The organism is Microvirga massiliensis (genome assembly GCF_001006805.1).
GTDB lineage: Bacteria > Pseudomonadota > Alphaproteobacteria > Rhizobiales > Beijerinckiaceae > Microvirga > Microvirga massiliensis.
Genome location: NZ_LN811355.1, coordinates 124,115 through 180,478, shown reverse-complemented (window position 1 = coordinate 180,478; position 56,364 = coordinate 124,115). Strand labels below are relative to the sequence as shown.

Annotated in this window: 53 protein-coding genes (1 of these 53 running past the window's edge); 37 read left to right on the top strand and 16 right to left on the bottom strand. The window is 63.4% G+C overall.

Annotated elements, in window-relative coordinates:
- Window positions 1-886: the start of an extracellular solute-binding protein gene (locus tag BN1233_RS19235; RefSeq protein WP_082145560.1), read on the bottom strand. 980 nt of this gene lie to the left of the window's left edge; only the first 886 of its 1,866 coding nucleotides appear in the window; its start codon is at window positions 884-886; its stop codon lies beyond the left edge, outside the window.
- Between the two features lie 214 nt (window positions 887-1,100).
- Here BN1233_RS19235 and BN1233_RS19230 point away from each other — a divergent pair, with 214 nt between their 5' ends.
- Window positions 1,101-1,874 (top strand): invasion associated locus B family protein, encoded by a 774-nt coding sequence (locus tag BN1233_RS19230; protein ID WP_046865219.1) that lies wholly within the window; start codon window positions 1,101-1,103, stop codon window positions 1,872-1,874.
- Between the two features lie 52 nt (window positions 1,875-1,926).
- On the opposite strand, the gene hspQ is transcribed toward BN1233_RS19230, so the two are convergent.
- Window positions 1,927-2,256: a heat shock protein HspQ gene (gene hspQ / locus BN1233_RS19225; RefSeq protein WP_046865218.1), complete on the bottom strand. Its 330-nt coding sequence runs from the start codon at window positions 2,254-2,256 to the stop codon at window positions 1,927-1,929.
- 52 nt (window positions 2,257-2,308) lie between these two features.
- Entirely contained in the window at window positions 2,309-3,346 is a 1,038-nt protein-coding gene (locus BN1233_RS19220) for an HpcH/HpaI aldolase/citrate lyase family protein (RefSeq protein WP_046865217.1), read from the bottom strand.
- 133 nt (window positions 3,347-3,479) lie between these two features.
- On the opposite strand from BN1233_RS19220, the gene BN1233_RS19215 reads away from it, so the two are divergent.
- Together BN1233_RS19215 and BN1233_RS19210 are read left to right on the top strand one after the other, a co-directional pair.
- Window positions 3,480-4,454, top strand: coding sequence for an AEC family transporter (locus BN1233_RS19215; RefSeq protein WP_244470625.1), 975 nt, complete (start codon window positions 3,480-3,482; stop codon window positions 4,452-4,454).
- 7 nt (window positions 4,455-4,461) lie between these two features.
- Window positions 4,462-5,580 (top strand): CaiB/BaiF CoA transferase family protein, encoded by a 1,119-nt coding sequence (locus tag BN1233_RS19210; RefSeq protein WP_046865216.1) that lies wholly within the window; start codon window positions 4,462-4,464, stop codon window positions 5,578-5,580.
- On the opposite strand, the gene BN1233_RS19205 is transcribed toward BN1233_RS19210, so the two are convergent.
- Window positions 5,581-6,786, bottom strand: coding sequence for a UbiH/UbiF family hydroxylase (locus BN1233_RS19205; protein ID WP_046865215.1), 1,206 nt, complete (start codon window positions 6,784-6,786; stop codon window positions 5,581-5,583).
- Between the two features lie 222 nt (window positions 6,787-7,008).
- Between BN1233_RS19205 and BN1233_RS19200 the strand changes: the two genes are divergently transcribed.
- The 5 genes from BN1233_RS19200 (at window position 7,009) to BN1233_RS19180 (ending at window position 12,673) form a co-directional block, all read left to right on the top strand.
- Window positions 7,009-7,983 (top strand): quinone oxidoreductase family protein, encoded by a 975-nt coding sequence (locus BN1233_RS19200; protein ID WP_046865214.1) that lies wholly within the window; start codon window positions 7,009-7,011, stop codon window positions 7,981-7,983.
- A 28-nt stretch (window positions 7,984-8,011) separates the two neighbouring features.
- Entirely contained in the window at window positions 8,012-9,544 is a 1,533-nt protein-coding gene (locus BN1233_RS19195) for an ABC transporter ATP-binding protein (protein ID WP_046865463.1), read from the top strand.
- Window positions 9,534-10,610, top strand: a complete 1,077-nt coding sequence (locus BN1233_RS19190; RefSeq protein WP_046865213.1) for an ABC transporter permease — start codon at window positions 9,534-9,536, stop codon at window positions 10,608-10,610. The genes BN1233_RS19195 and BN1233_RS19190 overlap by 11 nt, the downstream gene beginning before the upstream one ends.
- Window positions 10,607-11,524: an ABC transporter permease gene (locus tag BN1233_RS19185; protein ID WP_046865212.1), complete on the top strand. Its 918-nt coding sequence runs from the start codon at window positions 10,607-10,609 to the stop codon at window positions 11,522-11,524. Before BN1233_RS19190 ends, BN1233_RS19185 begins: the two co-directional genes overlap by 4 nt.
- 72 nt (window positions 11,525-11,596) lie before the next feature.
- The gene (locus BN1233_RS19180) at window positions 11,597-12,673 is read left to right on the top strand and encodes a BMP family ABC transporter substrate-binding protein (protein ID WP_046865211.1); all 1,077 of its coding nucleotides are present in this window, start codon (window positions 11,597-11,599) and stop codon (window positions 12,671-12,673) included.
- Between the two features lie 48 nt (window positions 12,674-12,721).
- Here the strand turns inward: BN1233_RS19180 and rimO are convergent, their stop codons facing one another.
- The gene (gene rimO / locus BN1233_RS19175; RefSeq protein WP_046865210.1) at window positions 12,722-14,038 is read right to left on the bottom strand and encodes a 30S ribosomal protein S12 methylthiotransferase RimO; all 1,317 of its coding nucleotides are present in this window, start codon (window positions 14,036-14,038) and stop codon (window positions 12,722-12,724) included.
- Between the two features lie 232 nt (window positions 14,039-14,270).
- Here rimO and BN1233_RS19170 point away from each other — a divergent pair, with 232 nt between their 5' ends.
- From BN1233_RS19170 to lpxB, 16 genes are all read left to right on the top strand, one after another.
- The gene (locus BN1233_RS19170) at window positions 14,271-14,678 is read left to right on the top strand and encodes a DUF1236 domain-containing protein (protein ID WP_046865209.1); all 408 of its coding nucleotides are present in this window, start codon (window positions 14,271-14,273) and stop codon (window positions 14,676-14,678) included.
- A gap of 174 nt (window positions 14,679-14,852) precedes the next feature.
- Window positions 14,853-15,548, top strand: coding sequence for a DsbA family protein (locus tag BN1233_RS19165; RefSeq protein WP_046865208.1), 696 nt, complete (start codon window positions 14,853-14,855; stop codon window positions 15,546-15,548).
- 204 nt (window positions 15,549-15,752) lie between these two features.
- On the top strand, window positions 15,753-16,766 hold the full coding sequence (locus tag BN1233_RS19160; protein ID WP_046865207.1) for a 30S ribosomal protein S2: 1,014 nt from the start codon (window positions 15,753-15,755) through the stop codon (window positions 16,764-16,766).
- Between the two features lie 109 nt (window positions 16,767-16,875).
- Window positions 16,876-17,805 carry a translation elongation factor Ts gene (gene tsf / locus BN1233_RS19155; RefSeq protein ID WP_046865206.1) on the top strand — a complete coding sequence of 310 codons (930 nt, stop codon included), beginning with the start codon at window positions 16,876-16,878 and terminating at the stop codon, window positions 17,803-17,805.
- Between the two features lie 72 nt (window positions 17,806-17,877).
- Window positions 17,878-18,594 (top strand): UMP kinase, encoded by a 717-nt coding sequence (gene pyrH, locus BN1233_RS19150; RefSeq protein WP_046865205.1) that lies wholly within the window; start codon window positions 17,878-17,880, stop codon window positions 18,592-18,594.
- 55 nt (window positions 18,595-18,649) lie between these two features.
- Window positions 18,650-19,213 carry a ribosome recycling factor gene (frr, locus tag BN1233_RS19145; RefSeq protein ID WP_046865204.1) on the top strand — a complete coding sequence of 188 codons (564 nt, stop codon included), beginning with the start codon at window positions 18,650-18,652 and terminating at the stop codon, window positions 19,211-19,213.
- Between the two features lie 30 nt (window positions 19,214-19,243).
- On the top strand, window positions 19,244-20,011 hold the full coding sequence (locus tag BN1233_RS19140) for an isoprenyl transferase (protein ID WP_046865462.1): 768 nt from the start codon (window positions 19,244-19,246) through the stop codon (window positions 20,009-20,011).
- Between the two features lies 1 nt (window position 20,012).
- Window positions 20,013-20,855: a phosphatidate cytidylyltransferase gene (locus BN1233_RS19135; RefSeq protein WP_046865203.1), complete on the top strand. Its 843-nt coding sequence runs from the start codon at window positions 20,013-20,015 to the stop codon at window positions 20,853-20,855.
- A 27-nt stretch (window positions 20,856-20,882) separates the two neighbouring features.
- Window positions 20,883-22,073 (top strand): 1-deoxy-D-xylulose-5-phosphate reductoisomerase, encoded by a 1,191-nt coding sequence (dxr, locus tag BN1233_RS19130; protein WP_046865461.1) that lies wholly within the window; start codon window positions 20,883-20,885, stop codon window positions 22,071-22,073.
- 22 nt (window positions 22,074-22,095) lie between these two features.
- A complete protein-coding gene (gene rseP / locus BN1233_RS19125; RefSeq protein WP_046865460.1) occupies window positions 22,096-23,259 on the top strand; it encodes an RIP metalloprotease RseP in 1,164 nt (387 codons plus the stop codon).
- Between the two features lie 160 nt (window positions 23,260-23,419).
- Window positions 23,420-25,939 (top strand): outer membrane protein assembly factor BamA, encoded by a 2,520-nt coding sequence (bamA, locus tag BN1233_RS19120; protein ID WP_046865202.1) that lies wholly within the window; start codon window positions 23,420-23,422, stop codon window positions 25,937-25,939.
- Window positions 25,940-25,974: 35 nt separating this feature from the next.
- Window positions 25,975-27,039 (top strand): UDP-3-O-(3-hydroxymyristoyl)glucosamine N-acyltransferase, encoded by a 1,065-nt coding sequence (lpxD, locus tag BN1233_RS19115; RefSeq protein ID WP_046865201.1) that lies wholly within the window; start codon window positions 25,975-25,977, stop codon window positions 27,037-27,039.
- Between the two features lie 33 nt (window positions 27,040-27,072).
- Window positions 27,073-27,537 (top strand): 3-hydroxyacyl-ACP dehydratase FabZ, encoded by a 465-nt coding sequence (gene fabZ / locus BN1233_RS19110; protein WP_046865200.1) that lies wholly within the window; start codon window positions 27,073-27,075, stop codon window positions 27,535-27,537.
- Window positions 27,534-28,343 carry an acyl-ACP--UDP-N-acetylglucosamine O-acyltransferase gene (gene lpxA, locus BN1233_RS19105; protein ID WP_046865199.1) on the top strand — a complete coding sequence of 270 codons (810 nt, stop codon included), beginning with the start codon at window positions 27,534-27,536 and terminating at the stop codon, window positions 28,341-28,343. The genes fabZ and lpxA overlap by 4 nt, the downstream gene beginning before the upstream one ends.
- Window positions 28,343-29,200, top strand: a complete 858-nt coding sequence (locus tag BN1233_RS19100; RefSeq protein ID WP_046865198.1) for an LpxI family protein — start codon at window positions 28,343-28,345, stop codon at window positions 29,198-29,200. The genes lpxA and BN1233_RS19100 overlap by 1 nt, the downstream gene beginning before the upstream one ends.
- The gene (gene lpxB, locus BN1233_RS19095) at window positions 29,193-30,368 is read left to right on the top strand and encodes a lipid-A-disaccharide synthase (RefSeq protein ID WP_046865197.1); all 1,176 of its coding nucleotides are present in this window, start codon (window positions 29,193-29,195) and stop codon (window positions 30,366-30,368) included. Before BN1233_RS19100 ends, lpxB begins: the two co-directional genes overlap by 8 nt.
- A gap of 47 nt (window positions 30,369-30,415) precedes the next feature.
- On the opposite strand, the gene gltA is transcribed toward lpxB, so the two are convergent.
- Both gltA and gltX read right to left on the bottom strand, forming a co-directional pair.
- Complete coding sequence (gene gltA / locus BN1233_RS19090; protein ID WP_046865196.1) at window positions 30,416-31,708, bottom strand: citrate synthase; 1,293 nt, start codon at window positions 31,706-31,708, stop codon at window positions 30,416-30,418.
- A gap of 174 nt (window positions 31,709-31,882) precedes the next feature.
- The gene (gene gltX, locus BN1233_RS19085; RefSeq protein ID WP_046865195.1) at window positions 31,883-33,301 is read right to left on the bottom strand and encodes a glutamate--tRNA ligase; all 1,419 of its coding nucleotides are present in this window, start codon (window positions 33,299-33,301) and stop codon (window positions 31,883-31,885) included.
- 108 nt (window positions 33,302-33,409) lie between these two features.
- On the opposite strand from gltX, the gene BN1233_RS19080 reads away from it, so the two are divergent.
- Window positions 33,410-35,656 carry a ComEC/Rec2 family competence protein gene (locus BN1233_RS19080; RefSeq protein ID WP_046865194.1) on the top strand — a complete coding sequence of 749 codons (2,247 nt, stop codon included), beginning with the start codon at window positions 33,410-33,412 and terminating at the stop codon, window positions 35,654-35,656.
- Here BN1233_RS19080 and lexA read toward each other — a convergent pair.
- The 8 genes from lexA to BN1233_RS19040 form a co-directional block, all read right to left on the bottom strand.
- A complete protein-coding gene (gene lexA / locus BN1233_RS19075; protein WP_046865193.1) occupies window positions 35,634-36,329 on the bottom strand; it encodes a transcriptional repressor LexA in 696 nt (231 codons plus the stop codon). The genes BN1233_RS19080 and lexA overlap by 23 nt on opposite strands.
- A 98-nt stretch (window positions 36,330-36,427) precedes the next feature.
- Window positions 36,428-37,639: a molybdopterin molybdotransferase MoeA gene (locus tag BN1233_RS19070; RefSeq protein ID WP_046865192.1), complete on the bottom strand. Its 1,212-nt coding sequence runs from the start codon at window positions 37,637-37,639 to the stop codon at window positions 36,428-36,430.
- On the bottom strand, window positions 37,636-38,112 hold the full coding sequence (gene moaC / locus BN1233_RS19065; protein WP_046865191.1) for a cyclic pyranopterin monophosphate synthase MoaC: 477 nt from the start codon (window positions 38,110-38,112) through the stop codon (window positions 37,636-37,638). The genes BN1233_RS19070 and moaC overlap by 4 nt, the downstream gene beginning before the upstream one ends.
- The gene (gene trpC, locus BN1233_RS19060) at window positions 38,112-38,909 is read right to left on the bottom strand and encodes an indole-3-glycerol phosphate synthase TrpC (protein WP_046865190.1); all 798 of its coding nucleotides are present in this window, start codon (window positions 38,907-38,909) and stop codon (window positions 38,112-38,114) included. The genes moaC and trpC overlap by 1 nt, the downstream gene beginning before the upstream one ends.
- 6 nt (window positions 38,910-38,915) lie before the next feature.
- Entirely contained in the window at window positions 38,916-39,929 is a 1,014-nt protein-coding gene (gene trpD / locus BN1233_RS19055) for an anthranilate phosphoribosyltransferase (RefSeq protein WP_046865189.1), read from the bottom strand.
- 6 nt (window positions 39,930-39,935) lie between these two features.
- Complete coding sequence (locus tag BN1233_RS19050) at window positions 39,936-40,544, bottom strand: anthranilate synthase component II (RefSeq protein WP_046865188.1); 609 nt, start codon at window positions 40,542-40,544, stop codon at window positions 39,936-39,938.
- A gap of 43 nt (window positions 40,545-40,587) precedes the next feature.
- Window positions 40,588-42,087, bottom strand: a complete 1,500-nt coding sequence (trpE, locus tag BN1233_RS19045) for an anthranilate synthase component I (RefSeq protein WP_046865459.1) — start codon at window positions 42,085-42,087, stop codon at window positions 40,588-40,590.
- A 9-nt stretch (window positions 42,088-42,096) separates the two neighbouring features.
- Complete coding sequence (locus BN1233_RS19040; RefSeq protein WP_046865187.1) at window positions 42,097-43,995, bottom strand: SurA N-terminal domain-containing protein; 1,899 nt, start codon at window positions 43,993-43,995, stop codon at window positions 42,097-42,099.
- A gap of 255 nt (window positions 43,996-44,250) precedes the next feature.
- Here BN1233_RS19040 and tpiA point away from each other — a divergent pair, with 255 nt between their 5' ends.
- The 7 genes from tpiA (at window position 44,251) to BN1233_RS19005 (ending at window position 50,944) form a co-directional block, all read left to right on the top strand.
- The gene (gene tpiA / locus BN1233_RS19035) at window positions 44,251-45,015 is read left to right on the top strand and encodes a triose-phosphate isomerase (RefSeq protein ID WP_046865458.1); all 765 of its coding nucleotides are present in this window, start codon (window positions 44,251-44,253) and stop codon (window positions 45,013-45,015) included.
- 207 nt (window positions 45,016-45,222) lie between these two features.
- Window positions 45,223-45,654, top strand: a complete 432-nt coding sequence (secG, locus tag BN1233_RS19030) for a preprotein translocase subunit SecG (protein ID WP_046865186.1) — start codon at window positions 45,223-45,225, stop codon at window positions 45,652-45,654.
- Window positions 45,655-45,759: 105 nt separating this feature from the next.
- Window positions 45,760-47,388: a CTP synthase gene (locus BN1233_RS19025; protein ID WP_046865185.1), complete on the top strand. Its 1,629-nt coding sequence runs from the start codon at window positions 45,760-45,762 to the stop codon at window positions 47,386-47,388.
- Between the two features lie 13 nt (window positions 47,389-47,401).
- Complete coding sequence (locus tag BN1233_RS19020; protein WP_046865184.1) at window positions 47,402-48,265, top strand: VOC family protein; 864 nt, start codon at window positions 47,402-47,404, stop codon at window positions 48,263-48,265.
- A gap of 36 nt (window positions 48,266-48,301) precedes the next feature.
- Window positions 48,302-48,700 carry a DUF350 domain-containing protein gene (locus tag BN1233_RS19015; RefSeq protein ID WP_046865457.1) on the top strand — a complete coding sequence of 133 codons (399 nt, stop codon included), beginning with the start codon at window positions 48,302-48,304 and terminating at the stop codon, window positions 48,698-48,700.
- A gap of 166 nt (window positions 48,701-48,866) precedes the next feature.
- Window positions 48,867-49,739: a 3-deoxy-8-phosphooctulonate synthase gene (gene kdsA / locus BN1233_RS19010; protein ID WP_046865183.1), complete on the top strand. Its 873-nt coding sequence runs from the start codon at window positions 48,867-48,869 to the stop codon at window positions 49,737-49,739.
- Entirely contained in the window at window positions 49,736-50,944 is a 1,209-nt protein-coding gene (locus BN1233_RS19005; RefSeq protein ID WP_244470626.1) for an MFS transporter, read from the top strand. Before kdsA ends, BN1233_RS19005 begins: the two co-directional genes overlap by 4 nt.
- A gap of 8 nt (window positions 50,945-50,952) precedes the next feature.
- Here the strand turns inward: BN1233_RS19005 and queF are convergent, their stop codons facing one another.
- Window positions 50,953-51,402: a preQ(1) synthase gene (queF, locus tag BN1233_RS19000; protein ID WP_046865182.1), complete on the bottom strand. Its 450-nt coding sequence runs from the start codon at window positions 51,400-51,402 to the stop codon at window positions 50,953-50,955.
- 245 nt (window positions 51,403-51,647) lie between these two features.
- Between queF and eno the strand changes: the two genes are divergently transcribed.
- The 5 genes from eno to BN1233_RS18975 all read left to right on the top strand — a co-directional run bounded on the left by eno (window position 51,648) and on the right by BN1233_RS18975 (window position 56,340).
- Window positions 51,648-52,931, top strand: a complete 1,284-nt coding sequence (gene eno / locus BN1233_RS18995) for a phosphopyruvate hydratase (RefSeq protein WP_046865181.1) — start codon at window positions 51,648-51,650, stop codon at window positions 52,929-52,931.
- Window positions 52,932-53,002: 71 nt separating this feature from the next.
- On the top strand, window positions 53,003-53,317 hold the full coding sequence (locus BN1233_RS18990; RefSeq protein ID WP_046865180.1) for an FtsB family cell division protein: 315 nt from the start codon (window positions 53,003-53,005) through the stop codon (window positions 53,315-53,317).
- Window positions 53,318-53,483: 166 nt separating this feature from the next.
- Window positions 53,484-54,545, top strand: a complete 1,062-nt coding sequence (gene pdhA / locus BN1233_RS18985; RefSeq protein WP_046865179.1) for a pyruvate dehydrogenase (acetyl-transferring) E1 component subunit alpha — start codon at window positions 53,484-53,486, stop codon at window positions 54,543-54,545.
- Window positions 54,546-54,593: 48 nt separating this feature from the next.
- On the top strand, window positions 54,594-56,039 hold the full coding sequence (locus BN1233_RS18980) for a pyruvate dehydrogenase complex E1 component subunit beta (protein ID WP_046865178.1): 1,446 nt from the start codon (window positions 54,594-54,596) through the stop codon (window positions 56,037-56,039).
- 4 nt (window positions 56,040-56,043) lie between these two features.
- Window positions 56,044-56,340 (top strand): DUF5076 domain-containing protein, encoded by a 297-nt coding sequence (locus tag BN1233_RS18975; protein WP_046865177.1) that lies wholly within the window; start codon window positions 56,044-56,046, stop codon window positions 56,338-56,340.
- Window positions 56,341-56,364 lie beyond the last annotated feature (24 nt).

Below are 56,364 nucleotides of genomic sequence, written 5' to 3'. Positions count from 1 at the left end.
CAGGAAAATCATACCCCGTCACCCAGCGGCCGGGGTCATTCTCGAGGCGGAAGTCGTAGAGCCCGACCTTGAAGGCCTCGAAGAGCGTGTTCTCGTCCCGATAAAAATCGTACCGAATTTCGTCGAAGTTGAAGATCCCGCGATGGACCGGCAGGTCAGAGCCCCAGTAGTCCGGCCGCCGCGTCAGGGCGATACGCTCGCCGGGGCGCACCTCGGAAACGACATATGGTCCGGAGCCGATCGGAGCCGTGAACGTGGTCCTCGTGAACATTTCCGGATCCGTCGCATGCGCGGGCAGGATCGGCATCATCGCGATGATGAGCGGGAGTTCCCGGTCTCCGGAGCCCGACAGGTCGAAGCGAATCCGGTGTGGATTTTCGACCTCGACGCCACGGACCGAGGCGAAGCTCGATCTGTAGAATGGCTTTCCGTGCTCGCGCAGCAATTCGAACGTGAACCGGACATCCTCCGCGGTCAGCGGGGCATCGTCCGAGAAGCGAGCGCGCGGGTCGAGATTGAAGGTGATGAAGCTGCGGTCCTCCGGCATCTCCGCCGATCGGGCGACAAGTCCGTAGACCGTGAAGGGCTCATCGAGTGAGCGAACCATCAGGCTTTGAAGAACGTATCGGGGCACGACATCGGGCGCGACGCCGATCACAATCAGCGGATTCAGGCTGTCGAAGGTGCCCTGCTGGGCAAGGGTGATCCGACCCCTCCTCGGTGCATGGGGATCGGCGTAGGGAAGGTGGTCGAAGCCCGCCGGAAGCGCGGGCTCGCCATGCATCGCTATGCCGTGGCGTGCGATTTCGGCGGCAGGAGACCGCACGGTGATGCCGAGGAAAAGTGCCAGGGCCCAGACGGCGAGGCGACCGAGAAAGAAACTCATAACGAAACCGAATCGAAGCTGCACTTTACCATGGACCCTCCGGGCAGCCCTCTGGAAAGCATTTTCATGACAGGCTAAAGAGCCGGCCACCGGGTCATGCCTTCGCCAAATTCAGCGGAGAAGGACCCTCCCACCGAAGGTCACACCGAACCCGTTCAGCCGCGCCGCCGGAGGCCATTGAGACAACGACCTTCTGACTGAAGAGGATAAACACATGCGATTTGCGAGCCCGCTGGGCATCGGTGGTGTCGCTACTGCTCTGTCGCTCATCCTGAGCGCGGCGCCCGTTCTGGCCCAGAACGCGCCTGCTCAACGTGCTCAACAGCAACGCCCTGCCGCCCCCCAGGCCCCGGCCGCTCCCCCGGCAGGACAACAGCCTGCTAACGAGGGGCCGACAGTCGTGCAGGTGAAGCCGGAACCCTCGCAGCCCGACTGGACGAAGGTCTGCGGCAAGGATCAGGCGGCAAATGCCGAGATCTGCTACACGACGCGAGATTTCGTGTCGGACCAGGGCCAGCCGGTCCTCGCCGTCGCGGTGTACGACGTGAAGGCGCAGCAGCCGCAGCGCATCGTGCGCTTCCTGATGCCTCTCGGCCTTCTCCTGCAGCCCGGCATCCGGTTCTCGGTTGACAATGGCCAAGCGACCGCGGGGCGCTACGCCATCTGCTTCCCCAATGGCTGTTTCGCCGAGGCGAACGTCCCGAACGATTTCGTGAACTCGCTGAAGCGCGGCGCCAATATCAACATCAGCGTCCAGAACCAGGCCGGGCGTGAGGTCACCTTTGCGGTTCCTCTGGTCGGCTTTGCCAAGGCGTTCGACGGCCCGCCGATCGATCCGAAAGTGCTCGAGGAGCAGCAGAAGAAGCTCCAGGAGGAGCTCCAGAAGCGGAGCGAAGATCTTCGGAAGCGGCTCGAGAACACTGCGGGAGCCGCTGGCGGAGCTGGTGGAGCGCCCCCTGCACCTGCCGCTCCTGCGCAGAAGCAGTAATCGGCCAGGAATTTGGAGATGCAGCGCCGGGGGAGACTCCGGCGCTGTCGATTCAGTGGGCGATGGTCGGCTTGGCGCGATAGGTGCCGGACGCGTCGCGGACGAACATCCGATCGATCATCGGATTGCGGAGTGGCTCGCCCGAGGTATCGGGGACCAAATTCTGCTCGGAGACGTAGGCGACGTATTCAGTTTCGTCGTTCTCCGCGAAGATGTGATAGAAGGGCTGGTCCTTGCGAGGCCTGATCTCCTCCGGGATCGAGAGCCACCACTCTTCCGTGTTGTCGAATTCCGGATCGACGTCGAAGATCAGGCCGCGGAACGGGAAGACGCGATGCTTCACGACCTGGCCGATCCCGAACTTGGCGGCGCGTGCCTTCATCGCCCATACCTCCAGGGGTGTGATGTCATTCTCGCGGTAGCCGGCGCCAAATTCATGGGACGGTTCGATTCTCGCCGCGCTCCCGCTCCTCGACAAGCCGGGCAAGGTCGGCGATAACCTTCGCCTGCTTCCAGGTGGCATCGTCCTGCATCTTCCCGTCGATCATCACGGCCCCTGTCCCGTCGGGCATCGCGTCGAGGATACGCTGAGCAAAGTCCGCCTCGGCCGGATCCGGCGTGAAGACCTGCTTTGCGATCTCGATCTGTGAGGGATGCAAGGACCATGCCCCGGCACATCCGAGCAGGAAGGCGTTCCTGAATTGCGTCTCGCAACCGACGGGGTCCGAAAAGTCGCCGAAAGGTCCGTAGAAGGCTTTCAGGCCGTTGGCCTGGCAAGCGTCGACCATGCGGGCGATCGTGTAGTGCCACAGATCCTGCTGGGCGACCGAGCGTTCGCTCCCGGACCCGGGATCTCCGATCACCTTGTAGTCCGGGTGTCCGCCACCAACACGGGTCGTCTTCATCCCCCGCGAGGCCGCAAGATCTGCAGGCCCGAGACTCATCCCGTGCAGGCGAGGGGAGGCGCAGGCAATCGCGTCGACGTTCTGGACTCCTTCGGCGGTTTCGAGGATGGCGTGGACCAGGATCGGCTTGCGAATGCCGTGTCGGGCCTCGAGCTGGGCCAGAAGCTGGTCGATGTAGTGAATGTCCCATGGCCCATCGACCTTCGGGAGCATGATGACGTCGATCCTGTCGCCGGCCTCTGCGAGAATCTCCGTGAGGTCGTCGAGGATCCAGGGCGAGTTCAGGGCGTTGATTCGCGCCCAGAGGCCGGTACTCCCAAACTCGTTCGCCTTCGCGAGGGTGATGAAACCGCGTCGCGCCTCGACCTTCATATCCGCCGGGATCGCATCCTCGAGATTCCCGAGGATGACGTCGACCTGCGGTATCAGGTCCGGGATCTTGGCACGGAATTTCTCGAGGTGCGGCGGCACGAAATGGATCATCCGCTCGAGACGGACCGGCAACTCGCGATAGGGTTGCGGGGCGCCGGCTGCGAGCGGTTGAAAAAAGCGGCGGGGAAGTTTCATCGGCGTTCTCCGGACCTCGCCTGTCCGTTAGGGGAGGCCCCGGCATCCGTAAAGGCTCGTCTCACCGGTTGCCGGTCGGTCCGATCCCTGCCAGAAGGCCGGCGCTGAGATCCAAACAATTCGGAGCCTGCGAGTGTCCGACCTGGTCGGGCTGTTCAACCTGCTCGCCCCCTTCTTCGGGTTGATTGCCCTCGGTTTCTTTTGCGGACGCATGGTCAGGCGGCCCGAGGAAGGGCTTGCCTGGATGCAGTTCTTCCTGATCTACGTTTCGCTGCCCTGCCTCTTCTACCGCCTCATTGCGGACAAGCCGCTGGACCAGCTCACGAATTGGCCCTTCGTACTGGCCACCACCGCATGCACGTTCATCGCGTTCGTTCTGTCGTTCGGAGCCGGGATGTGGTACACGAGGTGGGACGTCCCGCAATCCGTGATGCAGGGCGTCGCCGGCTCCTACTCCAATATCGGGTATATGGGGCCGCCGCTGATCCTCTCGGCGCTCGGGCCAGCCGCCAGCGCCCCGGTAGCTCTCATCTTCGTTTTCGACAATCTCCTCCTGTTTTCCCTTGTGCCGCTCCTCATGGCCGTGGCCGGGGTCGAACGTCACTCGCTTTCGGCAACGGTGCGAGGCATCGTGTGGAAGGTCGTCACCCACCCGTTCAACATTGCCACGGTCGCCGGACTGGCTGCAGCAGCCCTGCAATTGCGGCTCCCTCAGGCCCTCGACCGGATGGTCGACTGGCTCTCCAATGCCGCTGCGCCCTGCGCCCTCTTCCTTCTCGGAGTCACGGTGGCTCTGCGGCCCATGGCCCGCATCCCCGGCGAGGTCCCGGCGCTCGTCGTGATCAAGCTCGTTCTGCACCCGATCCTGGTCTGGGTCGCCCTGTCCGCGATCGGTGACTTCGGGGCGACATGGACCTATGCGGCCGTGGTCATGGCAGCGCTGCCGCCAGCCTTGAACATTTTCGTCATTGCAACGCAGTATAATGTGGGCGTCGAGCGCGCCTCGGCCTGCGTCCTCATAGGCACGGTCGTTTCGACAGTGACGCTGACGACCTTTCTATATCTGATCCGTACCGACCGGTTTCCCTACGATCTCTTTCCCGGATGACACATCCATGCCGTTGCCACTCGAAGGGATCACGGTTCTCGATTTCTCCACGCTTCTCCCGGGTCCCCTCGCGACGTTGATGCTCGCGGAAGCGGGAGCCGATGTGATCAAGATCGAGCGTCCGGGCGGCGAGGACATGCGCCGGTTCCCGCCCGATCATGACGGTGTTTCCGCACCATTCACCGTCCTGAACGCAGGAAAGTCGAGCCTCGTGCTCGACCTCAAGAATGAGGATGCTCGCCGCCGGCTGCGCCCGCTGATCGAGCGTGCCGACATTCTCGTCGAGCAGTTTCGTCCGGGCGTCATGGAGCGTCTCGGGTTGGGCTACGACGCGGTCCACATCATCAATCCCAGGCTTATCTACTGCTCGATTTCAGGATACGGACAGGCTGGGCCACGAGCCGCCGAGGCAGGCCACGACATCAACTATCAGGCGACCACGGGCCTTCTTTCGCTCGCGCCCGCGATGCCGGCGGCTCTCGTCGCGGATATCGCGGGCGGGGCGATGCCCGCGGTGATGAACATTCTCCTCGCCTTGCGGCAGCGTGATCTCACCGGAGAGGGCGGGCGGATCGACATCGCCATGGCCGACGCGATGTTCACCTTCGCGTGGTTCGCGCTTGCGGAGGGGCGAGCGACCGGGCAGATGCCCGGACCCTGGCAGAACATGCTTGCCGGGGGCAATCCGCGCTATGGTCTTTACCAGACGGCCGATCACCGGTTCGTCGCCCTCGGCGCTCTCGAGGAGAAGTTCTGGGCGAATTTCTGCAACCTGATCGCCCTGGATGAGCGTCTGAGGGACGATTCGAGGGATCCCGAGGCAACTCGGAAGGCGATCGGGGCGGCCATTCGAGCCGAAACGGCGGATACGTGGCGACGGCGTCTGGCTGTCGTCGATTGCTGCGCAACGGTCGTCGAATCCCTGGCGGATGCCGTCGACGACCCACATTTCCGCGGTCGGGGACTGTTCGACTTCAAGGCCGGAAAGCCGGGATCGGAGATTCCGCTGGCGGCTCTCCCGCTCGATCCTTCGCTCCGACGCGGATCGGATATCCTGCGACACGTTCACGAAGCAGGCGAGGTCGATCTGACTGCAGCAGCCCGGCGATCGGGCCAAGAGGCCTGATCAGGCGGGTCCGACGGGCCTCATCAGGCGTGGCAAACCGCGAGACGGCCCGATTCCTTCTCGCATGGCCGCCCGGCGCAGGGGGCCGACACCGGCAAGCATCAGCAGGCCGGCTCCGCGAGCGAGATCCAGCGGCAAAAGGCCGGACAGCAGGGTGCGATTGAGGCTGTCGACGGCATTCGTGCGCAGCGCGACGTCGACGGTGCGGCCCCGGCGGTAGGTGGACAGGGCGGGTTCGCTGCCCGGGGCGTGGCCAGCCGCTCCCGCATCCATGACCGCGTCCCGGAGCGCCGCGACATCGCGGAAACCCAGGTTCAACCCTTGCGCGCCAATGGGCGGGAAGACGTGCGCGGCCTCGCCGACGAGCGCGAGAGCCGGCGCGGTGAACTGATCGACGGACAACCCGGTCATCGGGACGACGCCACGGGGCCCGTCGATCTGCATCTTTCCGAGCATGGATTGCGCCTGCTTCTCGACGGCAAGTGCGAGCTTTTCGTCCGGCAGTTCGGCGAGACGGCCCGCCTCCTCGGGCGAGGTAACCCAGACAAGGCTCGAGCGCCTGCCGGGGAGCGGGACGAGCGTGAAGGGACCGCGCCTCGTGTGGAACTCGGTCGAGGCCTGACGGTGCGAGTGATCATGGGCGAGGATCGTCGTCAGGGCCTTTTGCGGGTATGACCAGTGACGGGCCTGAATTCCCGCGGCTTCGCGCAGCTTCGATCGACGCCCGTCGGCTGCGACCACCAGAGCTGCATCGATCTTCGTGCCGTCCGCGAGTGCAACGCGGGCCCCTGAGGCCGTCGGTTCGTAGGAAACGGCCGGGCTCGTGAGACATGCGAGGTTCTCCGCCCGAGCTGCCGCTGATCCCAGGCGCCCGACGAGTGTCGCATTCTCGACGTTCCATCCGAAGGCCGTGAGCCCGATCTCGGTCGATCGAAAGGCGACGGGAGGTGGCCTGAACAGGCTGCCGGTGTCATCGATGAGGCGCATCGTCTCCAAAGGTGCAGCGTCGGGCTCGATTTCGGGCCAGACGCCGAGCGCCTCGAGAAAGCGAACGGAGCCTGCAAGAAGTGCAACCGTTCTCCCGTCCCGTGCCATGGAGGCCTCGCCGACCAGGATCGTCTCGAACCCGTCCCGTGCGAATGCCAGGGCCGCGGCAAGGCCGGCCGCGCCCGCTCCGACCACGACAATTTCAGAGGAATGCTGCACTCGGGTCTCCGGAGAGTGAAGGAGGCACGGACCTGTGACCGTTGCGACGTTCAGGACATACTCGACAAGCCTTTCGGCACGATGCAAGTGCGCGTGATCGGGAGTTTCCACGGACAGGTCGGCACAGGGGTTTATGCCTCGACCACGCACAGTAAACGAGAGAACCACCATTGCGGAGGCATCAGGGCCATTTCTATGATGCGGGATGGAAGGAGTAGATCCATGTCGAAAGCGATCCGGGTTCATGCCCATGGCGGGCCGGAGGTCATGATCCTCGAGGATGTCGCAACGCCGGAACCCGGGCCGGGGCAGGTTCTCGTGCGCCATCGCGCGGTCGGCGTGAACTATATCGACACCTACTTCCGCACCGGCGCCTATCCGGTCGCGTCTCTGCCTTTTACACCGGGCAACGAAGGAGCCGGTGAGATCGTCTCGGTCGGGGAGGGGGTCGTCTCCTTCAAGCCCGGCGATCACGTCGCCTATGTGGCGGGTCCGGGCAGCTATGCGGAGGAACGCATCGTCGATGCGAAATTCGTCGTCTCGCTGCCCGATGACATCCCCTATGAGACCGCGGCAGCGATGATGCTAAAGGGCCTGACAGCGCAGTATCTCCTGCGTCGCACCTTCAAGGTCGAGCCCGGGCACACCATCCTCGTCCATGCGGCGGCGGGAGGGGTCGGACTGATCCTGTGCCAGTGGGCGAAGGCGCTCGGCTGCACGGTGATTGGGACCGTCGGCTCTCGCGACAAGGAAAAGCTCGCACGAGAAAATGGCTGCGATCACGCAATTCGCTACCGGGAGGAGGATTTCGCGACCCGTGTCAAGGAGATAACCGGCAACGCCTTGTGCGAGGTCGTCTACGATGGCGTCGGCCGGGCGACCTTCCCGGCGTCGCTCGACTGCCTGAAACCGTTTGGCATGTTCGCCAGCTTCGGCTCGGCCTCGGGAGCGATCGAAGCTTTCGACATCGGTCTTCTGGCCCGCAAGGGCTCCCTCTACGCCACGCGACCGACGCTCTTCACGCATATCGCGGACCGCGACGTGCTCGTTGCAATGGCCGATGATCTCTTTGCCGTCGTGCGGAGCGGACAGGTCAAGATCCCGGTTCATTCCCGCCTTCCGCTGGCGAGCGCAGCGGAAGCGCACCGGGCGCTCGAGGGGCGGGCGACGACCGGTGCAACCGTGCTGCTTCCTTGAGCAGTCCCGGCAGGTCGAGTTCCTCGCGGTGAGCGACCACATCGTCGAATTGCGCGGGATCACCAAACGTTACGGTGATCTCCTCGCCAACGATTCAGTCGATCTCGCCATGTCGAGCGGGGAGATTCACGCTCTCCTCGGCGAGAATGGTGCCGGCAAGTCGACCCTCGTGAAGATACTTTATGGCGTGATCGAACCCACGGCCGGCGAGATCGTGTGGAAGGGCCGGCCGGTCATTCTGGAATCCCCGGTCGATGCCCGCGCTCTCGGAATCGGAATGGTGTTCCAGCACTTTTCCCTGTTCGAGGATCTGACGGTCGCGGAGAACGTCGCCGTCGCTCTGCCCCACATGAGCTTCCCGGAGGTTCGAAAGAGGCTCGAAGGCGTAAGCCGGGAGTTCGGATTCGCGCTCGATCCGGATCGAGCCGTCTGGACGCTTTCCGCAGGCGAGCGGCAGAGGATCGAGATCGTCAGGTGCCTGCTTCAGGAGCCCAAGCTCCTGATCCTCGACGAGCCCACCTCGGTGCTCACGCCGCAGGAGGCGGAAACCCTGTTCGTCACGCTGGAGCGGCTGTCCGCGGCTGGATGCGCGATCCTCTACATTTCGCACAAGCTGGAGGAGGTCCGCCGCCTCTGCCGCAGCGCAACGATCCTCCGCAACGGCCGGGTCGTTGCAACTCTCGATCCACGGCAGCGAAGCGCTCGCGAAATCGCCGCCCTGATGGTCGGAACACAGGTCGAGACGGTCATCACGGAAGAGGCTCTCGCGGATCGCGAGCCTGTGCTGCAGGTCGCGAACCTGAACATGCTGCCTGAAGAGGTGCACGGTCGTGCCCTGTCGACCATCACGTTCGATGTTCGAGCCGGTGAGATCTTCGGGATCGCGGGCATCGCCGGGAACGGCCAGCCGGAGCTCTTCGCCGCTCTGTCGGGTGAGCGGCTCGCACCACGGCCCGACGCAATCCGCATCGCGGGACAGGCTTGCGGGACGTCCGGAATCGATGCCCGACGCCGGCGCTCAGCCGGATTCGTGCCAGAAGAGCGTCTGGGCCATGCGGCGGCGCCGACCCACACGCTGAGTGAGAATGCGCTGCTGTCTCATCATGCCACGAGCCCACTGATCCGCGGCGGCATGATCATCGCCGAGGCGACCCGGCGTCTGGCGCGCGACATCATCAAGGCCTTCGACGTACGCGCACCTGAGGGCGATCCGGAGGCACGAATGCTCTCCGGGGGCAACCTGCAGAAATTCGTGATCGGGCGAGAGATCATTCGCCAGCCGAAGCTGCTCGTGGTCGATCAGCCGACCTGGGGAGTCGATGCGGGAGCCGCACAAATCATTCGTCGAGCCCTGGTCGACCTTGCGCGCCGGGGGAGTGCGATTCTGGTGATCAGCCAGGATCTGGACGAGTTGCTCGAACTCACCGATAGGCTCGCCGTGATCCGGGACGGCTCTCTGACACCGGCACGGCCGCGCAGTGCCTGGACCCGGGAGGAGATCGGTCTCGCGATGCTGGGCGTCCGCCCCGTCGGCCAGAGTGAAGTTGTGCATGCGAGTTGAACTCGTCCCTCGCGCAGAACCGTCCGGAGTCGCGCGCGCCCTGGCGCCGGTCGCGGCGTTTCTGACGGCATTCGTGATTGCAGGTGTCGTAATCGCGCTGCTCGGGCAGTCGCCGCTTGCGGCCTTCGATGTCTACGTCGTGCAGCCGCTGGGCGATCCATGGGCGCTTCAGGAGCTGCTCGTGAAGGCAACGCCACTCGCTTTGATCGCGATCGGCCTCTCCTATTGTTTTCGCGCCAACCTCTGGAACATCGGTGCTGAAGGGCAATTCGTGATGGGTGCCGTTTTCGGCAGCTGGCTCGCGCTTGCGACCCATGGCGCCGAAGCTGGGAGCTGGCTTCTGCCGACCATGCTCGTGCTAGGAGCCCTCGGAGGCATGCTCTACGGCCTCCTACCAGCCTTTCTCAGAACGAAGTTCGGTGCGAATGAAATTCTCACGAGCCTGATGCTCGTCTACGTAGCTCAGCTCATCCTTGACTATCTCGTTCGTGGCCCCTGGAGAGATCCGAAGGGATTCAACTTCCCTCAATCGGTGACGTTCGACCCGGCCGCGACCCTGCCTCCGATCGTCGAAGCAAGCCGCGTGCATCTCGGCGCTCTGTTTGCCCTGGTCGCAGTCCTTGCAAGCCTCCTAGTGTTCTCCCGTACGCTGTTCGGATATCGGTTGCGGCTGACCGGCGATGCGCCTCGCGCTGCGCGGTTTGCGGGCTTCAACGAACGCAACACGACGCTTCTGACCTTTGCGATTTCCGGAGCACTCGCGGGTCTCGCCGGGATCATCGAGGTCTCGGGTCAAATCGGACAGCTGCAGCCGTCCATTTCACCCGGTTACGGGTTTACGGCGATCACGGTTGCGTTCCTGGGACGCCTCAATCCTGTCGGCATCCTGGCCGCCTCGCTCGTCGTGGCACTGACGGTGATCGGCGGCGAGAGCGCCCAGATCCTCCTGAAGCTGCCGTTGGACCTCACACAGGCCTTTCAGGGCATTCTCTTGCTCTGTGTTCTCGGGGCGGATGCTCTCGTGACTTACAAAATTCGGCTGGTGCGACCGAGGGCTGCTCGATGACCACGTTCGAGGCCATTCTCCTCACCGTGATCACCGCATCGACTCCACTCCTCCTCGCTGCTCTCGGAGAGCTCGTTTCCGAGCGATCGGGCGTTCTCAACCTCGGGGTGGAAGGCATGATGGCGATGGGCGCCGCGTGCAGCTTCGCCGTTGCGGTGACCCTGGATTCGACCGTACTCGGCGTCCTCGCCGGCATGGTCGCCGGGATCCTCATGGCGGCTCTGTTCGCCTTTGCGGTTCTAGGGCTTGCTGCCAATCAGGTCGGGTCCGGCCTCGCCCTGACGATCCTTGGCGTGGGAGCCGCCGGCCTGATCGGGGCTCCCTTCGTGGGCGCCCGGCGCGATCCGGTGTCCCATGTCGCAATACCCTGGCTCAGCGAGCTCCCGGCAGTCGGCCGGATTCTTTTCGCGCAGGATCTGTTCGTCTACGGCTCCATCGCCTTGACGGTCAGCGTCGCTTTCTTTCTTGCCCGATCGCGAAAGGGACTGACGCTTCGAGCGATCGGGGAAAATCACACATCCGCACACGCCCTAGGTCTCCCGGTCCTGAAGACCCGCGTTCTGGCCGTGCTCTTCGGGGGAGCCTGTGCGGGGCTCGCCGGCGCCTATCTGTCGCTCGTCTACACACGCTTCTGGGCGCCAGGCATGACGGCAGGCCGGGGATGGATCGCCGTCGCTCTCGTCGTGTTTGCAGCCTGGCGGCCGGGGTGGGCCCTGGTTGGAGCCTACATCTTCGGGGCCGCAACGGTCCTGCAGCTTCACGCACAGGCGGGACAGTTCGGTATTCCCGCACAAGCGCTCTCGGCACTGCCCTATGTCGCCACCATCCTTGCGTTGTTGCTCCTCTCGATGCGGGCCGGACGAAGCATCGGCGCTCCGGGCTCGCTCGGACAACCATTCGTTCCCGACCGCTGACCGGAGCATGCCGGATTGCGGGCGGCGCGAAACCCTGACACGAATACCCGTCCTCGGACCAACGGAGTTCTCATGATTACACGCAGACTGGCCGGCATCCTCGCAGGGGCCGTAGCCCTTGGGATGGTTTCCGGCGGAGCCATGGCCCAGCAGAAGCTGAAAGTAGGCTTCATCTATGTCGGGCCGGTGGGTGATTACGGTTGGAGCTACCAGCACGATGTCGGGCGCAAGGCGATCGAAAAGGAGTTCGGGGACCGCGTCGAGACGACATATGTCGAAAGCGTGCCCGAGGCCGATTCCGAGCGTGCCATCGAGCAACTCGCACGAACCGGCCATGGGCTGATCTTCACCACTTCCTTCGGGTTCATGGAGCCTACGCTCAGGGTTGCCAAGAAATATCCGAAAGTGAAGTTCGAGCACGCGACGGGCTTCAAGCGCGCCCCGAACCTTTCGACCTACGCCGCGAAGTTCCACGAGGGACGCTACATCATCGGCCGGATTGCCGGGAAAATGACGAAGACCGGCACGATCGGATATGTCGGCGCGTTTCCGATCCCGGAAGTCGTCTCCGGAATCAATTCCTATTTCCTCGGCGCGCAATCCGTGAACCCGGACGTGAAGATCAAAGTCGTCTGGGTGAATTCGTGGTACGATCCCGCGAAGGAAACCGATGCCGCAAAGGCGTTGCTCGACCAGGGAGTCGATGTGCTGGCGCAGCACACCGACAGCCCGGCGCCGCTCCAGACGGCCGAGGCTCGCGGGAAGGTCGGCTTCGGCCAAGCGTCCGATATGGAGCGATTCGCGCCCAAGGCCCAGCTGACGGCCATCGTGGACAATTGGTCGGATTATTATATCGCCCGGACGAAAGCAGTGCTCGACGGGACCTGGAAGTCCGAGGACACCTGGGGCGGGCTCGCGGCCCACATGGTCGTGATGTCACCCTACAAAAACATGCCCGACGACGTGAAGACGATGGCCGAAGAGACCGAGGCGGCGATCAAGTCGGGCAGCCTGAATCCGTTCAAGTGCCCTATCGTGAAGCAGGACGGCAGCACCGTGGAGTGCAAGGGCAACGGAGCCCTGTCCGACGAGCAGATCCTCGGGATGAACTTCTACGTGAAGGGCATCGACGACAAGCTGCCCCAGTAATGCAAGCCCGGGAGCCGCTCGCCTGATCGGCTCCCGCAATCCATCGGGTCAGACGGCGATGCCGTGCAGGTCGTACTCGTCCGCGCGCTCGACCTTGACCGTGACGATGTCTCCGGCCCGCAGAGGGCGTCGCGAGGCGACGTAGACGCTTCCATCGATCTCGGGAGCGTCGTAGCGGCTCCGCCCCTTTGCGACCGTCGCGCCCGGTTCGTCGATGATGACCGGCAGGCGCTTGCCGACCTTGCCGCGGAGAATGCGGGCGCTGACGTCGCGCTGGGTCTTCATGAATCGGTGCCAGCGCTCGTCCTTCACTTCGGGCGGAACCGGGTCTGGCAGTTCGTTGGCCTTGGCGCCCTTTACGGGCTCGTAGCGGAAGCAGCCGACCCGATCGAGCTTCGCTTCCCTGAGCCAGTCGAGCAGGATCGTGAAGTCATCCTCGGTCTCGCCCGGAAAGCCCACGATGAAGGTCGATCGAATGGCGAGATCTGGACAGATCTCACGCCATCTCCGAATCCGCTCGAGCGGTTTTTCCTGATGGGCCGGGCGGCGCATGGCCTTCAGCACGGTCGGAGAGGCGTGCTGGAAGGGGATGTCCAGATACGGGAGGATCCTGCCCTCTGCCATGAGCGGAATCACCTCGTCCACGTGCGGGTAGGGATAGACGTAGTGGAGGCGGATCCAGACTCCGAGCTCACCGAGTTCCCGTGCGAGGTCGAGGAAGCGCGTCCTGACTTCCCGGTCCTGCCAGAGACTCGGCTGGTATTTGAGGTCGAGTCCATAGGCGCTCGTATCCTGCGAGATGACCAGGATTTCCTTGACGCCCGCCTTGGCAAGACGTTCGGCTTCGCGCAGGACATCGCCAATGGGCCGGCTGACGAGGTCTCCTCGCAACTGAGGAATGATGCAGAACGAGCACCGGTTCTGGCACCCTTCGGAGATCTTAAGGTAGGCGTAGTGCCGGGGCGTCAGCTTGATGCCCTGCGGCGGAACGAGATCCAGATACTCGTTCGGCACGGGAGGCGCCGCCTCGTGGACGGCGGCCATGACGCTCTCATATTGCTGCGGCCCGGTGATCGCGAGAAGATTTGGGAACCGCTCGGTAATCTCGCCTGGTTCCGCGCCCATGCAGCCCGTAACGATGACTTTGCCGTTCTCGGCCATGGCATCGCCGATCGCCTGCAGGGACTCTGCCTTGGCGCTGTCCAGGAACCCACAGGTATTGACGATCACGAGATCGGCTCCATCGTGACGCCGGGCGAGTTCGTACCCCTCCGATCGCAGCTGCGTGATGATCCGCTCGGAGTCGACCAAGGCTTTTGGACAGCCGAGAGAGACGAAAGAGATTTTCGGCGCAGGAGCGTTCATGAATTTTCCAAAGGAAGTGGAGCGCTACTTGGCCATGCGAGCCATTGCCGGGTGAGCCACGAAAGAGCCTGCGCCCGCACGCATATAGACGACGGAAGGTGCGAAATTCAAGAAAACGCCTGAGCGTCCGACGGGAGCACGAATTGGGTTGGTGTGGGATCGGCCGCCAGTCTCAAGGGAACCGCCAAGGCTGAACTGCGTTCGATTGTCGCTTGTAGCAAGGAGTCTCACCATGCATTCGATCGTGAAACCGTTCGCCATTGTGGCTCTGGTCGCCCTTCCGGTTGCTGCCTGCAATACCGCGGGGACGACCGCCGGCGCCGCAGGCGGGGCAGTAGCCGGCGCGGTCGTTGGCGGCCCGGTCGGGGCTGTCGTCGGTGGTGCCGCGGGCGCTGCCGTCGGAAGCGCCCTCACACCTGACGAAACAGTTCGGGTTCGGCAATACGTCTATTCGAATCCCCGTCCGTCGGTGCGGGTTCGTGAGCAAGTTGTCGTCGGAACGCCGTTGCCGTCCCGCGTCCGGCTTTACGAAGTGCCGGAGAACGTTGGTGTCCGCACGACCTACCGTTACACGGTCGTGAATGACACGCCGGTGCTGGTCGATCCTAATACGCGGACTATCGTGCAGGTCATCGAGTAAGCCGAGGGGCGGCTGGAAGCCGCCCTTTCCCACTTTCCCCTCGGGATGCCGGATGGAGAGATGGCCTCGAGCCACTGCGCCTTAATCTTTCCATGGTGGGCGTAGCAGTGAGCGAATAGCCGGTCCTCGCTTTGCGATCTGGCCGAGCCTCCGAGCGACCTTGGGGAATATGCTATGATGATCAACAGGCGAGGGCTCCTGAAGGCGCTCGCATTCGGTCTTGTGCCGAGTGGCTTCCCGAAAGCATCGGCGCAGGGCTCGGATCAGTGGTATTTGTTGTCCGGTGACGACGGCAAGCCGCTTCCCAATGTGCGACTGCCCGTCGAGCTCACCTCGGAGGTTGATGAGCTGTCGGGCGCGATCTGGGTGGGCTCGGACCGGCGCGACTACACCATCGTCGAGTTCTTCGACTACAACTGTCCCTTCTGCCGTCGCGCCGCTTCCGACATTCACGCCCTGGCCGAGGCGACGCCCGAGCTTCGCGTCGGCCTCGTGAACAATCCCATTCTTTCCTCGGCTTCAATGGAGGCTGCAAGAATCGAGGCCGCGATCCTTCGACTGAGAGGAGCGCAGGCCGCCTACGCCTTTCACCGCCGCCTCTTCGATCGGCGGGGAACGATCAACCGGGCGAAGGCGCTCGATGTCGCCGAAAGGATGGGCCTCACTCCGGCCGAACTCGGCCGGCACCTGGAGAGCCCTGAGATCCAGGGAATGCTCGATCGGCAGGTCAGCCTCGCGGCCTCGCTCGGCTTTGCCGCAACGCCGTCCTTCCTCATTGCCGGGACAGGGGTTCTCGGTTATCCGGGGCCCCGTGCCCTCGGACAGCTGGTTCGTTCTCTGGAGGAATGCGCAGAAGTCGTCTGCCCTTGAGGCCGCGGGTCGATCCCGCCTCCCGGCCGTTTGAATCGCAGGCGGGCCGCATCCCGGTTCAGTACATCCGCTTGCATTTCGGGCGGTTTTCTGCCTATACGCGCGGCATCCCACACGCGGAGTCTGCCTCATGCCCAAATGAGGTGTCCCGGTGGCCGGCTGGTCCGGTCCACTGCTCCGCGGCGGCTTAACCGGAGACATATCATGGCGCTTCCCGATTTCTCGATGCGTCAGCTGCTGGAAGCTGGCGCCCACTTTGGCCATCAATCCCACCGCTGGAACCCGAAGATGTCGCAGTTCATCTTCGGCACGCGCAACAACATCCACATCATCGATCTCGCGCAGACGGTTCCGATGATGCACCGCGCGCTCCAGGCCGTCAGCGATACCGTGGCGAATGGCGGTCGTGTGCTGTTCGTCGGAACGAAGCGGCAGGCCTCGGACTCCGTCGCCGACGCAGCAAAGCGCTCGGCGCAGTATTACGTGAATTCCCGCTGGCTCGGCGGCATGCTCACCAACTGGAAGACGATCTCGGGCTCGATCTCGCGTCTCCGCAAGGTGGATGAGATCCTCGCCGGCGGCGGTCAGGGGCTGACGAAGAAAGAGCGGCTCATGCTGGCCCGCGAGAAGGAGAAGCTCGAGCGGGCTCTCGGCGGCATCAAGGACATGGGGGGCATTCCCGATCTTCTGTTCGTGATCGACACCAACAAAGAGCAGCTTGCCGTGAAGGAGGCTCAGCGCCTCGGCATCCCGGTGGCGGCAATCGTCGACACGAACTGCGACCCGGACGGCATCACCTATCCCGTTCCGGCCAATGATGACGCCGGTCGTGCGATCAACCTCTACTGTGACCTGATCGCTCGTGCTGCCATCGACGGGATCTCCCGTGGACAGGGCGCCCTCGGAATCGACGTCGGCGCCTCCGAGAACCCAATGATGGAGGAGCTGCCGGCGAACGACGCCGGCGTGCCCGAGCAGACGGAGCAGTTCGAGCTGCTCGCGGCTCCTCGTGGCGCACCGGACGATTTGACGAAGCTGAACGGAGTCGGCCCTCAGCTCGAGAAGAAGCTGAACGAGGCCGGAATCTTCCACTATTGGCAGCTCGGCGCCATGCAGCCGGCTGACATCGCGAAGCTGGACAGCGACCTGAAGCTGAATGGCCGCATTGAGCGTGATGGCTGGGTTGCCCAGTCGCGGGCTCTGATCGAGGCAGCCTGACGCGGCCGCTGGGCGCCACGCCCCGACGTGGCGCAACTCCTGCGTAACTCAGCCCGGCGTTCCCATGAGCGCCGGGCTCCCTATGTCTGAAGGATTGAAAGGACGAGCCATGGCGAACATCTCCGCTTCGATGGTGAAGGAGCTGCGCGACAAGACTGGCGCCGGCATGATGGACTGCAAGACCGCTCTGAACGAGACGGGCGGCGATGTTGAAGCGGCAGTAGACTGGCTGCGGAAGAAGGGCCTCTCCAAGGCTGCCAAGAAGGCGGGCAGGGTGGCCGCCGAAGGTTTGGTCGCCGTCGAGTCGTCGGGCCATACCGCGACCATCGTCGAGGTCAACTCGGAAACCGATTTCGTCGCGCGCAACGACCAGTTCCAAGCATTCGCGCGCGAGGCTGCCAAGATCGCGCTCATGGGCAATGGCACCCTCGAAAACCTCGAGGCCGCGCGATTCCCGGGCTCCGAACTGACCGTCAAGGACCGGCTGCAGGAACTGATCGCGACGATCGGTGAGAACATGACGATCCGTCGGGTCGCCAAGATCGAGGTATCGAAGGGCGTCATCGCGACATACGTCCATAACGCAGTCTCGGAAGGGCTCGGAAAGATCGGCGTCCTCGTCGCCCTCGAGTCCGAGGGTGACGTGGAGACGCTCTCTGCCATCGGGCGCCAGATTGCGATGCACGTAGCAGCGACGAGCCCGCTGGCGCTCGACTCCGCCGGTCTCGATCCGAATACCGTCGAGCGTGAATCCGCAATCCTGCGCGAGAAGAACGCCGGCAAGCCGGACCACGTCCTCCAGAAAATCGTCGAGAGCGGCCTGAAGACATACTACAAGGAGGTGACTCTCCTGGAGCAGTCCTTCGTGATCGATCCGTCCAAGTCGGTCAGCCAAGCCTTGAAAGAGGCGGAGGCGAAGGTCGGCAAGCCGGTCGTCCTCAAGAATTTCGTTCGTTTTGCCCTTGGCGAGGGCGTCGAGAAGGAAGAAGCGGCCGATTTCGCTGCAGAGGTTGCTGCAGCGGCAGGAGCGAAAGCCTGACCACCCTGACCAAAAGGAAGCGGCGGCCGAGTGCCGCCGTTTTTGTGACAGAGTTGGAGAAGGGCAAAGGCAATGGCGCATTCCTATCGCCGGATTCTCGTCAAGCTTTCGGGTGAGGCCCTGATGGCTCCAGACGGGTACTGGCTACACCCGCAGACATTGGCTCAACTCGCAGAGGACCTCGCCCGCGCAACCCGTGGTGGATTCGAGATCGCCCTCGTAATCGGCGGTGGCAACATCATCCGCGGGGCCCGCATGAGCGCTGCCGGCTGGATAGATCGTCCGACGGCCGATTCCATGGGAATGCTCGCCACGGTCATGAATTCCCTTGCGCTCGAGACTGCCCTGAACGCGGCAGGGGTTTCGGCCCGGACCATGTCGGCAGTCTCGATGCCGACGATCTGCGAGACCTACGCGCGCCAGCCGGCCCTCCATCACCTCGACAAGGGTCAGGTGCTGGTCCTTGCCGGTGGGACCGGAAACCCGTTCTTTACGACGGATACATCGGCTGTGCTCCGCGCTGCGGAACTGCACTGCCATGCCGTCCTGAAGGCAACCCAGGTCGATGGTGTGTACTCGGCCGATCCCAAGACAAACCCCGAGGCCATACGCTACGACCACATCACCCACGACGAGGCGATCGCCCGGGACCTCAAGATCATGGATACGGCCGCCTTCGCCCTGGCGCGGGAGAGCCGCCTGCCGGTCATCGTCGGGTGCGTTCATGCCCCGAGCTCGATCACCGCAATTCTGGAAGGGACGGCGCCATCCACGTTGGTCGCCCCTTGAAGGCATGGCTTCGTGGGCGTAAGGCCTCGAATGGGCTCGTGTGAGGGACAAAGAAATGGCTGTAACGACCTTTGATCTCGCGGACGTGAAGCGTCGGATGCAAGGCGCCATAGCTGCTTTCAAGCACGACCTTGGAACGCTGCGCACGGGGAGGGCTTCGCCCACTCTGCTCGATCCCTTGCGGGTCGATGCCTATGGCTCGCATGTCCCGATCACACAGGTCGCGAACGTGAACGTGCCCGAGCCGCGCCTCTTGAGCGTTCAGGTCTGGGACCGCAACATGGTGGCGGCTGTCGAGAAGGCCATCCGCGAGTCCGATCTCGGCCTCAACCCGCAGACGGAAGGACAGGTCATTCGTCTCCGCATCCCCGAGATGACGGAGCAGCGCCGGAAGGAGATGGTCAAGGTCGCCCATAAATATGCCGAGGAAGCGCGCATCGCAGTGCGCCACGTCCGGCGCGATGGACTCGATCTACTCAAGAAGCTCGAAAAGGATCACGCCATCAGCCAGGACGACGAGAAGCGGCAGAGCGAGCAGGTCCAGAAGGCTACCGACCAGGCGATTGCAGACATCGACCAGGTGCTCGCCGCCAAAGAAAAAGAAATCATGCAGGTCTGACGACCGGCACCACCCGAGAGGTCGCCGATGATGGCCGGCGAACGGAACATCGCCCCCCTGTCCGACAACATCGACTTCGCTCCGGAGGTCGTGCCGACCCATGTCGCCATCATCATGGATGGGAACGGCCGATGGGCGGCCCGGCGTGGGCTGCCTCGCATCGAAGGGCATCGCAGAGGAATCGAGGCGGTACGGCGGGCCGTGCGGGCGGCGGGCGATCTTGGGCTGAAGTACCTGACGCTCTACAGCTTTTCATCCGAGAACTGGAGGCGGCCGGCACAGGAGGTGGCCGACCTCATGGGCCTCCTCAAGCGCTTCATCCGGCACGATCTGGCGGAACTGCATGCGAGCGGGGTCAAGGTTCGGATAATCGGCGACCGGAACGGCCTTGCATCCGATATCCGCGCTCTCATCGAAGAGGCAGAGAATCTGACCCGCGCCAATACGGCTCTCAACCTGACTGTCGCGTTCAACTATGGCGGACGGCAGGAGATCCTGCGCGCCGTTCAGATCCTTGCGGAGAAAGTTAAGGCGGGCAGCTTGCAGCCTGCCGACATCGACGTGGAAGTCTTCGAGAAGGCTTTGGACACGAGCGGGATCCCGGATCCCGACCTAGTCATCAGGACGTCCGGCGAGCAAAGGGTGTCGAACTTCCTCACTTGGCAGACGGCCTATTCGGAATTCGTGTTCCTGCCGGATTTCTGGCCTGACTTCGACCTCGTGAGCTTCCAGGCGGCCATTCGAGAGTTCGGTCGTAGAGACCGGCGATTCGGCGGGCTCAGTCCGCGGGTCGGGTAAGATGACACAGCGCCGGGAGAAGCCGGCCGGTCCCTTCCCTTTGCCTCGGCTTTCAGGTGAACTCGCGACCCGGATCCTATCGGCATTGCTGCTCGCGCTCCTCGCGCTCGGGGCGGCTTACCTCGGCGGTCCCATTCTGGCCCTGTTCTGGCTCGTGGCGGGGTTCGCCGTCCTCGTCGAATGGCTCACCATCGCGAGGGTCGAGCCCAGGCGAGTTCTCATATGGCTCCTCGGCGCAGCTCTCGCTCTCCTGACCGTTGTCGGTATGGCTTCTGCCGGAGCGGGCCCGGCACTTCTCGTGGTTGCGGCAGCATTGACCGGATGTCTTTTTCTCGGCCGCAGTGGCCGAGATCGCGCCTGGGCTGCAGCCGGTTTCGGCTACGCGGCAGTAATTTCGCTCGTTCCGCCAGCTATCCGGTATCAGCCTGACACCGGCCTGACCTGGCTTCTCTGGATGTTCGCTATCGTCTGGACCACCGATGTCGCGGCCTATTTTGCCGGTCGCCGGTTCGGTGGCCCGAAGCTCTGGGGGCGCATCAGCCCAAAGAAGACGTGGTCCGGCTTCGCCGGAGGCTTGCTTGGGGGAACTCTCGCGGGATGCGCGGTTATCCAGCTGGCGCTCGGTGAATGGGATGACCGGCCAGGCCTCGCAGCGGTCGCAGCGGTTTCCGCACTTGCATCCGTGGCGAGTCAGCTCGGAGATCTCGCGGAGTCGGCCCTGAAGCGTCAGTTCGAGGTAAAGGATTCCGGGCACATCATTCCCGGGCATGGTGGGGTCATGGACCGGGTCGACGGGTTTTGGGCAGTTGCGGCGCTTGCGGGCCTGTGGCTGCTGTTTACATAGCTGATGCCGAGACAGCCGCGAGTGAAGATGCCGGGAGACCGCTCAGGGGAGCATCATAGAGTCACCATCCTGGGAGCGACGGGCTCGATCGGGCGTTCAGCGGCCGACGTCCTGGGTGCGGAGCCCGATCGGTTCCAGGTCGAGGCAGTCGTGGGAGGGCATGACGCTGGAGCTCTCGCACGCGTCGCACGACAACTGAATGCTCGCTTTGCTGCCCTTGCGGATCCATCTCGCCTGGCAGAGCTCAAACTGGAACTCTCCGGATCCGGTGTCATGTGCGGGGCCGGGAGCTGCGCCCTGGAGGAAGCGGTCGCCCGCGACACCGATATCGTGATCGCCGGGATCAGCGGCACTGCTGGGCTTCGACCGACCCATGCTGCCTTGAGGCCGAGCCGGCGGATCGCCCTTGCCAACAAGGAAAGCCTGGTCTGCGCGGGGCGTGTCTTCATGGAGGACGCGCGTCGGATAGGGGCCGACATCTACGCGGTCGACTCGGAGCACAATGCGCTCGATCAGGCACTCGCTGCCGGCAGCATCGGCGACGTGGCCTCGGCCGTGCTGACGGCCTCAGGCGGACCCTTCCGGACCTGGAGCCGGGATCGGCTCCATAAGGCAACGCCCGAGCAGGCGGCTGCGCATCCCGTCTGGTCGATGGGAGCGAAGATCAATATTGATTCCGCGACCCTGATGAACAAAGGCCTTGAGCTGATCGAGGCTCATCATCTCTTCGGGATCGACTCACGGCGCCTTGAGGTTCTGGTCCACCCGGAATCGATCGTTCACGGCTTGGTGCAGTGGGTCGATGGATCCGTCACGGCAGGGCTGGCGGTGCCGGACATGAGGATTCCGATCGCGAATGCCCTGAGGGGCAGCAGGCGTCTTACCCGGGCCGGATCCGGCCTAGATCTTGCCGCTATCGGGCGTTTAACCTTTGAAAACGTTGACGAGGATAGATTTCCCTGTCTTCGGCTCGCGCGCTCGGCGCTAGAGGCGGGCGGTGCAGCGCCAACCGTCCTGAACGCGGCGAATGAGGTGGCTGTAGACGCCTTCATGGCAGGGCAAATCGGTTTTTACGGGATACCAGCGCTTGTCGATACGGTCTGCTCCCAAATGAGCGCCATAAGCGAACCCGGCTCAGTGGACGAGGCGCTAATGATCGATGCGGAGGCGCGAGCCCTGTCTCAAGAGCGCCTTCCCAGGATAGTGGCTGCCCAATGAGGTGCGGCCGGAAGGAAACATCATGAACTTGATCGAAGCCCTCGGGAGCATGACAGGCTCGCTGGCTCTGACCTTGGTCTCCTTTCTGGGGGTCCTTCTGGTCGTCGTCTTCGTCCACGAGTTCGGGCACTTCTGGGTCGGCCGCCGGCTCGGCGTCGGCGTGCAGGCCTTCTCCATCGGGTTCGGCCCCGAGCTTTACGGCTGGACGGATCGGAGCGGCACGCGGTGGAAGCTCTGTGCCATCCCGCTCGGCGGATATGTCAAGTTCGTCGGAGACGCGAGTGCCGCCAGTACACCGGATCGCGCCGCTTTGGACCAATTCTCCGAGGCGGAGCGGGCCATCAGTTTTCCACACCAAACAGTCTGGAAGCGGGCTGCCATCGTCGCAGCGGGACCGATCGCCAATTTCATCCTGGCGATCGCCGTTTTCGCAGGACTCAATTATGTCAACGGTCGCCAGGTCCTGGATCCGCGCGTCGACGTCGTGCAGGCAGGCTCTGCGGCCGAGAGGGCTGGCTTCCAGCCGAACGACCTGATCGTTTCAATCGACGGGCGGCAGATCGAAAGCTTCTCCGATATGCAGCGGATCGTCAGCGCGAGCGCGGGCGAGGCGCTGACGATCGTAGTCCAGCGCGGATCGGAGACCATCACGCTCCAGGCGACGCCGGATCTCAAGGAGCAGACGACCCCGTTCGGTAAGCAGCGGATCGGACTCCTTGGCCTGCAGGCATCCCGCAATCCCGAGGACATTAGGCGGGTCGACTATACCGCGATCGGAGCCCTCACATCCGGCTTTTCGGAGACGTGGTACGTCGTCGATCGCACCTTCGACTACATCGGGAAGCTCATCACTGGCCGTGAGTCGACCGATCAACTGTCCGGGCCGATCCGGATCGCACAGGTATCGGGTCAGGTTGCCAGCCTGGGTGGCTTGGCAGGCCTCGTCAATCTAATCGCCGTCCTGTCGGTCTCCATCGGATTGATCAACCTGTTTCCGGTTCCGCTCCTTGATGGCGGGCACCTTCTCTTCTACGCGATCGAGGCCGGCCGTGGGCGTCCCCTGAGTGAACGAGCACAGGAAATCGGATTCCGGATCGGCTTTGCGATCGTCGTTCTCCTGATGCTCTTCGCCACTTGGAACGATATTGTTCACCTTGGCGCAACATTCTCGAGCCGCGGGACGTGACACGGACGCCACGCCCACGGAAAATGCTCCGGTGGTGGGACGGCTGACGTTTGCATCGGAAGCCAAACTTTGTATCAAGCGGAGCGGAGCCAAGGGGGAGTCGATCGACTTCGCCAGGGGTCCGGTGCGTTGTAAAACAAAGTAGAACGAGACGGGCCAGTTGATGACATCGACGACGAAGCGCCGGCGGAGATCGGCGGGACCGACATTTGTAGCGATGAGCGCATTGTTGGTGGGTCTCGTGGCTGCCGAGAGCGCGGCTGCCCAGCAGGTAGTCGTGCGGGGCAACAGCCGCGTCGATAGCGAGACGATCCGCTCGTACATCACCCCCGGCTCCCTTGAGGAATCCCGTCGCAATCTCCTCGCGACGGGGATGTTTTCCTCCGTCCAGGTCGCTCGCCGTGGCTCTCAGGTGGTTGTTACCGTCGCCGAGAATCAGACGATCAATCGCGTCGTGTTCGAGGGCAACAGCAAGGTCGAACGCGGGCTTCTCGAGTCCGAGGTCCAGACCCGGGCTCGCGGCACCTACAACCAAGCTGTCGTGGATGCCGACGTCCAGCGTATCCTCGAGCTCTACCGCCGCACGGGGCGCGGCCTCGCCCAGGTGACCCCTCGGGTCGTCGATCTTCCGAACGGGAGGATCGACGTGGTCTTCAATATCGTCGAGGGCGAGAAGACCGGCGTGAAGGAAATCCGGTTCGAAGGAAATCAGGCCTTCTCGGCCAGCCGCCTGCGCAGCGTGATGACAACGACCGAGACGAATATCCTGAGCTTCCTGAAGTCCACGGACGTCTACGATCCGGATCGGCTCGTTGCCGACCAGGAGCTGATCCGCCGCTACTATCTCAAGAACGGATATGCGGATTTCCGCATCGTTTCGACGGACGTCCAGTTTGATCCTGCCCGCGGCGGCTACGTCATCACGATCGCAGTGGATGAGGGCCAGCAATACCGGATCGGGGAGGTGACCCTCGATTCCCGCATCCCCGACATTGACCCGGAAGCCCTGCGCCGCCAGATCGCTACGTCGACCGGCGAGATCTACAATGCCGAGGCAGTCGAGCGTTCACTCCAGAACGTGACCACCGAGGTCTCCCGGCGTGGCTACGCGTTTGCCCAGGTACGCCCGATCGGTGCGCGCGACGCGGCAACCCAGACCGTCAATCTCGGCTACGTGGTCGAGGAAGGGCCGCGGGTTTACATCGAGCGCCTGAACATTCGCGGCAACACCCGCACGCGCGACTACGTCATTCGCCGGGAGTTCGATGTCGGCGAGGGTGACGCCTACAACAAAGTCCTGATGGACCGCGCCGAGCGGCGCTTGAACAATCTGGGATATTTCAAGCGCGTGCGCATCACGAACGAGCCCGGCAGTGCGCCGGATCGGATCGTCGTCAACGTGGATGTCGAGGATCAGGCTACTGGCTCATTCTCGATTGCCGGCGGCTATTCGACGGCCGACGGGTTCATCGGCGAGGTTTCGGTCAGCGAATCGAACTTCCTTGGTCGCGGCCAGTTCGTGCGCTTGGCGGGCCAGTACGGCCAGCGGACGCAGGGTATCGATTTCTCCTTCACCGAGCCGTATTTCCTCGGCTATCGCCTCGCAGCCGGCATCGACCTGTTCTCGAAGTACAGCGATCAGACGGAATTTTCGCGGTTCGAGAACCGCCTGACCGGTGGTCAGCTGCGGCTTGGCCTGCCGGTGACCGAGGAGTTCGGCGTCACGCTGCGCTATTCGCTCTACCAGCAGGATCTCGAGATCCCGAACACCGTCAAGTATCCCTATAACGACTGCTCGGTCCCGATCCCGGGCTACACACAGCTTGCGGGCGGTGGGACCGCAACCGGCGCTACGGGCCAACAGGCATCCCGGATTTTCTGCGAGGGCAATGGCGAGGCGTCGCTCGCGATCAAGGAATCGGAAGGCGAGACACTGACGTCGCTCGCGGGCGTCACGCTTAACTACAATACGCTCGACAACGTGAAGAAGCCGCGAAGCGGAATCTACGCGGAGGCCAAGCTGGACGTGGCCGGGCTCGGCGGCGACTCCCGGTTCTTCCGCGCCACGGCCGATGCGCGCTATTATCACGAGATCTTCGAGGACATCGTCGGAATCGCGCGCGTCCAAGGCGGCAACATCGTGGGGCTTGGAGACGATCTCCGGATCGTCGATCAATTCTTCCTGGGTCCGTCGCTCGTGCGCGGCTTCGCGTCCAATGGCATCGGTCCGAGGGATATCTCGACGCTCGACAGCCGCTCGAACGCTGTCGGCGGTACCACGTATTTCGGCGGGACCCTGGAGGTTCAGTTCCCGATTTTCGGACTGCCACGTGAACTCGGCCTGCGGGGCGCAGTGTTCGCGGATGCAGGCACGCTGTTCGGCTATGAGGGCCCGACCAGCTTCGACGTGAACCGGAACGGCTTGTTTGAAGGCTTTGCCCCCGGATGCACCGTCCCGGCTGCCCGCGACGTGCAGGCGGAGTGCATTCTCGTGCGCGATACCCACGACATTCGCTCATCCGTTGGTGCATCAGTCCTCTGGGATTCACCGCTCGGGCCCATTCGTTTCGACTATGCTTTTGCGCTCACGAAGGACGAAGGCATCTTCATTGATGGCGTTGGCAAGGTCGGCGGCGATCGCGTCCAAGCCTTCCGCTTCTCGGGGGGAACCCGGTTCTAACAATTTCGGGCGCCCTATGCGGGCGCCCCATCATCATGATCGATACGAGCTATTTTCCGCTGGAGCGCAGTCTTCGGCTCTCTGACGTTGCTGGGCTCGCCGGGGCACCATTACCGGCTGAGGCCGACCCTGATCTCGCGCTCTCCGGTGTTGCCCCACTCGAGACCGCGGGACCTGGCGATCTCGCGTATATGGACAATGTCGTGTATGTCGGCGCCCTCGCCGAGACACGTGCGGCTGCCTGTCTGGTGTCGTCGCGATTTGCGTCACGCGTCCCCCGCGGAACCATCGCCCTGGTCACGCCCCAGCCATATCGGGTCTTCGCGCAGGCTCTGGGTTTGTTCTATCCGGTCGCGCTCCGTCCCGGCTCGTCGTTCGGAGCTACGGGCGTCTCGCCTGGTTCCTTCGTGCATCCGACGGCCCGGCTCGAGCATGGTGTCACCATCGACCCCGGCGGGGTCGTCGGCCCGGGAGCCGAGGTCGGTTCCGGCACCGTGATTGGTGCGCACAGCGTCGTTGGTCCTCATGTGAAGATCGGTCGCGATTGCTCGATCGGCGCCAATGTCACGATCTCGCATGCCTATGTCGGCAACCGCGTGATCCTTCACCCGGGCATTCGCATCGGGCAGGACGGGTTCGGCTTCGCGATGGGCCCGCAAGGCCATCTCAAGGTTCCGCAGGTCGGCCGGGTCATTATCCAAGACGATGTCGAGGTGGGGGCGAACACCACGATCGACCGCGGCGCGAGCCGCGATACCGTGATTGGCGAGGGGACCAAGATCGATAACATGGTCCAGATCGGTCATAACGTTGTCATCGGCCGCCACTGCATCATCGTCTCGCAGGTGGGAATTGCCGGGTCCAGCACCCTTGAGGACTTCGTTGCTCTCGGCGGCCAAGTCGGGGTGAAGGGGCATGTCAGGATCGGAGCGGGCGCGCAGATCGCTGCGACGAGCGCCGTCAATGGCGACGTGCCGCCCGGGGCGCGCTGGGGCGGTGCTCCAGCCAAGCCGATGCGCGACTGGTTCAGAGAGATCACGGCGCTGAAAAAGCTTGCATCGAAGGGCGATCTCGCGAAAGACGACTCGGAACCGGCCTGAGGCCGACCCGCACGATTTCGTGGAGTTCTTGCCATGTCCGAAGCGCCTGAATCGCTTCAGTCAGCTGATATTCTGCAGATTCTCGAACTCCTGCCGCATCGTTATCCATTCCTCCTCGTGGACCGCATCATCGAAATCGATGGCGACCGGTCCTGCATCGGGATCAAGAACGTCACGTTCAACGAGCCGCAGTTTGCCGGCCACTTTCCGACACGCCCGATCTTTCCGGGCGTGTTCCTGATCGAGGGGATGGCGCAAACGGCCGGCGCAATCTGCGTCGCCTCGAAGATTGCCGAGCAGGCCAAGCCGAAGCAGGTCTTCTTCATGACCATCGACAAGGTGAAGTTCCGAAAGCCTGTCGAGCCCGGTGACCGGATCGAGTATCACATGCGCAAGCTCAACAACCGCCGCAACATGTGGTGGTACAAGGGCGAGGCGAAGGTGGACGGAACGCTCGTCTGCGAAGCGGAAGTCAGCGCGATGCTGGTGATGGAATGAGCGATCCCGCAATCCATCCGACCTCCGTCGTCGAGCCGGGAGCTAAACTGGGAGCGGGTGTCACGGTCGGGCCCTTTTGCCTCGTCGGGGCAGATGCCGAGATCGGCGAGGGCTCGACGCTGCTGAGCCACGTCGTCGTAACTGGCCATACTACGATCGGACCGCGGGCCAAAATCTATCCGTTTGCCTCCATCGGCCATGCGCCCCAGGACGTAAAATATCGTGGTGAGCCATCGACTCTGTCGATCGGCGCAGATTGCACGATCCGGGAGGGCGTCACGATGAATCCCGGCACAGCCGGTGGTCTCATGAAGACCGTCGTCGGGGATTGTTGTCTCTTCCTTGCGAACTCCCACGTCGCGCATGATTGCACGATCGGCAACAACGTCATCTTCTCGAACAACGTGATGCTCGCCGGTCACTGCGAGATCGGCGACTTCGTGATCATCGGCGGCGGCGCAGGGGTCCATCAGTTCGTGCGGATCGGCCAGCACGCCTTCATCGGAGGTATGTCTGCGATCGAGAACGATGTCATTCCGTATGGAATGGCGCTCGGGAATCGTGCCCATCTCGCGGGCCTCAACATCATTGGCCTTCGGCGGCGTAGCTTCTCGCGCGAGCAGATTCACGACATCCGCCGCGCCTACCGCCTGCTCTTCGCGGACGAGGGCACACTCGCAGAGCGGGTCGAAGACGTGGCTGCCGAGTTCGCGACACACCCGACGGTCCATGAGATCCTCGATTTCATCCGCGAAGGGAAGGATCGATCGCTCTGTACCCCGCGAGATCCTGTCGGCCAGGCCTGATGCCGGCCGAGGGCTCGATCGCTGTCCTTGCCGGGTCCGGACGCCTCCCTGTCGAACTGGTCGATCATCTCGACAGGACGGGAGCGTCATTCCGGATCATGGCCCTGCGTGGCTTCACCGACCGCGTTCTGACGCGCAGGGCGGACGTTGTCGTCGATCTGCTCGACATCCGCCGCATACTCGCAGTTCTCCAGTCCTGGCGTCCTGCAACGGTGACTTTCGCGGGCGCCGTCAGCAGGCCTCGGCCCGGCGCGATTCTCGGAGCCTCGTCCTTCCTTCGGAACCGGGCAGAGATCCAGCGGGTGTTCTCGGGTGGTGATGACAAGCTGCTCCGCGGCGCCGTGAAACTCCTGGAGGAGCATGGTCAGCGTGTCGTCGGGGCCCATGAACTCGCACCTCACCTTCTTGCACATCCTGATCTGCACAGCCGCGCCATGCCGAGCCGCCAGGACGAAGAGGCCATCCGCACCGGCATTGCGCTTCTCGACGCACTATCGGAATTCGACGTGGGGCAGGGGGCTGTCGTCGAGGGGATGCGCGTGCTTGCGGTCGAGGGTCCGGAGGGAACCGATTCGATGTTGCGCAGAGTCGCTCGCCTGCGGCGCTGGCCGCTCAGCAGGCGGGGCCGCAGCGGCGTGCTGGTAAAGACATTGAAGAAGGATCAGGACATTCGCGTCGACATGCCTGTCGTCGGGCCGAGGACGGTCCGGGAAGCAACGCGTGCCGGGCTTGCGGGGATCGCATTGGGAGAAGGTGCTACCCTGATAGTCGATCAGGCCGAGATGCTGCGGCAAGCGGATCGCCAGAACATCTTCGTGGTCAGCGTCCCGATGACCAGGGAGGCGGCGGGTGGCTGAAACGGCGAGGCGCCGCATTTTCCTGGTTGCCGGCGAGGAATCGGGCGATCAACTCGGCGCCAAGCTCATGCGCGCTCTTCGCGCACGGCTCGGTTCCGATTCGATGCAGTTCGAGGGCGTCGGGGGGCACCGCATGGCGGGCGAGGGGCTCGCGAGCCTGTTTCTCCTGGACGAGATCGCGGTCATGGGGATCAGCGCCGTCGTGCCGAGAATCCCGAAGATCCTGAATCGAATCGCCTTCACGGCGGATGCGGTGCTGCGATCGAAGCCCGATGTGCTCGTGATCATCGATTCGCCGGACTTCACGCACAGGGTCGCGCGCCGGGTTCGCGCCAGCGACGCCTCGATTCCGATCATCGATTATGTCAGTCCGTCGGTGTGGGCTTGGCGGCCAGGACGCGCCAAGGCCATGCGGTCCTATGTCGACCATGTCCTGGCGCTGCTCCCGTTCGAGCCGGATGCGCATCGCCGGTTGTCTGGCCCGCCCACGACCTATGTTGGCCATCCGTTGATCGAGCGCCTGGACGACCTGCGCCCTACCCCGAGCGAGAGGCCTCGGCTCGGCGACAGCCCAGTTCGACTCCTCGTCCTGCCGGGCAGCCGCCGCTCGGAAGTCAGCCGACTGATGGAACCTTTTGGGCAGGCCCTGGCGGTGCTGAACGCGGCGGGCATATCGCTCGAGGTTACAATTCCGGCCGTCGAGCGACTTGCCGGCGAAATAGCCGGACGGGTGAAATCCTGGACCGTTCCAGTCAGCATCGTCCGCGGCGAGGAAGCCAAATGGGCCGCCTTCCGATCGGCTCAGGTTGCGCTGGCTGCATCGGGAACCGTCACGCTGGAATTGGCCCTGTCCGGCATTCCTATGGTGGTCGCCTACAAGGTCACGCCGCTCGAGTGGTTCCTTCGCTTTCTCGTCACGGTACCCTCGGTCGTGCTCGCAAATCTCGTCCTGCGCGATAACATCATTCCTGAGCTCCTACAGGAGGCGTGCACGGGGGAAAGGCTGGCCGATGCGCTTCTGCCTCTCATGCGCGATACGCCTGCCAGAAGCCGGCAAGTGGCGGCCTTCGCGCGGCTGGACGAACTGATGACAATCGGTGACGAGACGCCGAGTGGCCGGGCGGCACGCATCATCGACTCCGTCGTTACGGGAATACAATCCAGATAGAGAAGGGGGCTTGTCGCCCCCTTTCGCATCACTCCGGTGCTGATCGATCAGCCGCGTTGCGCGACCGTGAGGTAATCCCGCCGGGGGGCGCCAGTGTAGAGTTGGCGCGGCCGCCCGATACGCTGAGACGGATCCTCAATCATCTCGCTCCACTGAGCTATCCAACCGACGGTGCGCGCCAGAGCGAAGAGTACGGTGAACATCGAGGTCGGGAAGCCCATCGCCTTGAGCGTGATCCCTGAATAGAAATCGATGTTTGGGTAGAGCTTCTTCTCGATGAAGTATTCGTCCTTCAGCGCGATCTGCTCGAGTTCCATGGCTACGTCGAGGAGCGGATCGTCTCTGATGCCGAGCTCGGACAGCACCTCGTGCGTCGTGTGCTGCATGATCCGGGCGCGAGGATCATAGTTCTTGTAGACGCGATGGCCGAAGCCCATGAGACGGAAGGGATCGTTCTTGTCCTTCGCCCGCCCGATGAATTCCGGAATCCGATCGGGCGTGCCGATCTCTTCCAGCATCTTCAACGCCGCTTCATTCGCGCCGCCATGGGCAGGGCCCCAAAGGCAGGCGACACCTGCCGCGATGCAGGCAAATGGATTGGCTCCGGACGACCCGGCGAGACGTACAGTCGACGTAGATGCATTCTGCTCGTGATCGGCGTGGAGAATGAAGATGCGATCGAGGGCTCGCGAAAGGACCGGGTTGACCCTGTACTCTTCCGCCGGCACCGCAAAGCACATGCGAAGGAAGTTCGACGTGTAGTCGAGATCGTTCTTCGGATAGATGAACGGCTGGCCGATGGAGTATTTGTAAGCCATTGCCGCCAGTGTCGGCATCTTCGCGATCATACGCATCGATGCAACCATGCGCTGATGAGGATCGGAGATGTCCGTCGAGTCGTGATAGAAGGCGGAAAGCGCACCGACGCAGGCCACCATGATCGCCATGGGATGCGCATCGCGGCGGAATCCCTGGAAGAAGCGGTTCATCTGGTCGTGAACCATGGTGTGGCGCGTGACGCGGTAGTCGAAATCCGCTTTCTGCGCAGCGGTCGGGAGCTCGCCGTAAAGGAGCAAATAGCAAGTCTCCAGGAAGTCGCCGTGCTCTGCGAGCTGCTCGATCGGATAACCTCGGTACAGAAGTACGCCTTCGTCCCCGTCGATATAAGTGATCTTCGACTCGCAACTTGCCGTCGACGTAAAGCCCGGGTCGTAGGTGAACATCCCAGTTTGCCCATAGAGCTTCGAGATGTCGATGACACTTGGCCCGATCGTGCCCCGCTTGATGGACATCTCGACCGACGTTCCGTCGACGTTGAGAGTGCTGCTCTTGGAATCCATGATCCAAGCCCTTTCAGGGTGAAGCCGGATCGGAGGTTGGCCGATTCCAGGGCACTCGGCCCGTGAGCGGCGGGACCCACCAATCTCCGGCGGACGGAGATGCGGTTCGGTAGCTTATCCGTGGTGACCGTTCAAGCACGACCGGGCTGCATAACGTTAGGGCATAGATATGGCCTATCCGGCCTTTTGCACATCCGCGAGCCGCGCGAGGCACTCCTCCCGGCCGAGGACGGCCATCACATCGAAGATACCGGGAGAGGTGGAACGGCCGGTCAGCGCCGCCCGGAGAGGCTGAGCGACCTGCCCGAGCTTGACGCCGATTTTCTCGGCGTGGCTGCGGACCACGGCCTCGACCGAGGCGGCGGAAAAATCGTCCAGCGATGCAAGCTCTTCCCGAAGCCCGGCCAGGCGCGAGGCACCTTCCTTGAGGATGGCGGAGGCACGGTCATCGAATTTGAGCGGCCGAGTGGCATAGAGGTAATAGGCCGCGTCGAGCAGTTCCACGAGCGTCTTTGCACGCTCCTTCAGCCCCGGCATGGCCTGGAGCAGCTTGGCACGGAGGTAAGGGGTGAACGAGGGACCGATCCCGCGCTGCGGTCCGATCTCTGGGAGAATGACCTCGAGCGCGTGCACGAGTTCCTCGTCCGAGGAGTGGCGCATGTAATAGCCATTCAGGTTCTCGAGCTTCGCGAAATCGAACCGCGCCGGCGAGCGCCCGATGCTTTCGAGACCGAAGGTCTCCACCATCTCTACCGTGGAGAAGATCTCCTGATCGCCATGACTCCAGCCCAGGCGCACCAGATAGTTCCGCAGAGCGGCGGGGAGGTAGCCCATTGTCCGATAGGCATCGACGCCCAACGCACCGTGCCGCTTCGAGAGTTTTGCGCCGTCGGGTCCATGGATCAGCGGGATGTGGGACATGCGGGGCACGGTCCACCCGAGCGCATTGTAAATCTGCGTCTGGCGCGCCGCATTCGTGAGATGATCATCGCCCCGGATAATGTCCGTCACCCCCATGTCGTGATCGTCGACAACGACCGCTAGCATGTAGGTGGGGGTTCCGTCGGACCGGAGGAGGACGAGGTCGTCGAGGTCCTTGTTCTGCCAGACGACCCGCCCCTGGACCACGTCATCCACAACCGTTTCGCCTTCGATGGGAGCCTTCAGGCGGATGACGGGCTTCACGCCGGCCGGAGCCTCGGCAGGATCGCGATCGCGCCAGCGGCCGTCGTAGCGGAGCGGGCGCCCTTCGCGCCTGGCGGCCTCCCGCATCTCGTCGAGCTCCTGCGGGGTCGCATAGCAGTAATAGGCGCGTCCGCTCGCGAGCAGACTTTCGGCGACCTCCCGGTGACGTGCCGCCCGCGAGAACTGGAATACGACCTCGCCGTCCCAATCGAGGCCGAGCCAGGTTAACCCATCGAGAATGGCCCGGATGGCTGCATCGGTGGAACGTTCCCGGTCCGTGTCCTCGATGCGCAGCAGCATCTTCCCGCCCGTATGGCGTGCATAAAGCCAATTGAACAGCGCAGTCCTGGCTCCGCCGATATGGAGGAATCCGGTCGGCGAGGGTGCAAAACGGGTGACAACGGTCATTGTGGGGGAGGCCTGGTCAGGGGAGGGACTTGAGCCAAGGCACTTTCGGACTTAGCCAATACGGGCAGGCGCCTACCACGTGCGGACGCCTCCGTTCAAGGCGACGCGATGGCCCCGGATAACGCCGGCAGACGCCTTCGGATCCGCGCCCTCGCGAGCGTGGGATCCGATTGGGAGACCACGGGAGAGTTTCCACTCGAGTCGAGCTGGGGGCGGCTCCGGAATTGGTTGCTGCGGCAGGCCGAAAAGGAGGTACTGCAGCGGCGCCTCTTTCCCTGGCTCGCAGTGATTTTCGGGCTGGGCATCCTCCTGTTCTTCTCGGCCGATGGCAGGCCCGGGGCGTTGGTCCCGTTTACTGCGGCGGCGATCTTCGGTGCGGCAGGATTCCTCGCGAGGCGCCGTTTCGGACTCGCTCTCGTCCTGGTGGCGATTGCGGCGCTCTGTTCAGGCTTCGCCGCAGCGGCCTGGCGAACTGGGACCATCGCTACCATCGGGCTGTCCCGCGTCGTGATCACACCCGTCTCGGGATTTATCGAAGCGATCGAGGATCGACCGAGCGGAGCCCGTGTCATTCTCGATGTCACCGGCATGGACCGCATTCCGCAGACCCAACGACCGCGTCGAATCCGACTGACTCTGCGCGATGCGACAGGCTTGGTCGCCGGAGATCATATCACAGCAAACGCGCGGCTTCTGCCGCCTCCCGATCGCGCGTGGCCGGGAGGATACGACTTCGCGCGAGACGCCTATTTCCGGGGGATTGGCGCCGTCGGGTCCGCTCTCGGCGCGGTTCAGCGGTCGAGTTCTCCCGTTCCGAAGTCATGGCGTCTGGCTCTGTCAGCCTCTCTCGATCAAGCCCGCAACACGCTGACTCGTCGCATTGCCTCTGCGATCGGTGGGCCGGAGGGAGCGGTTGCGGCGGCCCTCGTCACGGGCAAGCGAGGATCGATCGAGGAGACGACGAACGAAGATCTGCGCGCCGCCGGTTTATACCACATCGTGTCGATCTCCGGCCTCCACATGGTGCTTGCCGCCGGGACAATATTCGCGCTGACAAGAGGGATCCTCGCGCTCTTTCCGGTGATCGCCCTCATGTGGCCCATCAAGAAGGTCGCTGCAATCGTCGCAATGATTGCGGCCGTCAGCTACTGCCTTTTTTCGGGCTCCGAACTCGCAACCATACGCGCCCTCGTGATGACGCTCATCATGCTCGGTGCAATCCTCGCGGATCGACCTGCCTTGTCGTTGCGCAATCTCGCCCTCGCAGCCATCGTGGTCCTCGCATTCGAGCCCGAAGCGCTGCTCGGACCGAGCTTTCAGATGTCCTATGGAGCGGTCGTGGCTTTGATTGCCGCCTCGCCCCTGCTTCAGAAAGCATCCGGCAGCATTCTAACTGAGCGGGTTCTTCTGGGTATTGCGGCTCTGTTCCTGCGCGCCGCGATCCCCCTGATCGGAACGACCTTCGTTGCGAGTCTCGCGACGGCACCATTCGCAGCCTATCACTTCCAGACCTTCAACGCTTACGGACTGATCGGAAACGCTCTCGCGCTGCCTCTCGTCTCGATCGCCGTCATGCCTGCAGCCGTTGTCGGGACGGTGCTCTATCCGTTCGGATTGGACGGCTTCGTCTGGACCATGATGGGTTGGGCGGTAGACCTCGTTCTTCAGGCTGCGAGCTTAGTAGCGGGTCTCGAAGGTTCGACCTTGTTCGTACCAGCCATGGGTGCCGGAGCAATCCTTGCCGCCTCGCTCGCGCTCCTCATGGCAACGATCCCGGTCTCGGATTTGCGTTACTTTGCCGTCGTTCCGGCCGCCGCAGCACTGGCAATCGGCGTGTCCCCGATACGGCAGGATATCTTCGTTGACCGAGACGGACTGGGGGCTGCGGTGCGAGGCCGTAGCGGGCAACTCGTCGTGCTAGGTCGTCCACCCAAATTCGTCCTGGAGCAGTGGCTTCGGGCGGATGGAGATGGCCGTGAGGCAAGCGATTCGACGCTTTACGAGGGCGTGAATTGTGATCCGGCCGGCTGCACCGTCGAGGTCCGGGGCGGGCGCAGAATCTCATTCACGACCGAACTCGCGGCATTGAAGGAGGATTGCGGCCGCGCCGATGTCGTCATCAGCCGTACCCGCGCTCCGCCCGGATGCGCGGCCAGCCTTGTCATCGATCGGCCTATGCTGCTCGCACACGGTGCGATCGTGGTTCGTCTTGAAGAGGAGGGTGCAACGATTCAGTCGTCACGCCAGCCGGAGCACATGTCGCGGAAGCCTGCAGCCGGCGAGGCCTTCACGCCGGCTGCTCGCCGAACCGTTCCTCGCGGAGGTAGGACGGTCAGTAACGACGAACGAGACTGATCAGCTTGCCCTGGATCTTCACGCGATCGGGCCCGAGAACACGCGTCTCATATGCAGGGTTCGCCGCCTCGAGCGCAATCGAGGAGCCCCGTCGGCGGAAGCGCTTGAGGGTCGCCTCCTCATCGTCGATCAGCGCGACGACGATATCGCCTGTGTTCGCGACATCCTGACGGCGGATCACTACGAGATCCCCATCGAGGATGCCGGCCTCCACCATCGAGTCGCCTCGGACCTCGAGGGCGTAATGCTCACCCTGCGCCAGAAAGTCCTGCGAGAGACTGATCGAGTGGCTGCGATTCTGGATCGCCGAAATCGGGGTGCCGGCCGCGATCCGTCCCATGACCGGAATTTCGGTGTCGCGGATTCTCTCTTCCGCCGGAGGCGAAGCAGGCGCCTTCGTCCGCGCGAGACCACCCTCCACAACGCTCGGGGTGAATCGCCTTTGCACGCCGGCCATGGCGTCCGGAAGGCGAACAACTTCGAGAGCCCGCGCACGGTTCGGCAGTCGGCGGATGAAGCCGCGTTCCTCGAGGGCCGTGATGAGGCGATGGATCCCGGACTTGGATTTCAGGTCCAGGGCGTCCTTCATCTCGTCGAAAGACGGCGGGACCCCGGTTTCGCGAAGGCGCTCGTGGATGAAGCGGAGGAGTTCGTGCTGTTTGCGCGTGAGCATTGTTCAACCTTACAGCTTCGGCGAGGCGATTCCGAAACAAACCACGAACAGAGTAAACGTTCGCGATGTGTTCTGCAAGGGCACTGTCAAGTTGCTCTTCAGCAATAGCGGTCGAACGAGATGATCCGGCACGGACTGCCGACGGAGGCCGGCGGAGCACGGGCCGGTCTCATGAGCAGTGCGTCCGAAGCGGCGAGGATCGACAGCATGGACGAATCCTGCGGCGCGAGCGGCGTCGCAATGAGGTCGTCGCCTCGGTGGAGCGTAGCCCTGAGGTAATCCTCACGATGATCATTCGCGGGCAGGGACACGCCCAGCCGCGCCGGCTCCGTCGGATCGCAGCCGGCCAGTGGATCGCCGACGAGAGCGCGGATCGCGGGAACAAGAAAGAGAATCGCGCAAACAACGGATGAGACCGGATTTCCGGGCAGACCTAGCAACAAGATGCGCCCAACCCGCCCATGAAGGAGCGGTTTGCCCGGACGGAGCGCAACGCGCCAGAAGCGCAGCTCCATACCGCGTCGCTGGAGAGCTTCCTGAACGAGGTCGTGCTCACCGACGGATGCGCCGCCCAGTGTCACCAGAATATCGACATCGGCCGCGGCTGCCATGTCGATGCGCTCCTCCAGCGCCTCCAGGCGATCGCGAGCAATTCCGAGATCGACGGGAATGCCGCCGGCTCGCGACACGATCGCAGCGACGGAGTAGGGGTTCGAGGCAACGATCTGGTCGAGTCCGGTCGGCTCCCCTGGAAGAACGAGTTCGTCCCCGGTGGCAAGAATTGCGATGCGGGGCTGCCGACGGACCGGCAAGCTCCGATGGCCCATGGCGGCGGCGAGGCCGACACGGCGCGCGTCGAGACGTTGGCCAGCATGGAGGAGGGCCTGTCCGTGCCGGAAATCGAGGCCGGTCCGCCGGATGTACCGACCCGGGCCGCCGTCATCACAGACGAGGATCGACTCGCCCGATCTCTCAGTATTCTCCTGAAGCGCTATGCGCTCCGTCCCCGGCGGGACGGGCGCACCCGTGAAAATTCTGACGGCCTCACCCGGTCCAAGCGTTCCGTCGAAGCGCCTGCCCGCGACGCTCGTGCCAATCACGCGGTAGCAGTTGGGCTGCTCTCCCGCCGAGCCGAGCGCAAAGCCGTCCATGGAGGAGGCCGGGAAGGGCGGCTGATCGCGCAGGGCATGAAGGTCGCGCGACAGGGTCCGGCCTGCGCATTCCTCAATCCGGATCTCCTCGTCCTCAACAACCCGGGCTACGGAGCTGAGGACTTGTTCGCGTGCAGCTGAGACCGGGAGCAGGGTCATGGCGCCGAGAAATCTCCCGACCGTCCGCCACTCTTGGACCGGAGCCGCACGGCTTCGATCCTCATTCCGCGGTCCACGGCCTTCACCATGTCGTAGATCGTGAGGCAGGCGACGGAAACAGCGGTGAGCGCCTCCATCTCGACGCCCGTCGGGCCGGCGACCTTCACCTCGGCCGAAACCCGCACGCCGGGGATTGCCTCGTCGAGATCGCAGGAGACTGAGACTTTCGACAGGAGGAGCGGATGGCAGAGCGGAATCAACTCATGAGTGCGCTTTGCGGCCATGATTCCGGCGAGCCGCGCGGTCCCGAGGACGTCACCTTTCTTGGAGTCGCCCTTCCTGATCAGCTGGAGCGTCTCGGGCTGCATCACGACTGTCCCCTCGGCGGATGCAATCCGGACCGTCGCCTCCTTGCCGGACACATCCACCATGTTGGCGGCGCCGGTCGCATCGAGATGGGTGAGGTGGCTCATCACGCCTCTCCCTGCAGCAGGCTGCGCGTCGCACCTGCCACATCGGCGCACCGCATGAGACTTTCGCCTACCAGAAACGTGCGGATTCCGCTCCGAGCGAGACGCTGCAGATCCGCGTGAGTGCTGATGCCGCTCTCGCCGACGATGATCCTGTCGGCCGGAACGCGTATGGCCAACTCTTCGCTCACGGCGAGAGAGACCTCGAACGTGCGGAGATTCCGATTGTTGATGCCGAGAAGCCGTGCGTCGAGCTGCAGAGCGCGATCCAACTCATCCCTGTCGTGTACCTCGACCAGAGCATCCATCCCGAGCTCGCGGGCAATCGTTATGAGCTCCCGCGCGATTGCGTCCGTGACGCTCGCCATGATGACGAGGATGCAATCCGCGCCCCAGCTGCGCGCTTCGAAGACCTGGTAAGGATCGAACAGGAAATCCTTGCGTAAGGCCGGGAGACCGGACGCCTCGCGGGCCGCGGTGAGATATTCGGGGCGCCCTTGGAAGGACGGCTCATCGGTAAGGACCGACAGACAGGCGGCACCACCGTCCGCATAGGCGCGGGCGAGGGAAGGCGGATCGAAATCGGCCCGTATAAGTCCTTTGGAAGGGCTCGCCTTCTTGATCTCGGCGATGAGCGCAAACTCGCCGGCATCGAGCTTCTGCATGATCGCAGATGCAAAGCCTCGCGCACGCGGCGCCTCGATTGCACGGCGCTCGATGACAGCAGGCGGAACGGCGGCCCGTGCAGAGGCGATCTCGCGCCGCTTATAGCTCTCGATCCGCGCAAGGACGTCGGTCATGGCGATTTACCGATTGGAGACTTCGATGAGCTGCTGGAGTGTGGCCCTAGCGGCGCCGCTGTCGATGGCGCGCGCCGCGGTTTCCACGCCCGCCGCGAGGTTCTCCGATTTCCCGGCCACGACCAGCGCGGCCCCGGCATTGAATACCGCAATGTCCCGGTAGGACGATCGTGCACCGTCCAGCACCGCACGGAGCTGCCGCGCATTGTGCTCCGGATCGGCACCTTTCAGGTCCTCGGGACGGGCTCGAGCCAAGCCGACTTCCTCCGGGCTGATCGTGAAGCGTCGGATTTCACCGTTCTCCAGCGCAACCACATGCGTCGGCCCGGTCGTGGTGATTTCATCGAGCCCATCGGATCCGTGCACCGTCCAGACCCGCTCCGACCCGAGTTCCTTGAGGACCTGTGTCAGCGGCTCGAGCCAGCTCTCCGAGAAGACGCCCAGAAGCTGACGGCGTACGCCGGCCGGGTTCGCGAGCGGTCCAAGAAGATTGAAGAGCGTTCGCGTCCCAAGCTCCACCCGGACCGGCGCGACGTGCCGCATTGAGGCGTGATGCGCCTGTGCGAACATGAAACAGACGCTGGCCTCCCGAAGGCAGAGCGCGAGGCCATTCGGATCGAGGCCGAGCCTGACGCCGAGAGCAGCAAGGACATCGGCAGCTCCGGAACGTGACGAGGCAGCCCTATTGCCGTGCTTCGCGACGGGAACTCCGCACGCGGCGACGATGATCGAGGCCAGCGTCGAGATGTTGTAGCTGCCCGAGTGGTCTCCCCCCGTACCCACGATGTCGATCGTGCCTGGCGGAGCATCGACGCGCAGCATCCGACCTCGCATGGCCGTAACGGCGCCGATGATCTCGTCGAGCGCCTCTCCCCTGACGCGGAGAGCCATGAGAAAGGCGCCCGCTTGTGCAGGCGTCACTTCTCCCGAGAGGAGAGCGTCGAAGGCGGAGCGCGCCTCCTCACGGCTCAAGGACGCGCCCGCCGCTACCTTGGCGAGGAATGGTTTGAATGTTTCCATCGGAGCTCAGTGACGCGCGAGGGAACGGGACGCGTGCCAGGCCGCGGCGAGTTCCAGGAAGTTGCGAATGATGGTTTCTCCATGTTCCGACCGGATGCTCTCCGGATGGAACTGGACGCCGTGTAGCGGAAGCCGCCGATGAGAGGCGGCCATGATGAGACCGTCCTCCGTGTCGGCCGTAACGAGAAGATCAGCTGGGCACGTCTCGCGATCGATCACGAGAGAATGGTACCGGGTGGCCTCGAAGGCGGTGTTGATCCCGCGGAAGACGAACGCGCCGCTGTGGCGGATCGTGCTCACTTTCCCGTGCATCGGGACGGGCGCTCGGACGACGGATCCGCCGAAGGCTTGGCCGATCGTCTGAAGGCCGAGGCAGACACCGAAGATTGGGATCTCGGTGCCGCACCTCTCGACCACCTCGAGGGAGATCCCGGCCTCGGTGGGCGTGCAGGGGCCGGGCGACAGGATGACCGCGTCCGGCCGAGCCTCGAGGATCGATAGCGCAGTGGTTTCGTCGTTTCGGACGACCTCGACCCTATCGACCATAGGGGCGATCAGGTGAACGAGATTCCAGGTGAAGGAGTCATAGTTATCGACGACGAGGACGCTGGACATGGCGGCGCACCGTCGCCGAGCGAGAGTTATCGGTCAAGGGAGCCTATTGTCCGAAACTCGCACGGCTCGCAAATCGAACCGCATCCTCGGCAGCCCGGAAGAGTGCCTTCGCCTTGTTTATGCATTCCGTCTGTTCGGAGGTCGGGTCCGAGTCGTGGACGATTCCGGCGCCCGCCTGCACGAACATCCGGCCGTCCTTCACTACTGCGGTGCGGAGTACGATGCAGGTGTCCATCTCGCCGTTGGCGCCGAAATAGCCGATGCACCCCGCGTAGGGTCCGCGCTTATCCTTCTCGAGTTCGTCGATGATTTCCATCGCCCGGACCTTCGGCGCTCCTGAGACCGTTCCCGCGGGAAAGCCGGCCACGAGTGCATCGAGGGCATCGCAGCCTTCCTTGAGGCGTCCCTCGACGTTCGAGACGATGTGCATGACCTGGCTATAGAACTCGAGAAAGAACGAGTCAGTCACCGTAACGGTGCCGTAGGAAGCAACGCGCCCGACGTCGTTACGGCCGAGATCGAGGAGCATGAGATGCTCGGCACGTTCCTTCTCATCGGCCAAGAGGCTTTCCGCGTGAGCGCGATCCTCCGTCGGCGTGGCCCCGCGCGGTCTCGTCCCGGCGATCGGGCGGATCGTGACGGTCCCGTCGCGGACCCGGACGAGGATTTCCGGTGACGAGCAGACGATCTGAAACTCCTCGAAATCGAGGTAGCAGAGGAAGGGGGCCGGATTGATCCGCCTCAGGGACCGATAGAGCGCAAAGGCCGGGAGCGTGAAGTCGGTCTCGAAGCGTTGCGAGAGCACTACCTGGAACACGTCGCCTGCCCGAATGTATTCCTTCGCGCGCTCGACCATGCCGCGATACTCGGCCGGGCTCGTGTTCGAGACCGGAGCCTCGAAACGGAATGCAGCGGCGTTCGTCGGCTCCTCGAAGGGCAGGGGGCGCTCGAGGGCCGCGGTTACAGCGTCGAGCCTTTCCAATGCTGCTTCATAGGCAGCCTTCGCGCCAAGACCGGCTCGGGGGCGCACCGGCGTGATCAGGGAGACCTCGTCCTTGACCGCATCGAACACGACCATCACGGTCGGCCGGATGAGCACGGCATCCGGGACTTCCAGCACATCTGGGTTAGGCGCCGGGAGCCGCTCCATCTGCCGGACCATGTCGTAGCCGAGATAGCCGAACAATCCGGCAGCCATCGGCGGAGTGTCGGGCTCGTCGGGCAGAGCGCTTTCGGCAATCAGGGCCCGGAGACTTTCCAGGGGAGGAAGCATCTCGTCACGGGGAGGTCCGTCCCCGCGCTGCAGCGATGCCTGCCCCGTGGAACACCGCCAGATCAGGTCCGGATTGAGCCCGATCATCGAGTATCTTCCCCGCACGGCACCGCCCTCGACGGACTCGAGAAGGAATGCCGGCCCTGTGGCAACCTGCCGCAGCTTCAGGAATGCAGCAACAGGTGTGAGGAGATCCCCGATGAGGGCCGTCCGTACGAGGCAGGCACGCTCATTCGAGTAGGCTTCGGCAAAATCCTCGAAGGCAGGCATGATCACGGGTCAGAGGCTCCCGCCGACGACCTGGCTGATGGCCGCCTGGTTGATCGTAACTGGGACGTCCCGTTGCGTCGCTGCAAGGAACTGCGCCATCAGATCATCACTCAAGGCGGCCCGGAGTTGATCCTCGATGCGCTGAGCCTCCTGCGTGCTGCGTACGAGAGGCGGCACCGTAGCCTCCTTGACCACGAAGACGGCGCGGGTATCGGGCCCGTTTGCAGCATGTGCCGCCTGTCCAACCGGCGTCGCGAAAATACGGGCGACCACATCAGCGGACAGGTCGTCCTTCGGAGAGCGCCGCGTCAACTCGGTCACTACCTTGGTGGAAACGCCGGCTTCGGTTGCAAGGGCCTCGAGAGATTCTCCTTTCCCGAGACGCTCTACGAATTGGCGGGCGCGCTCGGCGAGACGATCCGCGATCGCATTTTCGCGCCACTGGCGCGTAACCTGGTCCTTCACCTCTTCGAGCGTACGATCCCGAGCCGGTTCGATGTTTGTGACGTCGAACCAGACGTATCCGCCGGTGCTGGTTCTGATCGCCTCGTTATCGACGCCGATGTCGGATTCGAAAATGGCTCGAACGAGCGCGTCGCGCTGGGGCAATTCGACCTTGTTTCCCTGCTTGTCGGTATCGTTCTGGTCGATGGCGGGGATCTCCTGGACACTGAGGTTCGTTTCGGCAGCGATCTCCTTGAGCGGCCGGGCTCCGGCACGCATGTCCTCGATCTTGTCGTGGATGCTCTCGATTTCGGCGCGCGCGCGCTCATTCGCAATCGTGCTCTTCACCTCGCCGACAACCTCTTCGAAGGGGCGCACCGATTCCGGCTCGATCTTCGTGACATGTACCAGGACCGTGCCGAAGCGTCCCTCGACGGGACCGCTGGTCTGTCCCTCCTGGAGCGAGAAGGCTGCTTCTGCGACAGCAGGGTCGAGCATTTCCGTCCGGCTGAAGGTGCCGATCGTCAGATCCTGGGGTGGTATGTTGCGCTCGGCCGCGAGCGCCTCAAACGTAAGGCCTTGACTCAGCCGCTCTGCCGCTGCCTTGGCTTCTTCAGGATTGGGAAAAACGATCTGTTGAAAGGTCCGCCGCTCGGGCGTCCCGAACGCGTCCTTGCTCTGCTCGTAGCGCTGACGTGCATCGGCATCGGAGACGCTCTCGGGTTTCGCGATCTTCGAGGCATCGAGCTCGAGAATGCTGGCCGACCGGTATTCGGGGGCTCGATAGGAGGCCTTTCTTTCCTCGAAGAAGGCCTGGAGATCGGCGTCCGAAGGGGCTGGGATCTCACCGGCGGCCGCCGGGCCAAGGATGAAGGATGACGCGGAGCGCCGCTCGTTGAGGTAGCGATGGAGCGCGTCGATGGCGGCACCCGGGACAGGCGGCTCGCTGGCAGCGGCGGATGCGATGTGCTGCCGCATCAGAAGCGCTCGCTGCTCCTGCACGAATCCGGCCTCGCTGAGGCCGGCGCTGCGCAGAGCTTCCTCGAAGGCCGGCCGATTGAACTGGCCGTCGGCTCCACGGAACGCGGGCTCCTCCAGAACGGAGCGGGCCACGAGCTGGTCCGACACGCTGAGGCCGAGCGCTTTGGCGCGCTCGTTGAGGAGAGCCTCGTTCACAAGTTGTCCAAGAACGCGCTGATCGATCCCGAGGGCGCGAGCCTGCTCTGGCCCGAGATTGGTCCGGAACTGGCGGCTCAGTCGCTGGATCTCGTTGTTGTAGGCGGTTCGGAACTGTTCCACCGAGATTTCGACGCCTCCGACACGGGCGACGCTGTTCCGAGGAGTGCCCCTGAAGATATCGCCGATGCCCCAGATCGCGAAGCTGAAGATCAGAAGCCCGAACAGCACTGTGGCAATGGTCTTGCCGACAAGGCTCTGTCCGGCCTTTCGAAAACTCTGAAGCATCTCGTTCCTGCCCAAAACTCGCTGGGAGGAGCGGATACCCGATTGGTGCTTGCCGGGAAAGGCCGCCGGTTGAATCGGCGCGAGGCTCTCTGCTAGTGAATCGGTGCAGCCAAGGTGGCTCCTGGCTCATTCCGCCGATCCAATTCACCACAATGGAGCCGACGCGTGATTGCGCGCAGCTCCATCGCCCGTTCGAACTGGCCCTTCCTGGCTGATCGCCTGTTTCGGGAAGGGTCATGCGTGGAGGAGTTCACGATGTCTGAAAGGCCGCGCCCCCTGGTGGCAGGGAACTGGAAAATGAACGGGCTTCGGCCCTCGGTCGACGTCCTGCGCGGGATCGCGAGCGGCGTGTCTGCAGAGCTGCGGGATCGTGCCGACCTGCTGGTCTGTCCACCAGCGACCCTGGTGCACGAGTTCGCCGATGCGGCGAGGGGCTCCGCGGTCAAGATCGGAGGTCAGGACTGCCACGCCAAGGGGGCCGGTGCCTATACTGGAGACATATCGGCCGAGATGCTGGCCGATGCCGGGGCACAGTTCGTGATCGTAGGTCACTCGGAACGGCGCCAGTACCATCACGAGAGCGATGCAGACGTTCACGCCAAGGCGCTGGCAGCCCGCCGTGCAGGCCTTGTCGCCATTGTCTGCGTCGGCGAGACGCGGGAGGAGCGCGAGGCCGGGAAAGTGTTGGAGGTCGTTTCAGCGCAACTCAGAGGCTCCGTGCCCAAGGACTCCACCGCGGCCGAACTTGTCGTGGCCTATGAGCCGGTCTGGGCAATTGGGACCGGCCTGACTCCGACCGTTGGGGACGTCGCCGAGGTGCATGCGCTCATCCGCGCGGAACTCGGAAAGATCCTGGGCCCTGCCGAGCAGAATCAGGTGCGAATCCTTTATGGCGGCTCAGTGAAACCCGCGAATGCCGTCGAGCTTCTCCGGGTTCCGGACGTCGACGGAGCCCTTGTCGGAGGCGCGAGCCTCGCGGCTGCCGACTTCCTCGGGATCGCGAGCGCCTATACCTCGTAGCCTGGACAGCGGGGCTGTCATCGAGCCAAGCTGAGCAGCATCTCCGATGCCGGGTCCGGATCCTCGGCAGAGGGACTCACAGCGATGGAGGAGCGGCAGATGGCGGCTTGCAAAGCCTTGCTCCGGAGCACATTTGTGCTACAGCGCCCGCATACGGAGATACGAGCGGCCGGGGTCACTCCTTCGGCCGCTTGAGGTTTTGGGTTCATGGAAACTGTCGTCATCATCGTTCACCTGATTATCGTGCTCGCCTTGATCGGCGTGGTGCTCCTGCAGCGATCAGAGGGAGGCGGCCTGGGTCTCGGAGGCGGCGGTGGCGGGGGTGTTTCCGGCTTCATGACCGGTCGCGGACAGGCCAATGCGCTGACCCGGGCCACGGCGGTCCTCGCCGCGCTCTTCTTCCTGACGAGCCTCCTGCTCACGATCTTCGCGAGTTGGGGGAGCGCTCCCCGTTCCATTTTCGAAGGCGCAACGCCGGCTCCCACGGCTCCGGCCGGGCAGAGTGCGCCGGAAGGGCAAGGCCCCGGTGTGCTCGAGCAGTTGCAGCGGCTTCAGGGTGAACAGCCGGCGACGCCGCCACCCGCTGCTCCGGCTGCACCAGCTGCCCCGACAGCGCCCCAGGTACCTCAGTCGCAATGAACCGGGGGCCGGCCCAAAGCCGGCCCTTCTCACGTTAGATGAATGGCAGTGGCCACCTCGGTCCGCATTGGCGAATCGGGGGCCCCAATTTATGGATCGAGGCCCATGACGCGGTACGTATTCATCACCGGCGGCGTGGTTTCTTCGCTCGGGAAGGGACTCGCTTCAGCGGCTCTCGGAGCTCTCCTTCAGGCGAGGGGCTATAAGGTTCGGCTCAGGAAGCTGGATCCTTACCTCAACGTCGATCCCGGGACGATGAGCCCCTACCAGCACGGGGAAGTCTTCGTCACCGACGATGGAGCAGAAACCGATCTCGACCTCGGACACTACGAGCGCTTCACGGGAGTGCCGGCGACGAAGGCCGACAACATCACGACCGGCCGGATCTATCTCGACATCATCACGAAGGAACGGCGCGGCGAGTATCTCGGCGCAACGATCCAGGTGATCCCGCACGTCACCAACGCCATCAAGGAATTCGTGCTTTCAGGAAACGAAGGCTTCGATTTCGTTCTGGTCGAGATCGGCGGGACGGTCGGCGATATCGAGGGCCTGCCGTTCTTCGAAGCTATTCGCCAACTCGGCAACGATCTAGAGCGCGGGCAGGCGATCTACGTTCATCTTACGCTGCTCCCCTTCATCCCTTCGGCGGGCGAGCTCAAGACGAAGCCGACCCAGCATTCGGTCGCCGAGCTCCGGTCCATCGGTATTCAGCCGGACATCCTGCTTTGCCGGACCGATCGGGCAATCCCGAAGGACGAGCGCCGCAAGCTCGCGCTCTTCTGCAACGTGCGAGAGACCGCAGTGATTGAGGCCCGCGACGCCGCCTCGATCTACGAGGTGCCGCTGCGATATCATGCGGAAGGTCTCGACGCGGAGGTGCTCGCCGCGTTCGGACTCGATCATTCGACGCCGCCCGATCTCTCCCGCTGGCAAGACATCGCATTTCGCATTCACAACCCGGAAGGCGAGGTCAACATCGCCATCGTCGGCAAGTATACCGGACTGAAGGATGCGTACAAATCGCTCATCGAGGCGCTCCAGCACGGCGGCATCGCCCATCGCGTGAAGGTCAATCTCGATTGGATCGAAAGCGAGATCTTCGAGCGCGAAGACCCGGCGCCTTTCCTCGAAGGCGTGCATGGGATTCTTGTCCCGGGCGGATTCGGGCAGCGCGGCGCAGAAGGAAAGATTCGCGCGGCTCAGTACGCCCGCGAGCGAAGAATTCCGTATTTCGGCATCTGCTTCGGAATGCAAATGGCAGTCATCGAAGCGTCGCGCCACCTTGCCGGGGTCACGGAGGCGAATTCGACCGAGTTCGGTCCGACATCCGAACCCGTCGTCGGATTGCTGACCGAATGGCTGCGAGGAAACGAGCTCGAGCGCCGCAGCGCCGAAGGCGATCTGGGGGGCACCATGCGGCTCGGCGCCTATCATGCCCGGCTGGAGCCCGGTAGCCGGGTGTCCAGGATCTACGGCGGGACTGAGATTGCCGAAAGACACCGTCACCGCTTCGAGGTGAACATGGCCTATCGGGAACGGCTTGAAGAGAAAGGGCTGCGCTTCTCGGGTGTCTCACCCGATGGCCTGCTTCCCGAGATCGTCGAGTATCAGAATCATCCGTGGTTCATCGGTGTCCAGTTCCATCCGGAGCTGAAATCCCGTCCTTTCGAGCCCCATCCGCTGTTCGAGAGCTTCATCGGCGCCGCCGTCGAGCAAAGCCGCCTTGTCTGACGAAAGCCATCCAATGTTTCGCCGGGGCATCGACCACCTCGTTCTCGCGGTCAAAGACCTCGATTCCGCGGCGGAACTCTACCGGCAACTCGGCTTCCAGGTGGGGGCACGCAACCGCCACCCCTGGGGCACCGAAAACCGCATCGTCCAGTTCCCCGCTAGCTTTCTCGAACTCATCACGGTCGCGGATCCAAGCGCGGTCCCGCCGCACCGCCCAGGGCACTTCAGTTTCGGTGCATTCGTTACGGAATTCCTCTCGAACCGGGAGGGCTTGGCGATGATTGCGCTCGGCAGCGCCGATGCCGCGCGGGATACGGCCCAATTCGCCTCGTCGGGAATCGGGCCGTTCGACACGTTCTCTTTCGAGCGGGAGGGATGGCAGCCCGATGGGACCGTGATACGGGTCGCATTCTCGCTGGCCTTCGCACATGATCCCGCAGCACCGGGGGTCGGGTTCTTCGTCTGCCAGCATCATCATCCCGAGAATTTCTGGAGCGAGCGCTTCCAGAGCCATCAGAACGGCGCCACGGGCCTCCATTCCGTGACGATGGTGTCGCCCGCGCCCAACCAGCATGAGCGCTTCCTCGCGGTATTCACGAATGCAGAAGCCTGTGCGTTGGGCTCAGGGCTGTCGTTCAGCCTTGCTCGTGAGCGGATCGACGTGATCACTCCCGACGATGCAGCCGCGCTGCTAGGCTCGATCAACGCTCCGGAAGCAAAACCGGCGCTGGCTGCCTATTCCGTCGCAGTTCCGGATCTCGCTTTTCAGGCGCGGCGACTGACGGCGGCGGAGATTCCGTTCTCCCAAGGGCCAGGTCGGCTCGTCGTGCCGGCGAGTGCGGCTCGTGGCGTCGCGGTCGTCTTCGTTTCACCGTAGCATCAGGACGCGGGACAGTCCGAAGGAGCAATCGTGATCTCTTCTCTGGCAGGGCTACCGAGTTTCTTCATCTTCTTCGCGATCGCCGTCGGACTCGTTGCAGTCTACCTCGGCCTGTATACGTTCGCGACCGCACACAACGAATTTGCGTTGATCCGCCAGAACGTCATTTCGGCCGCCGTGGCGCTTGGGTTCAGCTTGGTCGGATTTGCCCTGCCGCTAGCAAGCGCAATCGTGCACGCCCAGAGCGTGATCGACTGCGTGGTTTGGGGATTGATCGCTCTCGCGGTACAGATCGGAGCCTATTGGGGTGTGCGGCTCCTCCTGCCGAACCTCTCGCAGCGGATCGCTGGAGGCGAGATGGCGGCAGCCTTGTTCCTTGGAGCAGCCTCCCTCTCTGCAGGAATTGTGAACGCGGCAGCCATGACGTTCTGACATGGGCGCTAAACCCTGTGCTGCGGACGGCACTCTTCTCCCCGGTTCACCGGCAGGGTAGTCAGCAGGCATCCGGCCAGGTCTCACCGGGTGGCGTGCGTGGCAATAACACGAATCGGGCATCTACCCGGCCGAGATCAACCTGCCGAAGGACTTGGGATTCCACATGACAGACGCACCGAAGGCATCGGCGGTCGTGTCGGCCGGCTCCATCCGGTTCGGCAATGACCTTCCGCTCGCGCTCATCGCAGGGCCCTGCGCCATGGAGAGTCGCGAGCACGCGCTCGAGATGGCCGGGGCGCTGAAGGAAATGGCGGAAAGGCGCGGCATCGGTCTCGTCTACAAATCGTCTTTCGACAAGGCGAACCGTACCTCATCGAAAAGCGCCCGCGGCATAGGGCTCGCCAGGGCGCTCGACATCTTCGCAGAGGTCAAGGAACGGTTCGGTGTTCCGGTAATCACCGACGTGCACGAGAATGATCATTGCGCAGCCGTCGCCAAGGTCGTCGATGTCCTTCAGATCCCGGCTTTTCTCTGCCGGCAGACCGACCTTGTCCAGGCAGCGGCCGCCACGGGCCGGGTCGTCAACATCAAGAAGGGGCAGTTCCTTGCCCCCTGGGACATGGCAAACGTCGTCGAAAAGGTCACCGGGGCCGGGAATCCGAACGTGCTCGTGACGGAGCGTGGCGTGTCCTTCGGCTACAACACGCTGGTCTCAGATATGCGCTCGCTCCCGATCATGGCGCGAACGACCGGTGCGCCGGTCGTGTTCGATGCGACGCATTCCGTTCAGCAGCCCGGAGGGCAAGGCACCACATCCGGAGGGCAGCGGGAATTCGTTCCGGTTCTGGCAAGGGCAGCCGTCGCAGTCGGAGTCGCCGCAGTCTTCATCGAGACGCATCAGGACCCGGATGCAGCCCCTTCCGACGGCCCGAACATGGTGCCTTTGAAGGAACTGGAATCTCTCGTGGCCGAGCTCATGGCCTTTGATCGTCTCGCCAAGGGAGCAGGCCGCGAGCCGCGGGATCGGCCGGAGTGAGCCCGGAAGGTATTGTCCCCGATGCGGCCGGTGCGTCCCCGTCCGGGCTGTCCGTCCGGCGCTTGATTCTCGTCCTGGCGGCCGGCGGCTTTGCGAGCACTTTTTCGGCACGCGCCGTAGAACCGATGGTCACGGTCATCGCACGGGACCTTCAGGAAGCTCCCGGAACGATCGCCCTTCTGTCGGCTGCCTTCGCGCTTCCCTACGCCTTCATTCAGCCGATTCTAGGCCCAGTCAGCGACGCGCTCGGCAAGGGCCGCATCATGAAGGCGTGCCTGTGCGCGCTCGTGATTGCTCTCGTGGGCTGCGCCTTCGCGGCGGATGTCACGACGCTGTTCGGGCTGCGGATTGTGGCGGGTGCGGCGGCCGGGGGAGTCATTCCCGCAGCGCTCGCCCTGCTCGGCGACCGAATTCCGATCATGCACCGACAGGTCGCGATCAGCCGCTTCCTCGTCGCAGTCATCACGGGGCAGCTTCTCGGGTCATCCCTCGCCGGGATCGCGGCCGAGTATATCGGGTGGCGTGGAGTGTTCGGATTTTCGGCCGTCCTGCTGATGGCCGCCTGTGCTGCTACGATCGTCGGCCTGCCCGCTGAAGCCGGCGCTCGATCCTTCGATCTCCGGGCAGCTCTGGCAAACTATCGTGGGCTCCTGGCGAATCCCCGCGCGCGCCTGCTCTTCGGGCTCGTCTTTGTCGAGGCGGTGCCGGTCTTCGGATTGGGCCCCTATCTCGCCTCTCTGTTTGAGGCTCGTGGTGTCGGGGGAGCGCGCGAGGCAGGATTCGCTCTCGCGGGCTTTGCCATTGGCGGGCTCGTCTATTCACTCATTGTCGCCTGGCTGCTCCGCGTGCTCGGGCTCGGGAGGATGCTCGCCCTCGGCGGCATCGTCTGTGCCGTCGCTCTTTTCCTGATCGGTGGCGGTGGGCCCTGGCATATGACCGGCGCAGCCATGCTGCTCCTCGGAACCGGATTCTACATGCTGCACAATTCGTTCCAGACCCAGGTGACGGAACTGACGCAGCAGGCGCGCGCCTCCGCGGTCGCGCTGCATGCATTCTCGTTCTTCTGTGGTCAGGCCCTTGGCGTCGTGATCGTAGGTTTCGGGCTTTCGGCTGCTGGCTTGGCCCTGACCATCCCCGTCCTGGCCGCGCTCATTCTCGGTGTCGGGTTCTGCGCGGCAACCGGCCTCCCGAAGCCGGGGCGCTGAACAATGGGTCAGCCCCGTGCCCGGTAGGGCGCAACCCCGGGATCCGGAAGCCAGACATCCTCCGGGGGCTTGCCGGTTTGCCAGAAGACGTCGATCGGAATGCCTCCGCGCGGATACCAATACCCGCCGATCCGGAGATAGCGAGGCTCGAGAAGGGCCGTCAGCCGACGGCCGATGGCGACGGTGCAGTCCTCATGAAATGCGCCGTGGTTGCGGAAGCTGTGCATATACAGCTTCAACGACTTCGACTCGACGAGCCACCGGTCCGGGACATAGTCGATGACCAGAATGGCAAAGTCCGGCTGACCCGTGACTGGGCACAGGGACGTGAACTCGGGACACGTGAACCGCGCAACGTAGTTCGTGTCGGCGTGGGGATTCGGCACCCGATCGAGCCGCGCCTCTTCAGGTGACGCGGGCAGGGGGGTAGCGTGGCCGAGTTGAAGCTCTGGTGTCATACGCTCGAAAACATTCCAATGAAGCTTGGGCGAGGGCACGATCGGGGTCGGTGCGTAACAGCCCTGCGATAGTCGGTTGCTCAGGGGGCCTCCGACCCTGCTGAAGCCACTCGGTAATGCACTATTTGGGGCCGGACCACTGCGGCTGCCACCTCCATGCCGCTTAAATCCCTTGCACACGATACCCGAAAAGCCCAGAAGCTGCGCCATTCCGGCGCATCTGCCTTGTCCGACAGGAGATCCGAATGACCGCAATCGTCGACATCATCGCCCGCCAGATCCTCGACAGCCGAGGCAATCCAACCGTCGAGGTCGATGTCGTTCTCGACGATGGCTCCATGGGCAGGGCCGCGGTCCCTTCCGGCGCCTCGACGGGAGCTCACGAAGCCGTCGAACTGCGAGATGGCGACAAGTCCCGCTATCTCGGCAAGGGAGTGATCAAGGCGGTCGAGGCGGTCAATGGAGAGATCCTGGAAGCGATCGGGGGCATGGACGCAGAGGATCAGGTCGCCATTGACGAGGAGATGATCGAGCTCGACGGCACGCCCAACAAGAGCCGGCTCGGGGCGAATGCGACCCTCGGCGTCTCCCTGGCGGTGGCCAAGGCTGCCGCAGAGGCGTCGGGTCTGCCGCTCTACCGGTATGTCGGCGGGACGCAGGCGCGCGTTCTCCCGGTTCCGATGATGAACATCGTGAATGGTGGAGCCCATGCCGACAATCCGATCGACTTCCAGGAATTCATGATCATGCCCGTCGGGGCTCCGACACTGGCCGAAGCCGTTCGGATGGGAGCCGAAGTCTTCCATACGCTGAAGAAGGCGCTGAAGGATGCCGGCCACAACGCCAATGTCGGAGACGAGGGTGGCTTCGCGCCGAACCTGCCGTCCGCCGAGGCGGCGCTCGACTTCGTGATGCGCTCGATCGAAAGCGCCGGATACAAGCCTGGGGATGATTTCGTTCTCGCGCTCGACTGCGCATCCACTGAGCTTTTCCGGGATGGCGCCTATCACTTCGAGGGGGAGGGCGTGACACGCTCCATCGACGATCAGGTGAAATATCTCGCGAAGCTCGTGGCCTCCTATCCGATCCTGTCGATCGAGGACGGCATGGCGGAGGACGATTGGGAGGGCTGGAAGGCGCTGACCGACGCGATCGGCGACCGATGCCAGCTTGTTGGCGACGATCTCTTCGTCACCAATGTCGATCGCCTTCGCGAGGGTATCGCGAAGGGCGTCGCGAATTCCATTCTCGTGAAGGTAAATCAGATCGGCACCCTGACGGAGACGCTTGCAGCCGTCGACATGGCTCATCGCGCCTCGTACACCGCCGTCATGTCGCACCGTTCGGGTGAGACCGAGGACGCCACGATCGCCGACCTCGCCGTCGCCACGAATTGCGGGCAGATCAAGACGGGATCGCTCGCTCGCTCGGATCGGCTCGCCAAGTACAACCAGTTGATCAGGATCGAGGAGGAACTCGGCTCCCAGGCATATTATGCCGGGCGTGGTGCCCTGCGGGCCTTGCGCTGAGACCTTCTGGAGGATCCGCCTGTTTGGGGGCGGCAATACGATCTTAACCATGCGTGGGTAGCATCCCGTGCATGGTCGTTCGTCGCCGCGCTAGGCGTTTCCTCCTCCCGGTTCTCCTTTATGCCGTCTCGGCCGGCATGGTGAGCTACTTCATGTACCATGCTAATACGGGTGCGCGCGGCCTGGAAGCCAAGGAGCGTTACGAGGTTCTGGCTGCGGACCTTGGCCGCGAACTCGATGATGCTCGCCGGGAGCGGGCGGAATGGGAGCGTCGAATCGCGCTCCTGCGCAGTGATCAGATCGATCGCGATCTTCTCGAAGAGCGTGCCCGGGTGATGCTCGGACGCGTGCACAAGAACGATCTCGTCATCATCACCGGACCCTGACGCTGGTGAAAACCGATCAACTGAATTCCAGTTGCTTGGAAATTTATGAAGCTATTCAACCTGTTAGCGTGATTGCTGAGTAACTGCCGGCGCAAGTCCACCCTCTCGCAATGCGCCTCCTCCTGCGCTAAATGATGTGGGGTGGGAAACGCACCGGAGGTGTCGAATGGCTGTGGCAGCCCGCAAAGCGAGCCGCGCAGGGGCGAGCGCGGCAGACAAGGCAACCGCCAACAGGTCCCCGGCCCGACGGGCGCAGCAGGCCAATGCTCCCCAGTTCGATAAGGACCAGGACATCCACGCGTATCGCGAGATGCTCCTGATTCGCCGCTTTGAAGAGAAGGCGGGCCAGATGTACGGCATGGGGCTCATCGGCGGCTTCTGCCATCTCTACATCGGCCAGGAGGCGGTCGTCGTCGGCATGCAGATGGCATCCCGGGAGGGTGACGAGGTCATTACCGGCTACCGCGATCATGGACATATGCTCGCCTGCGGGATGGATCCCAAGGGAGTGATGGCGGAACTGACCGGACGCCGCGGCGGCTTGTCGAAAGGCAAGGGCGGCTCGATGCACATGTTCTCCAAGGAGAAGAATTTCTACGGCGGCCATGGAATCGTCGGCGCGCAGGTCTCCCTCGGCACTGGGCTCGCTCTCGCAAACAAGTATCGTCAGAACGACTCGGTCTCGCTGACGTATTTTGGCGATGGAGCTGCCAACCAGGGACAGGTCTACGAGAGCTTCAACATGGCGGCCCTGTGGAAGCTGCCTATCGTCTACGTTATCGAGAATAATCGGTACGCCATGGGTACGGCGGTAACTCGCGCCTCTGCACAAACGGATTTCTCCAAGCGCGGATTGTCGTTCAACATCCCGGGCGAGCAGATCGACGGGATGGACGTTCGCGCCGTCTATGATGCCGGGCAGCGGGCCATCGCCCATGCGCGGGAGAATGGACCGTACATTCTCGAAATGCAGACCTATCGCTATCGCGGCCACTCGATGTCGGATCCGGCGAAATATCGGACGAAGGACGAAGTCGCCCGAATGCGCGAGGAGCATGATCCGATCGAGCAGGTTCGGCGTCGCCTGCTCGAGAGCTGGAACATGACGGAGGACGAGTTGAAGGTCTTTGACGCGAAGGTGCGCGAGATCGTCAATGAGGCCGCCGAATTCGCGACACACGATCCGGAGCCGGATCCGTCCGAACTCTACACCGACGTCCTTCTCTGATCCAACCGCGCGTCATTCTCGCGTCGCTTCAAGCACGACAGGCCGAACATGGCGACTGACATTCTGATGCCAGCCCTTTCTCCGACCATGGAGCAGGGCAAACTCGCGAAGTGGCTGAAAAGGGAGGGAGACCGGGTCAAACCCGGGGACATTCTCGCCGAAATCGAAACCGACAAGGCCACCATGGAGGTCGAGGCAATCGACGACGGAATTCTCGCGAAGATCCTGGTCGCGGATGGCACTGAAAATGTTGCCGTCAACACGCCGATCGCCGTGCTGGCGGAGGAGGGCGAAGACGTCTCGGCTGCTGCGACAACGACAAAGGCTCCGGCGCCTTCCGAGGCTCCCGCTCAGCCTGCACCGACACCCGACATGCAGGCGGAGGGGCTCGCGGAGCGACCTGCGCCTACGGCGCGATCCGGTGACACGGCTCCACAGGGAGTTGCCGCGCCAGCCGTCATTCAGACGGTAACGGGCCATGATGCCGCGACCGAGATCCCGGAAGGCACCGAGTTGGTCACGATGACCGTGCGCGAGGCTTTGCGGGACGCCATGGCCGAGGAGATGCGGCGGGACGAGACCGTCTTCATCATGGGCGAAGAGGTCGCGGAGTATCAAGGCGCCTACAAGGTCACACAGGGACTTCTGCAGGAGTTCGGTGATCGAAGAGTCATCGATACCCCGATCACCGAGCATGCCTTCGCAGGCGTGGGTGTCGGTGCGGCCTTCACAGGGCTGCGCCCGATCGTGGAATTCATGACCTTCAATTTCGCCATGCAGGCGATCGATCAGATCGTCAACTCCGCGGCAAAGACCCTGTATATGTCCGGCGGGCAGCTCGGTTGCCCGATCGTGTTCCGCGGACCGAACGGTGCTGCGGCCCGTGTGGCTGCCCAGCACAGCCACGATTACGCGGCTTGGTATTCGAACGTGCCTGGATTGAAGGTCGTGATGCCCTATACGGCGTCCGACGCGAAGGGGCTCCTGAAAAGCGCCATCCGCGATCCCAACCCGATCATCTTCCTTGAGAACGAGATCCTTTATGGACACTCGTTTCCGGTTCCGAGGCTGGATGATTTCACGGTTCCGATCGGAAAGGCGCGAATCCATCGGCAGGGTCGCGACGTCACCATCGTGTCCTTCGGCATCGGCATGACTTACGCGCTGAAGGCAGCAGAGGAACTCGAAGCCGAAGGAATCGACGCAGAAGTTATCGACCTGCGCACGATTCGTCCGATGGACAGCGACACGGTCGTGGCTTCCGTCATGAAGACCGGTCGCTGCGTGACCGTGGAGGAGGGCTTCCCGCAATCCGGGGTAGGGGCGGAAATCATCGCCCGCCTGATGGAGCACGCTTTCGATTATCTCGATGCGCCTGTCGTGCGCATCACGGGAAAGGACGTCCCGATGCCCTATGCAGCGAATCTCGAGAAGCTCGCCCTGCCATCGGTTGCCGAGGTCGTTCAGGCGGCCAAGAGCGTGTGCTACCGCTAGACCGATGAGCGATCCGAAATTCGAGGCTCTGAGCCTACCGCCCGACGTGCTGGAAAAAGGCGGGATCGAAATCCTGCGTGCCTCGGTCGTCGACGGCGCCGTGAGCGTCGCCCTGCGCCGCTCTTTCGACGACCCGTATACCTGGGGCGTGCTGCTGGTCGATCTCGCGCGCCATGCGGCGCGTGTCTATGCACTCGAGACAGATCGCTCCGAAGAGGAGGCCCTCGCCGAGATCCGCGCTGGAATGGAGGCCGAGTTCGACGACCCGTCCGAACCGGACACGTCCCCATCCATCAACTAATGCTGCTCGAACGATCCGGATCAA

What these genes read in the sequence shown, in the direction of transcription:
- BN1233_RS19230 (WP_046865219.1), top strand. Translation starts at nt 1,101, where the DNA reads ATGCGATTTGCGAGCCCGCTGGGCATCGGTGGTGTCGCTACTGCTCTG.
- hspQ (WP_046865218.1), bottom strand. Translation starts at nt 2,256, where the DNA reads ATGAAGGCACGCGCCGCCAAGTTCGGGATCGGCCAGGTCGTGAAGCAT.
- BN1233_RS19220 (WP_046865217.1), bottom strand. Translation starts at nt 3,346, where the DNA reads ATGAAACTTCCCCGCCGCTTTTTTCAACCGCTCGCAGCCGGCGCCCCG.
- BN1233_RS19210 (WP_046865216.1), top strand. Translation starts at nt 4,462, where the DNA reads ATGCCGTTGCCACTCGAAGGGATCACGGTTCTCGATTTCTCCACGCTT.
- BN1233_RS19200 (WP_046865214.1), top strand. Translation starts at nt 7,009, where the DNA reads ATGTCGAAAGCGATCCGGGTTCATGCCCATGGCGGGCCGGAGGTCATG.
- BN1233_RS19190 (WP_046865213.1), top strand. Translation starts at nt 9,534, where the DNA reads ATGCGAGTTGAACTCGTCCCTCGCGCAGAACCGTCCGGAGTCGCGCGC.
- BN1233_RS19185 (WP_046865212.1), top strand. Translation starts at nt 10,607, where the DNA reads ATGACCACGTTCGAGGCCATTCTCCTCACCGTGATCACCGCATCGACT.
- BN1233_RS19180 (WP_046865211.1), top strand. Translation starts at nt 11,597, where the DNA reads ATGATTACACGCAGACTGGCCGGCATCCTCGCAGGGGCCGTAGCCCTT.
- rimO (WP_046865210.1), bottom strand. Translation starts at nt 14,038, where the DNA reads ATGAACGCTCCTGCGCCGAAAATCTCTTTCGTCTCTCTCGGCTGTCCA.
- BN1233_RS19170 (WP_046865209.1), top strand. Translation starts at nt 14,271, where the DNA reads ATGCATTCGATCGTGAAACCGTTCGCCATTGTGGCTCTGGTCGCCCTT.
- BN1233_RS19165 (WP_046865208.1), top strand. Translation starts at nt 14,853, where the DNA reads ATGATGATCAACAGGCGAGGGCTCCTGAAGGCGCTCGCATTCGGTCTT.
- BN1233_RS19160 (WP_046865207.1), top strand. Translation starts at nt 15,753, where the DNA reads ATGGCGCTTCCCGATTTCTCGATGCGTCAGCTGCTGGAAGCTGGCGCC.
- tsf (WP_046865206.1), top strand. Translation starts at nt 16,876, where the DNA reads ATGGCGAACATCTCCGCTTCGATGGTGAAGGAGCTGCGCGACAAGACT.
- pyrH (WP_046865205.1), top strand. Translation starts at nt 17,878, where the DNA reads ATGGCGCATTCCTATCGCCGGATTCTCGTCAAGCTTTCGGGTGAGGCC.
- frr (WP_046865204.1), top strand. Translation starts at nt 18,650, where the DNA reads ATGGCTGTAACGACCTTTGATCTCGCGGACGTGAAGCGTCGGATGCAA.
- BN1233_RS19140 (WP_046865462.1), top strand. Translation starts at nt 19,244, where the DNA reads ATGGCCGGCGAACGGAACATCGCCCCCCTGTCCGACAACATCGACTTC.
- BN1233_RS19135 (WP_046865203.1), top strand. Translation starts at nt 20,013, where the DNA reads ATGACACAGCGCCGGGAGAAGCCGGCCGGTCCCTTCCCTTTGCCTCGG.
- dxr (WP_046865461.1), top strand. Translation starts at nt 20,883, where the DNA reads ATGCCGGGAGACCGCTCAGGGGAGCATCATAGAGTCACCATCCTGGGA.
- rseP (WP_046865460.1), top strand. Translation starts at nt 22,096, where the DNA reads ATGAACTTGATCGAAGCCCTCGGGAGCATGACAGGCTCGCTGGCTCTG.
- lpxD (WP_046865201.1), top strand. Translation starts at nt 25,975, where the DNA reads ATGATCGATACGAGCTATTTTCCGCTGGAGCGCAGTCTTCGGCTCTCT.
- fabZ (WP_046865200.1), top strand. Translation starts at nt 27,073, where the DNA reads ATGTCCGAAGCGCCTGAATCGCTTCAGTCAGCTGATATTCTGCAGATT.
- lpxA (WP_046865199.1), top strand. Translation starts at nt 27,534, where the DNA reads ATGAGCGATCCCGCAATCCATCCGACCTCCGTCGTCGAGCCGGGAGCT.
- BN1233_RS19100 (WP_046865198.1), top strand. Translation starts at nt 28,343, where the DNA reads ATGCCGGCCGAGGGCTCGATCGCTGTCCTTGCCGGGTCCGGACGCCTC.
- gltA (WP_046865196.1), bottom strand. Translation starts at nt 31,708, where the DNA reads ATGGATTCCAAGAGCAGCACTCTCAACGTCGACGGAACGTCGGTCGAG.
- gltX (WP_046865195.1), bottom strand. Translation starts at nt 33,301, where the DNA reads ATGACCGTTGTCACCCGTTTTGCACCCTCGCCGACCGGATTCCTCCAT.
- BN1233_RS19080 (WP_046865194.1), top strand. Translation starts at nt 33,410, where the DNA reads ATGGCCCCGGATAACGCCGGCAGACGCCTTCGGATCCGCGCCCTCGCG.
- lexA (WP_046865193.1), bottom strand. Translation starts at nt 36,329, where the DNA reads ATGCTCACGCGCAAACAGCACGAACTCCTCCGCTTCATCCACGAGCGC.
- BN1233_RS19070 (WP_046865192.1), bottom strand. Translation starts at nt 37,639, where the DNA reads ATGACCCTGCTCCCGGTCTCAGCTGCACGCGAACAAGTCCTCAGCTCC.
- moaC (WP_046865191.1), bottom strand. Translation starts at nt 38,112, where the DNA reads ATGAGCCACCTCACCCATCTCGATGCGACCGGCGCCGCCAACATGGTG.
- trpC (WP_046865190.1), bottom strand. Translation starts at nt 38,909, where the DNA reads ATGACCGACGTCCTTGCGCGGATCGAGAGCTATAAGCGGCGCGAGATC.
- trpD (WP_046865189.1), bottom strand. Translation starts at nt 39,929, where the DNA reads ATGGAAACATTCAAACCATTCCTCGCCAAGGTAGCGGCGGGCGCGTCC.
- BN1233_RS19050 (WP_046865188.1), bottom strand. Translation starts at nt 40,544, where the DNA reads ATGTCCAGCGTCCTCGTCGTCGATAACTATGACTCCTTCACCTGGAAT.
- trpE (WP_046865459.1), bottom strand. Translation starts at nt 42,087, where the DNA reads ATGCCTGCCTTCGAGGATTTTGCCGAAGCCTACTCGAATGAGCGTGCC.
- BN1233_RS19040 (WP_046865187.1), bottom strand. Translation starts at nt 43,995, where the DNA reads ATGCTTCAGAGTTTTCGAAAGGCCGGACAGAGCCTTGTCGGCAAGACC.
- tpiA (WP_046865458.1), top strand. Translation starts at nt 44,251, where the DNA reads ATGTCTGAAAGGCCGCGCCCCCTGGTGGCAGGGAACTGGAAAATGAAC.
- secG (WP_046865186.1), top strand. Translation starts at nt 45,223, where the DNA reads ATGGAAACTGTCGTCATCATCGTTCACCTGATTATCGTGCTCGCCTTG.
- BN1233_RS19025 (WP_046865185.1), top strand. Translation starts at nt 45,760, where the DNA reads ATGACGCGGTACGTATTCATCACCGGCGGCGTGGTTTCTTCGCTCGGG.
- BN1233_RS19020 (WP_046865184.1), top strand. Translation starts at nt 47,402, where the DNA reads ATGTTTCGCCGGGGCATCGACCACCTCGTTCTCGCGGTCAAAGACCTC.
- kdsA (WP_046865183.1), top strand. Translation starts at nt 48,867, where the DNA reads ATGACAGACGCACCGAAGGCATCGGCGGTCGTGTCGGCCGGCTCCATC.
- queF (WP_046865182.1), bottom strand. Translation starts at nt 51,402, where the DNA reads ATGACACCAGAGCTTCAACTCGGCCACGCTACCCCCCTGCCCGCGTCA.
- eno (WP_046865181.1), top strand. Translation starts at nt 51,648, where the DNA reads ATGACCGCAATCGTCGACATCATCGCCCGCCAGATCCTCGACAGCCGA.
- BN1233_RS18990 (WP_046865180.1), top strand. Translation starts at nt 53,003, where the DNA reads ATGGTCGTTCGTCGCCGCGCTAGGCGTTTCCTCCTCCCGGTTCTCCTT.
- pdhA (WP_046865179.1), top strand. Translation starts at nt 53,484, where the DNA reads ATGGCTGTGGCAGCCCGCAAAGCGAGCCGCGCAGGGGCGAGCGCGGCA.
- BN1233_RS18980 (WP_046865178.1), top strand. Translation starts at nt 54,594, where the DNA reads ATGGCGACTGACATTCTGATGCCAGCCCTTTCTCCGACCATGGAGCAG.
- BN1233_RS18975 (WP_046865177.1), top strand. Translation starts at nt 56,044, where the DNA reads ATGAGCGATCCGAAATTCGAGGCTCTGAGCCTACCGCCCGACGTGCTG.